The organism is Mycobacterium scrofulaceum (assembly GCF_002086735.1).
GTDB lineage: Bacteria > Actinomycetota > Actinomycetes > Mycobacteriales > Mycobacteriaceae > Mycobacterium > Mycobacterium scrofulaceum.
This window is the reverse complement of sequence record NZ_MVIJ01000028.1, coordinates 1-57,671: the sequence shown is the minus strand read 5'-3', so window position 1 is coordinate 57,671 and position 57,671 is coordinate 1. Positions and strand designations below refer to the sequence as shown.

53 protein-coding genes and 1 pseudogene (1 of these 54 running past the window's edge) are annotated in these 57,671 nt (G+C 66.2%); 21 read left to right on the top strand and 33 right to left on the bottom strand.

What is annotated here, in order from left to right; all coding sequences use genetic code 11:
* Positions 1–1,017, bottom strand: the 5' portion of a protein-coding gene (locus BST44_RS18110; RefSeq protein WP_083178484.1) for an LpqN/LpqT family lipoprotein. The gene continues 93 nt to the left of window position 1, outside the view; the window shows 1,017 of its 1,110 coding nt (coding positions 1–1,017); its start codon is at positions 1,015–1,017; the stop codon falls past the left edge of the window.
* Positions 1,018–1,195: 178 nt separating this feature from the next.
* Here BST44_RS18110 and leuS point away from each other — a divergent pair, with 178 nt between their 5' ends.
* Positions 1,196–4,108 (top strand): leucine--tRNA ligase, encoded by a 2,913-nt coding sequence (gene leuS, locus BST44_RS18105; protein ID WP_083178507.1) that lies wholly within the window; start codon positions 1,196–1,198, stop codon positions 4,106–4,108.
* Positions 4,109–4,119: 11 nt separating this feature from the next.
* On the opposite strand, the gene BST44_RS18100 is transcribed toward leuS, so the two are convergent.
* The 15 genes from BST44_RS18100 to BST44_RS18030 form a co-directional block, all read right to left on the bottom strand.
* Positions 4,120–4,791 (bottom strand): SDR family oxidoreductase, encoded by a 672-nt coding sequence (locus BST44_RS18100; protein WP_083178483.1) that lies wholly within the window; start codon positions 4,789–4,791, stop codon positions 4,120–4,122.
* Between the two features lie 48 nt (positions 4,792–4,839).
* Complete coding sequence (locus tag BST44_RS18095) at positions 4,840–5,346, bottom strand: MarR family winged helix-turn-helix transcriptional regulator (RefSeq protein ID WP_007166968.1); 507 nt, start codon at positions 5,344–5,346, stop codon at positions 4,840–4,842.
* A 79-nt stretch (positions 5,347–5,425) separates the two neighbouring features.
* Entirely contained in the window at positions 5,426–6,175 is a 750-nt protein-coding gene (locus tag BST44_RS18090; protein ID WP_083178482.1) for an amino acid ABC transporter ATP-binding protein, read from the bottom strand.
* The gene (locus BST44_RS18085) at positions 6,172–7,989 is read right to left on the bottom strand and encodes an ABC transporter substrate-binding protein/permease (RefSeq protein ID WP_083178481.1); all 1,818 of its coding nucleotides are present in this window, start codon (positions 7,987–7,989) and stop codon (positions 6,172–6,174) included. The genes BST44_RS18090 and BST44_RS18085 overlap by 4 nt, the downstream gene beginning before the upstream one ends.
* A 50-nt stretch (positions 7,990–8,039) precedes the next feature.
* Positions 8,040–8,777, bottom strand: coding sequence for a GntR family transcriptional regulator (locus BST44_RS18080; RefSeq protein WP_083178480.1), 738 nt, complete (start codon positions 8,775–8,777; stop codon positions 8,040–8,042).
* A 107-nt stretch (positions 8,778–8,884) separates the two neighbouring features.
* Positions 8,885–9,670, bottom strand: coding sequence for an LLM class F420-dependent oxidoreductase (locus BST44_RS18075; RefSeq protein ID WP_083178479.1), 786 nt, complete (start codon positions 9,668–9,670; stop codon positions 8,885–8,887).
* 15 nt (positions 9,671–9,685) lie between these two features.
* On the bottom strand, positions 9,686–10,591 hold the full coding sequence (locus tag BST44_RS18070) for an Rv0045c family esterase (RefSeq protein WP_439330737.1): 906 nt from the start codon (positions 10,589–10,591) through the stop codon (positions 9,686–9,688).
* Positions 10,592–10,612: 21 nt separating this feature from the next.
* Positions 10,613–11,821 (bottom strand): DUF1214 domain-containing protein, encoded by a 1,209-nt coding sequence (locus BST44_RS18065; RefSeq protein ID WP_083178477.1) that lies wholly within the window; start codon positions 11,819–11,821, stop codon positions 10,613–10,615.
* Between the two features lie 2 nt (positions 11,822–11,823).
* Complete coding sequence (locus BST44_RS18060) at positions 11,824–12,627, bottom strand: sugar phosphate isomerase/epimerase family protein (RefSeq protein WP_083178476.1); 804 nt, start codon at positions 12,625–12,627, stop codon at positions 11,824–11,826.
* Position 12,628: 1 nt separating this feature from the next.
* Complete coding sequence (locus tag BST44_RS18055) at positions 12,629–13,798, bottom strand: sulfotransferase family protein (protein ID WP_083178475.1); 1,170 nt, start codon at positions 13,796–13,798, stop codon at positions 12,629–12,631.
* Positions 13,795–14,922 carry an LLM class flavin-dependent oxidoreductase gene (locus BST44_RS18050; protein WP_083178474.1) on the bottom strand — a complete coding sequence of 376 codons (1,128 nt, stop codon included), beginning with the start codon at positions 14,920–14,922 and terminating at the stop codon, positions 13,795–13,797. Before BST44_RS18050 ends, BST44_RS18055 begins: the two co-directional genes overlap by 4 nt.
* Positions 14,923–14,971: 49 nt before the next feature.
* A complete protein-coding gene (locus tag BST44_RS18045) occupies positions 14,972–15,769 on the bottom strand; it encodes an alpha/beta fold hydrolase (RefSeq protein ID WP_142274557.1) in 798 nt (265 codons plus the stop codon).
* Positions 15,770–15,964: 195 nt separating this feature from the next.
* Positions 15,965–17,071 carry an inositol-3-phosphate synthase gene (locus BST44_RS18040; RefSeq protein WP_083178473.1) on the bottom strand — a complete coding sequence of 369 codons (1,107 nt, stop codon included), beginning with the start codon at positions 17,069–17,071 and terminating at the stop codon, positions 15,965–15,967.
* Between the two features lie 60 nt (positions 17,072–17,131).
* Entirely contained in the window at positions 17,132–17,674 is a 543-nt protein-coding gene (locus tag BST44_RS18035; RefSeq protein WP_083178472.1) for a PadR family transcriptional regulator, read from the bottom strand.
* 146 nt (positions 17,675–17,820) lie between these two features.
* Positions 17,821–18,714, bottom strand: coding sequence for a DUF1707 SHOCT-like domain-containing protein (locus tag BST44_RS18030; RefSeq protein ID WP_083178471.1), 894 nt, complete (start codon positions 18,712–18,714; stop codon positions 17,821–17,823).
* A 121-nt stretch (positions 18,715–18,835) separates the two neighbouring features.
* Between BST44_RS18030 and BST44_RS18025 the strand changes: the two genes are divergently transcribed.
* The 9 genes from BST44_RS18025 (at position 18,836) to dnaB (ending at position 29,197) form a co-directional block, all read left to right on the top strand.
* Complete coding sequence (locus tag BST44_RS18025) at positions 18,836–19,261, top strand: DUF5318 family protein (RefSeq protein ID WP_083178506.1); 426 nt, start codon at positions 18,836–18,838, stop codon at positions 19,259–19,261.
* Positions 19,254–21,806 carry a transglycosylase domain-containing protein gene (locus BST44_RS18020; protein WP_142274556.1) on the top strand — a complete coding sequence of 851 codons (2,553 nt, stop codon included), beginning with the start codon at positions 19,254–19,256 and terminating at the stop codon, positions 21,804–21,806. Before BST44_RS18025 ends, BST44_RS18020 begins: the two co-directional genes overlap by 8 nt.
* Positions 21,803–23,449, top strand: a complete 1,647-nt coding sequence (locus tag BST44_RS18015) for a glycosyltransferase family 87 protein (RefSeq protein ID WP_083178469.1) — start codon at positions 21,803–21,805, stop codon at positions 23,447–23,449. The genes BST44_RS18020 and BST44_RS18015 overlap by 4 nt, the downstream gene beginning before the upstream one ends.
* Before the next feature lie 103 nt (positions 23,450–23,552).
* Positions 23,553–24,194: a DJ-1/PfpI family protein gene (locus tag BST44_RS18010; RefSeq protein WP_083178468.1), complete on the top strand. Its 642-nt coding sequence runs from the start codon at positions 23,553–23,555 to the stop codon at positions 24,192–24,194.
* 133 nt (positions 24,195–24,327) lie between these two features.
* Positions 24,328–24,618 (top strand): 30S ribosomal protein S6, encoded by a 291-nt coding sequence (gene rpsF, locus BST44_RS18005; protein ID WP_067928342.1) that lies wholly within the window; start codon positions 24,328–24,330, stop codon positions 24,616–24,618.
* A gap of 111 nt (positions 24,619–24,729) precedes the next feature.
* Positions 24,730–25,257: a single-stranded DNA-binding protein gene (locus BST44_RS18000; RefSeq protein ID WP_083178467.1), complete on the top strand. Its 528-nt coding sequence runs from the start codon at positions 24,730–24,732 to the stop codon at positions 25,255–25,257.
* Between the two features lie 37 nt (positions 25,258–25,294).
* Positions 25,295–25,549, top strand: a complete 255-nt coding sequence (gene rpsR, locus BST44_RS17995; RefSeq protein ID WP_068038067.1) for a 30S ribosomal protein S18 — start codon at positions 25,295–25,297, stop codon at positions 25,547–25,549.
* Positions 25,550–25,581: 32 nt separating this feature from the next.
* A complete protein-coding gene (rplI, locus tag BST44_RS17990; RefSeq protein WP_083178466.1) occupies positions 25,582–26,040 on the top strand; it encodes a 50S ribosomal protein L9 in 459 nt (152 codons plus the stop codon).
* Between the two features lie 529 nt (positions 26,041–26,569).
* Entirely contained in the window at positions 26,570–29,197 is a 2,628-nt protein-coding gene (dnaB, locus tag BST44_RS17985) for a replicative DNA helicase (RefSeq protein WP_083178505.1), read from the top strand.
* Between the two features lie 193 nt (positions 29,198–29,390).
* Here dnaB and BST44_RS17980 read toward each other — a convergent pair whose 3' ends face one another.
* Positions 29,391–29,966, bottom strand: a complete 576-nt coding sequence (locus BST44_RS17980; RefSeq protein ID WP_083178465.1) for a PaaI family thioesterase — start codon at positions 29,964–29,966, stop codon at positions 29,391–29,393.
* 340 nt (positions 29,967–30,306) lie between these two features.
* On the opposite strand from BST44_RS17980, the gene BST44_RS17975 reads away from it, so the two are divergent.
* Complete coding sequence (locus BST44_RS17975; protein ID WP_083178464.1) at positions 30,307–30,981, top strand: PadR family transcriptional regulator; 675 nt, start codon at positions 30,307–30,309, stop codon at positions 30,979–30,981.
* Here BST44_RS17975 and BST44_RS17970 read toward each other — a convergent pair.
* Entirely contained in the window at positions 30,978–32,681 is a 1,704-nt protein-coding gene (locus BST44_RS17970; RefSeq protein ID WP_083178463.1) for a 3-ketosteroid-delta-1-dehydrogenase, read from the bottom strand. The two genes, BST44_RS17975 and BST44_RS17970, sit on opposite strands and share 4 nt — an antisense overlap.
* A 102-nt stretch (positions 32,682–32,783) precedes the next feature.
* On the opposite strand from BST44_RS17970, the gene BST44_RS17965 reads away from it, so the two are divergent.
* From BST44_RS17965 to BST44_RS17945, 6 genes and pseudogenes are all read left to right on the top strand, one after another.
* The gene (locus tag BST44_RS17965; RefSeq protein WP_083178462.1) at positions 32,784–33,926 is read left to right on the top strand and encodes a 3-ketosteroid-9-alpha-monooxygenase, oxygenase component; all 1,143 of its coding nucleotides are present in this window, start codon (positions 32,784–32,786) and stop codon (positions 33,924–33,926) included.
* On the top strand, positions 33,926–34,213 hold the full coding sequence (locus BST44_RS30975) for a ferredoxin (RefSeq protein WP_083178461.1): 288 nt from the start codon (positions 33,926–33,928) through the stop codon (positions 34,211–34,213). Before BST44_RS17965 ends, BST44_RS30975 begins: the two co-directional genes overlap by 1 nt.
* A gap of 214 nt (positions 34,214–34,427) precedes the next feature.
* Positions 34,428–34,934, top strand: a complete 507-nt coding sequence (locus tag BST44_RS17955; protein WP_083178460.1) for an SRPBCC domain-containing protein — start codon at positions 34,428–34,430, stop codon at positions 34,932–34,934.
* Positions 34,935–35,149: 215 nt separating this feature from the next.
* Positions 35,150–36,277 carry a hypothetical protein gene (locus tag BST44_RS17950; protein WP_083178459.1) on the top strand — a complete coding sequence of 376 codons (1,128 nt, stop codon included), beginning with the start codon at positions 35,150–35,152 and terminating at the stop codon, positions 36,275–36,277.
* A 7-nt stretch (positions 36,278–36,284) separates the two neighbouring features.
* Positions 36,285–36,437, top strand: a pseudogene (locus BST44_RS29640) (SDR family oxidoreductase); the annotation flags it as partial.
* On the top strand, positions 36,434–37,579 hold the full coding sequence (locus BST44_RS17945; RefSeq protein WP_083178458.1) for a sulfotransferase family protein: 1,146 nt from the start codon (positions 36,434–36,436) through the stop codon (positions 37,577–37,579). The pseudogene BST44_RS29640 and the gene BST44_RS17945, both read left to right, overlap by 4 nt.
* Positions 37,580–37,820: 241 nt before the next feature.
* On the opposite strand, the gene BST44_RS17940 is transcribed toward BST44_RS17945, so the two are convergent.
* Positions 37,821–38,729 (bottom strand): hypothetical protein, encoded by a 909-nt coding sequence (locus tag BST44_RS17940; protein ID WP_083178457.1) that lies wholly within the window; start codon positions 38,727–38,729, stop codon positions 37,821–37,823.
* Positions 38,730–39,037: 308 nt separating this feature from the next.
* On the opposite strand from BST44_RS17940, the gene BST44_RS17935 reads away from it, so the two are divergent.
* On the top strand, positions 39,038–39,637 hold the full coding sequence (locus tag BST44_RS17935) for a TetR family transcriptional regulator (RefSeq protein ID WP_244184856.1): 600 nt from the start codon (positions 39,038–39,040) through the stop codon (positions 39,635–39,637).
* Between the two features lie 135 nt (positions 39,638–39,772).
* On the opposite strand, the gene BST44_RS17930 is transcribed toward BST44_RS17935, so the two are convergent.
* The 10 genes from BST44_RS17930 to BST44_RS17885 all read right to left on the bottom strand — a co-directional run bounded on the left by BST44_RS17930 (position 39,773) and on the right by BST44_RS17885 (position 50,427).
* Positions 39,773–40,849, bottom strand: coding sequence for a hypothetical protein (locus BST44_RS17930; protein WP_083178456.1), 1,077 nt, complete (start codon positions 40,847–40,849; stop codon positions 39,773–39,775).
* Positions 40,850–40,936: 87 nt separating this feature from the next.
* Complete coding sequence (locus tag BST44_RS17925) at positions 40,937–41,881, bottom strand: alpha/beta hydrolase (RefSeq protein ID WP_142274554.1); 945 nt, start codon at positions 41,879–41,881, stop codon at positions 40,937–40,939.
* Position 41,882: 1 nt separating this feature from the next.
* Entirely contained in the window at positions 41,883–42,755 is an 873-nt protein-coding gene (locus tag BST44_RS17920; RefSeq protein ID WP_083178455.1) for an SDR family NAD(P)-dependent oxidoreductase, read from the bottom strand.
* Positions 42,752–43,237 (bottom strand): nuclear transport factor 2 family protein, encoded by a 486-nt coding sequence (locus tag BST44_RS17915; RefSeq protein ID WP_083178454.1) that lies wholly within the window; start codon positions 43,235–43,237, stop codon positions 42,752–42,754. Before BST44_RS17915 ends, BST44_RS17920 begins: the two co-directional genes overlap by 4 nt.
* 72 nt (positions 43,238–43,309) lie before the next feature.
* Entirely contained in the window at positions 43,310–44,332 is a 1,023-nt protein-coding gene (locus BST44_RS17910) for an acyl-CoA dehydrogenase family protein (RefSeq protein WP_083178453.1), read from the bottom strand.
* An 11-nt stretch (positions 44,333–44,343) separates the two neighbouring features.
* On the bottom strand, positions 44,344–45,480 hold the full coding sequence (locus BST44_RS17905) for an acyl-CoA dehydrogenase family protein (protein WP_083178503.1): 1,137 nt from the start codon (positions 45,478–45,480) through the stop codon (positions 44,344–44,346).
* On the bottom strand, positions 45,480–46,256 hold the full coding sequence (locus tag BST44_RS17900) for a crotonase/enoyl-CoA hydratase family protein (protein ID WP_083178452.1): 777 nt from the start codon (positions 46,254–46,256) through the stop codon (positions 45,480–45,482). The genes BST44_RS17905 and BST44_RS17900 overlap by 1 nt, the downstream gene beginning before the upstream one ends.
* Complete coding sequence (locus tag BST44_RS17895) at positions 46,253–47,671, bottom strand: aldehyde dehydrogenase family protein (protein WP_083178451.1); 1,419 nt, start codon at positions 47,669–47,671, stop codon at positions 46,253–46,255. Before BST44_RS17895 ends, BST44_RS17900 begins: the two co-directional genes overlap by 4 nt.
* A 23-nt stretch (positions 47,672–47,694) precedes the next feature.
* The gene (locus tag BST44_RS17890; protein WP_083178450.1) at positions 47,695–48,801 is read right to left on the bottom strand and encodes a zinc-binding dehydrogenase; all 1,107 of its coding nucleotides are present in this window, start codon (positions 48,799–48,801) and stop codon (positions 47,695–47,697) included.
* Between the two features lie 15 nt (positions 48,802–48,816).
* Positions 48,817–50,427 (bottom strand): acyl-CoA synthetase, encoded by a 1,611-nt coding sequence (locus BST44_RS17885; RefSeq protein WP_083178449.1) that lies wholly within the window; start codon positions 50,425–50,427, stop codon positions 48,817–48,819.
* Between the two features lie 102 nt (positions 50,428–50,529).
* Between BST44_RS17885 and BST44_RS17880 the strand changes: the two genes are divergently transcribed.
* Both BST44_RS17880 and BST44_RS17875 read left to right on the top strand, forming a co-directional pair.
* Positions 50,530–52,458, top strand: a complete 1,929-nt coding sequence (locus BST44_RS17880) for a flavin-containing monooxygenase (protein ID WP_083178448.1) — start codon at positions 50,530–50,532, stop codon at positions 52,456–52,458.
* Positions 52,455–53,342 (top strand): SDR family NAD(P)-dependent oxidoreductase, encoded by an 888-nt coding sequence (locus BST44_RS17875; protein ID WP_083178447.1) that lies wholly within the window; start codon positions 52,455–52,457, stop codon positions 53,340–53,342. The genes BST44_RS17880 and BST44_RS17875 overlap by 4 nt, the downstream gene beginning before the upstream one ends.
* Positions 53,343–53,379: 37 nt before the next feature.
* Here BST44_RS17875 and BST44_RS17870 read toward each other — a convergent pair whose 3' ends face one another.
* Both BST44_RS17870 and BST44_RS17865 read right to left on the bottom strand, forming a co-directional pair.
* A complete protein-coding gene (locus BST44_RS17870) occupies positions 53,380–54,018 on the bottom strand; it encodes a Dabb family protein (RefSeq protein WP_083178446.1) in 639 nt (212 codons plus the stop codon).
* Positions 54,011–54,358 carry a hypothetical protein gene (locus BST44_RS17865; RefSeq protein ID WP_083178445.1) on the bottom strand — a complete coding sequence of 116 codons (348 nt, stop codon included), beginning with the start codon at positions 54,356–54,358 and terminating at the stop codon, positions 54,011–54,013. The genes BST44_RS17870 and BST44_RS17865 overlap by 8 nt, the downstream gene beginning before the upstream one ends.
* A 102-nt stretch (positions 54,359–54,460) precedes the next feature.
* Here BST44_RS17865 and BST44_RS17860 point away from each other — a divergent pair, with 102 nt between their 5' ends.
* Positions 54,461–55,684: an NADH:flavin oxidoreductase gene (locus BST44_RS17860; protein WP_083178444.1), complete on the top strand. Its 1,224-nt coding sequence runs from the start codon at positions 54,461–54,463 to the stop codon at positions 55,682–55,684.
* Position 55,685: 1 nt separating this feature from the next.
* Here BST44_RS17860 and lipP1 read toward each other — a convergent pair whose 3' ends face one another.
* Positions 55,686–56,606 (bottom strand): LipP1 family hormone-sensitive lipase, encoded by a 921-nt coding sequence (gene lipP1, locus BST44_RS17855; protein ID WP_083178443.1) that lies wholly within the window; start codon positions 56,604–56,606, stop codon positions 55,686–55,688.
* Positions 56,603–57,436 carry an IclR family transcriptional regulator gene (locus BST44_RS17850; protein WP_083178442.1) on the bottom strand — a complete coding sequence of 278 codons (834 nt, stop codon included), beginning with the start codon at positions 57,434–57,436 and terminating at the stop codon, positions 56,603–56,605. Before BST44_RS17850 ends, lipP1 begins: the two co-directional genes overlap by 4 nt.
* Between the last annotated feature and the right edge of the window lie 235 nt (positions 57,437–57,671).

Genomic DNA, 57,671 nt, shown 5'->3' with positions numbered 1-57,671 from the left:
GGCGGGAAGAACCACCGGAGCCGTGGCCGAGGTCTGACGCAGCGGCGCCACCGCGGGCGGCTGCGCGACCGGGGCAGGAGCCGGTAACTGCCCGACCGGAGCGGTGACCGGCGGCTGCGCGGCCGGAGCGGCCGGCGCGGGGAGGCCGACCGGCGAGGCCGCGGGGGTTTGCGCGGGCGGCTGAACCGGGGCCCCGGGCACGGTGACGCGGAAGCCGTTGATGATGGCGTCGGTGGCCGGCGCGTCGGCCACGGCCACCGCCCGATCGGTGGTCACCGCGAGCGACACCAGGTACTTGTCGTGCCCGGAGGTGGCGATGACGTAGCGGCGCGAGGTGTTCAGCGTCATGTCGCCGTCGCGGTAGGTGCCCTCAACGACCGACGACGGAAAGCCGCCGAAATCGGCCATCGAGGCGTTGGTGGGCTGCCAGGCGAGCAGCTTCTGGCTGTCGACGTAGCCGTGGCTGATGGCCTCTCTCGGGTCGAAGTCGCCGACCAGCTTGTACACCACCACCTGGGCATTCGAGCTGTAGATGCTGCTGCCCTGCCGGTCGGCGATGACCGCAAACGCGTCGGGCACGTTGGGATCGGGCACCTGAGTCCAGCGAGCCGGCACCGGCAAGGTGATGTCGAGCGCCTTGAGCTCCTGCGGCTTTTGCGCCTCGAGCTTGACCCCCTTCGACTGCAGGTATTCACGGATCGTCCCCGAGGCGGCGGGCGTGACCGCGGGCGCCACCGGCGTGGCGGGTGCGACCGCGGCAGGGACGGGAGCGCCCGGAGCCGTCGGCGACACAACGGGATTCGACGCGGGAGGGGTGGCGAGGAGCCTGTTGGGAGGCGCCTGACCCGGCACGGCGGTGACGTTCTGCGGCGCGGGCGCCGGGATGGCGGGAACGGGCGACGGCGCCGGAAGCGATGGATCCGCCGATGCCTGCGCGCCCGTGACAACCGCCATGCCGATCAGGCCGGCGACCAATCCCCCGAGGAGCGCACGGTGGGCGGGGACGATCTCGATCATCTGCGTCGGTCCTTCCAGTGGCGCACTGCCAGAAGTTAGAGGCCGACTGTAACTACAGGTCAAAGGCGGTGAACAGGGCCGAAATAGAGCTGGGATGAACCCCTGATCGGTGCGCAACGGAACCGAGACCATCCTGTGGCCGGCGGCCGGCCGCAGACCGCCCTTATACCCTGTTCAGGTGACCGAATCCCCGACCACGGCCGCCGACCGCGAACCCGGTGCCGTTCAGGCCGACTCCGACGCGCCGACGTATCGCTACACGGCGGCGCTGGCGGGCCGTATCGAGAGCACGTGGCAGGAGAACTGGGCGAAGCTCGGCACGTTCAACGTGCCCAACCCGGTCGGTTCGTTGGCGCCAACGGATGGGACCCCGGTCCCCGCCGACAAGTTGTTCGTGCAGGACATGTTTCCGTATCCCTCGGGCGAGGGGCTCCACGTCGGCCACCCGCTGGGCTACATCGCCACCGACGTGTACGCCCGGTATTTCCGGATGACCGGGCATAACGTTCTGCACGCGTTGGGTTTCGACTCCTTCGGGCTGCCCGCCGAGCAATACGCCGTGCAGACAGGAACGCATCCGCGCACCCGCACCGAGGCCAACGTCGTGAACTTTCGGCGTCAGCTGGGCCGGCTGGGCCTCGGGCACGACAGCCGCCGCAGCTTTTCGACCACCGACGTCGAGTTCTACAAGTGGACGCAGTGGATTTTCCTGCAGATCTACAACGCCTGGTTCGACACCGCGGCCGGCAAGGCCCGGCCGATCGCCGAGTTGGTTGCCGAATTCGACTCCGGCGCGCGGCGCCTCGAGGACGGCCGCGACTGGGCGACGTTGTCGGCGGGGGAGCGGGCCGACGTGATCGACGGTCACCGACTGGTCTACCGCGCGGACTCGATGGTGAACTGGTGTCCGGGGCTGGGCACAGTGCTGGCCAACGAAGAGGTCACCGCCGACGGGCGCAGCGACCGCGGCAACTTTCCCGTGTTTCGGAAACGGTTGCGGCAGTGGATGATGCGCATCACCGCCTACGCCGATCGGCTGCTCGACGACCTGGATCTGCTGGACTGGCCGGAACCGGTCAAAACCATGCAGCGCAACTGGATTGGCCGTTCGACCGGGACCAGGGCGCTGTTCTCGGCCGCCACCACCAGCGGGGCGACGGTCGACATCGAGGTGTTCACCACGCGGCCCGACACCCTGTTCGGGGCCACCTACCTGGTGCTGGCCCCCGAGCACGAGCTGGTCGACGGGCTGGTCGCGGCGAGCTGGCCGGACGGTACGGACCCGCGGTGGACCTACGGCGCCGACAGTCCGGGCGAGGCCGTCGCCGCCTACCGGCGGGCGATCGCGGCCAAGTCGGACCTCGAGCGCCAGGAGAGCAGGGAGAAGACCGGCGTCTTTCTCGGCAGCTACGCCACCAACCCCGCCAACGGCAAGCCGGTGCCGATCTTCATCGCCGACTACGTGTTGGCCGGATACGGCACCGGTGCGATCATGGCGGTTCCGGGTCACGACCAGCGCGACTGGGACTTCGCCCATGAGCTCGGCCTGCCGATCGTGGAAGTGATTGCCGGCGGCGACATCTCGCAGGGCGCCTACCCGGGTGACGGTGTGCTGGTCAACTCCGGCTACCTCGACGGTATGGACGTCTCGGCGGCGAAGGAAGCGATCACCGCCCGTTTGGAGGCGGAGGGCCGCGGCAAGGCTCGCATCGAGTTCAAGCTGCGGGACTGGCTTTTCGCCCGGCAGCGCTACTGGGGTGAGCCGTTCCCGATCGTCTACGACAGCGACGGACGCGCACACGCGCTCGACGAGACCGCACTGCCGGTTGAACTGCCCGACGTGCCCGACTATTCGCCGGTGCTCTTCGACCCCGACGACGCCGACAGCGAGCCGTCGCCGCCGCTGGCCAAGGCAACCGATTGGGTGCATGTCGAACTGGACCTCGGCGACGGCCTGCAGCCCTACACCCGCGACACCAACGTGATGCCGCAGTGGGCGGGCAGCTCCTGGTACGAACTGCGCTACACCGACCCGCACAACTCTGAACGGTTGTGCGCCAAGGAGAACGAGGCCTATTGGATGGGCCCGCGGCCCGCGGAGCACGGCCCGCAGGACCCCGGCGGCGTCGACTTGTACGTCGGTGGCGCCGAACACGCGGTGCTGCACCTGCTGTACGCGAGGTTCTGGCACAAGGTTCTCTACGACCTCGGCCACATCAGCTCGCGGGAGCCGTACCGCCGGCTGGTCAACCAGGGCTACATCCAAGCCTTCGCTTACACCGACTCGCGCGGGTCGTACGTCCCGGCCGACGAGGTGGTCGAACGCGACGGCCGCTTTTACTACCCGGGCCCCGGCGGCGAGATCGAAGTCTTCCAGGAATTCGGCAAAATCGGTAAGAGCCTGAAGAATTCGATCTCACCCGACGAGATCTGCGACGAATACGGCGCCGATACGCTGCGGGTGTACGAGATGTCGATGGGCCCGTTGGAGGCCTCCCGGCCATGGGCTACCAAAGACGTCGTCGGGGCGCATCGCTTCCTGCAGCGGGTCTGGCGGCTGGTCGTCGACGAGCAGACCGGCAAGACACGGGTGGTCGACATGGCCGAGGAACGGGAGCTCGACACCGCGACCCTGCGCGTGCTGCACCGCACCATCGCGGGGGTCTCGGAAGACTATGCCGCACTGCGGAATAACACCGCGGCGGCCAAGTTGATCGAATACACCAACCACCTCACCAAGGAGCATCGCGACGCGGTGCCGCGGGCGGCGGTCGAGCCGCTGGTGTTGATGCTCGCCCCGCTGGCCCCGCACATGGCCGAGGAGTTGTGGCTGCGGCTGGGCCACAGCACGTCGCTGGCGCACGGCCCGTTCCCACAGGCCGATCCCGCCTACCTGGTCGACGACAGCGTCGAATACCCGGTTCAGGTCAACGGCAAGGTGCGAGGGCGGGTGGTGGTGGCCGCCGACGCCGACCAGGACACCCTCAAGGCCGCGGCGTTGTCGGACGAAAAGGTGCAGGCGTTTTTGGCGGGCGCCAACCCGCGCAAGGTGATCGTGGTGCCCGGACGGCTGGTCAACCTGGTGGTGTAGCGGTCGGCCGGTCAGCGGCCTGTGGGCCGCAACACCACCTCGTGGACGTGGCCGTCCGGCGGCGTGGCCACCACATTGGCGACCGCGGTGGCGACGGTTTCGGGCTTGAGAAACTTGGCGGCGTCATACGCGCGGCCCTCGAACGCGACGAGTTCGCGCTGCATCTCGCTGTCGGTGCGCCCGGGGTACACCGTCGTCACCCGAAGATCTGGTTCGTCAGCGCGCAACGAATCGGCGAAGGCGCGCAACGCGAACTTACTGGCCGAGTAGGACGCCATGCCGGGGGAAACGTTGCGTCCCGCACCGGAGTTGATGAATACCACCTGACCGTGAGCGCGCCGCAGCGCCGGCAGTAGCGCCAGCGTAAGTTCCACCGGTCCAAACACGTTGACCGCGAAGGTGGCACGCCACTCGTCGACATTCGAGTCCGCCACATGACCCGGAATGGACACCCCGGCGTTATGCACCAGGACGTCGAGTTCGTCCACGATCTCGCAGGCGGCCTCGATGTCACCCGGGTCGGTCAGGTCCAGCGGAAAGGTCGTCGAACCGAGCCGCTCGGCGACGGCGTCGAGGCGGTCCGAAGGCCGGCCGGCCAGCAGCACGGTATGGGTGGGGGCCAGCGCCGTGGCGATCGCGGAGCCGATGCCGCCACCGGCGCCGGTGATGAGTGCAGTGGGCATGTACTGCAGTCTACGTGCGTCGCGAAAGCCGTTGCAGATGCGTCGGTTTCACGCTTCTTTGCACGCCGGAGGCTCGCCTGCGGGGCCGGACGCCGGTTCTCCGGAGGCCAGCCGCTCCAGCGGCGCCAGCGCCTGCATCAGGGTGCTGAGGTCGGATGCGGGGAGCTGACTGAGCATCGCCGCCAGGGAAGCGCGCCGGTTGGCCAATGACTCACCGTGCACGGCACGCCCGCGCGGGGTGATGTCGACAAGCACCGCCCGCAGGTCGGACGGGTCGCGCGAGCGTTTCACCAGCCCCAGCTTTTCCAGCCGGCGGATCGCCACGGTGGTCGTGGGCGTCCGCACGCGTTCGTGGGCCGCCAGGTCGGTCATCCGAATCGGCCCCTGATCCAGCAGGGTGACGAGGATCGACAGCTGCGCCAGGGTCAGCTCACCCGCTGCCGCGGTGCCGCTCGGGTCCCCACGCCGCAGAATCGAAAACAATTTGGACAGCGCACGGTGTAACCCCTCCGCAAGCTCGGTCACGTCGGCCGAGGTGGATTCGCTGTCCGCCATAAACGGGGAGTCTAACGTGATATCAGGCGCGGACAAGATAGCTACGCCTACTGGCGAGTAGTGAACGGCGGTGCGGCGGTCAAAGCACTTGAGACAGAAATCGCTGCAAACGCTCGGTCCGCGCGGCTTCGAAAATCTGCTCCGGAGGCCCGGATTCCACGACCTTGCCGCGGTCCATGAAAACAACGGTGTCGGATGCCGAGCGGGCAAAGCCCATTTCGTGGGTGACGACGATCATCGTCATGCCGTCGGCCCCGAGATCGGCAATGAGTTGCAGAATTCCCTTGACCATTTCGGGATCCAGCGCCGAGGTGGCCTCGTCGAAAAACATCACCTGCGGGGCCATGGCCAGCGCGCGGGCGATGGCGACGCGTTGTTGCTGGCCGCCGGACAGCATCCCGGGCCGTGCATCGGCCTTGTGTCTCAGCCCAACTCGGTCCAATTGCGCCAGCGCCAGGTCGCGCGCCTCGTCGGCGGCCAGGCGCCGCAACTTGCGTGGCGCCATCGCCACGTTTTTCAGCACGCTCAGGTGCGGGAAAAGGTTGAAATGTTGAAACACCATGCCGATCCGCTGGCGCAGCTCGTTGGGATCGTCGCGCAACACCGACCGGCCGTCCAGCAGGATGTCGCCGCTATCGGGTTCGTGCAAGCGGTTCAGGGTGCGCAGCAGCGTCGACTTGCCCGAGCCGGACGGCCCGATGACGGCGACGGTGGTACCCGCCGGAGCCTCGAAGTCGACGCCGCGCAGCACCTTGTTTCCGCCCAAGGTCTGATGAATGTCCCTGGCGGCCAACGAGACTGACCGGTGGCCGGCGGCGGGATCGCTCACGTGATCTCCTGGCCGAACGTCGTCGCGAGCAGGTCGGAACCGTCGTCCGGGTCAGCGGTACTGCGCCCGCGGCGCAGGCGAGCGTCGATGTAGTTGACCAAATGCGTCAACGGGATGGTCAATATGAGATAGAAGAGGCCGGCGGCCACCAGCGGCGACAGGCTCCCGGTCTGGGCGTTCAAATCCCGGCCCACCTGGAAGAGCTCTCGCTGATCGGCGATGAGGCCAAGGAAGTACACCAACGCGGAGGCCTTCAACAACCCGATGAACTGGTTTACCAGCGCGGGCAGCACCCGCCGTATTCCTTGCGGCACCACTACCAGCCGCATCGCGGTCGGATAGCTGAATCCCAGCGCGCGGGAGGCCTCCAACTGGCCGGGGTCGACACTTTGAATCCCGGAACGCAGGATTTCGCCGATGTAGGCGGCCGCCATCAAGCCCAACGCCGCAATCCCCAACGGGTACGGATTCTTGTTCGTCAATCCGCCGACCAGTGGTCCGACGCCCATGCCGATGAGCAGAATGATGACCACTTCGGGCAGGCCGCGGAAGATATCGGTGTACACCCGCGCCGGCCAGCGCAGCCATCGCCGGTTCGAGATGCCCGCCATGGCCAGCACCATCCCCAGCGCCAGGCCGATCACGATGGCGCTGTTGGTCAGGATCAACGTGTTCGGCAGCCCCGTCGTCAACAGGACGGGGATGGTCCGCCGGTACATCTCCCAGTCGAAGAACGAGTCGCGCAGCTGGGCGAGCGTCGACTTCGGCGCGGAAGGACCGGCGGCGGCGCGATGCTGGCTCGCGGCGATCGCGGCGAAGTCCGGCAGGTGGGGAACGGGCGCGGCGTTCGACCCCGGTTTCCACCCCGGCGGCAACGTCCGCGGCACCCATTGGCAGTACAGCTTCGCCCAGGTGCCGTCGGCGATGACCGCGTCCAGCCCGGAGTTCAGCGCATCGATCAGCGGCTGGTTCTCCCTGGCCACCGCGTAGGCCACGAAATTGCCTGGGCTGAAAGTGTTCGCGACGGTCACCGCGGGATCGCCGGGCCGGATGACGGTCGAGGCAAGGGTGCCGGGCGCCACCCACGCATCGATCTGCCGCGTCTTGAGGCTCGCGTACAGCGTGGCGAAGCCGGGGTACTTCACCGGCTGCAGATGCAGGGTGTCGACGACGTAGGACTCCTCGACGGTGCCCTGGACCACGCCGATCCGCTGGCCGGCCACCAGGTCGCCGAAGTCGTGGATCGGCGAGCCGGGGGGCACCACCAGGGAGTAGAAGCCGAAGTCGTAGCCGTTGGTGAACGAGACGGTGCGGCGGCGCTCGTCGGTGGCTTTCACCGACGCCGAGCCCACGTCGAACCGCCGGGAAGCCACCTGCGCCAGCAGCGCGGAGAAGTCGGTGCTGACGAAGCGCAGCTGCAGGTGCAACTTGTCGGCGACGGCGCGCAGCAGCAGGTTGTCGAAGCCACTGAACTCACCGGTCGGGTTGATGCAGACGTTGGGCGGGGCGTCCGACAGCGTGCCCACCGTGAGGACGCCCGGCGTGCCGAGGCCCAGGGCGCCGACATCGACCGACGTGAGCGGTTCGACGGAGTTCGTGGTGTCCGGGTCTTCTTGCGGAGTAGGCCGGTTTTCGGTCAGATCCTTGGGCAAGGCCCGGGCGCTGTCCAATCCGGCCGGCGCGCATTGATTCCAGTCGGCGCCGGCGGGCGCGGCCAGCCCGCCTAATGCCATGCCGCACACCAACACCGTCGTCGCGGCCAGTCCGAACAGCCTTCCGCGGCGCTGGGTGCGTCCGTCCACGCGCACGTTCATCCCTGCCACCGTATCGACCGGCCGGGGGCTTCGTCGGGTGAGCGCCCGGCTTAGATCGCCAGCGGCTCCACGTCGACGGTTTCGGCGTCGGCGAGTACCTCGAGCCGCCCGGGCATCATGGGGGCGACGTCGTCGGGTGGGGTGAACACCCTGCGCCTGGAAAGTTCGGCGAGCATGGTCTGCGCCATCAGGTAGGAGCGACCCACGCAGGCGGCCCGGGCGGCCTCGGGATCACGCCGGTGGATCGCGGCGGTCTCGTCCTCGTAGAACGGCAGCACTTCGTCGCGGCCGCCCTGATAAATGAGCCAGAAGACCCGGGGGACGAGGTTTTGCGAGGCGCGGATCGTGGCATGCAACCGCGGTCCGGCGTATTCGTCGTTGATGGTGCGCCGGTACTCGTCGGCGAGGTCACAGAACGCCCGCGAATCCTTGGCGGTGCGCAGCGATCGCATCAGGGCGTCGAGTTGGCCCAGGATCCGCGGGGTGGGACTGGTGGCTGCGCGCGCGGACGCGATGCCGTTGAGCAGGCCGTCGAGCTCGTGATGCTCGAGGACGGTGGCTTCGTCGAACCGCTCGACGAACGCTCCCCGGTGATAACGGGTGGAGACAATGCCGTCGTGTTCGAGTTGGACCAACGCCTCTTGAATGGGGACGCGGCTTACTCCCAGCCCGAGCGCGATCTCATTGCGATCGACGCGGTCGCCGGTGCGTAACTTCCCCGTCAGCAAGAGGTGAAGGATGTGCGAAACAACCAGGTCCTTTTCTTTGACCCCGTATTTCTTCGGCATTCGTTGTTGAGTCTCTTTCAAACCCGGTGCGGCCAGCTAGCGCGAGAAGTTTCTCACGAGTGGGCTCGTACTTTCCGGTGTTTGGCCGATAAATGGCGGAGACGGCTTTACCGACTATCCCGCCAGCGGCACAGTGCTTCCGCGGCGCCGAGGTCGTAATCGGGACCGTCGCACGCCACGGTCAGGAGCGTGACGCCCAGGCCGACGAGGTTTTCGGCATTGTCGACCAGCGCGCCGCGGTCCGGGACGGCGGCCGAGCGTTCGATGTCCGCAGGGTCGCGCCCGACGTCGGCGCAGTGCCGGGCCAGAACTTCCGACTTCGCCGGGAATTCGTCGGCGGAGGTGAAGCTGTGCCACACGTCGGCGTATTCGGCGACCAGACGCAACGTCTTGCGTTCGCCCCCGCCGCCGATGAGGACCGGGATGTCGCGCGTCGGCGGCGGATTGAGTTTGGCCAGCCGGGACTTGATCCGGGGCAGCGCGCCCGCGAGGTCGTCCAGGCGGCTACCCGCGGAGCCGAATTCGTAGCCGTACTCGTCGTAGTCCTTCTGCTTCCAGCCCGAACCGATCCCGAGCACGAGCCGGCCGTCGCTGATGTGGTCGACGGTCCGGGCCGTGTCGGCCAGCAACTCGGGATTCCGGTAGGAGTTGCAGGTGACCAGCGCGCCGATCTGGATGCGCGAGGTCTGCTCGGCCCAGGCCCCGAGCATGGTCCAGCACTCGAAATGCGCGCCGTCGGGGTCGCCGTAGAGGGGGAAGAAGTGATCCCAGTTGAAGGCGATGTCGACGCCGATGTCCTCGCAGCGGCGCACGGCGTCACGGATTTGGCGGTATTGCGGCGCGTGCTGGGGCTGCAGTTGCACGCCGATGCGGACGGGCAGATCAGGGCTCATGAGACCACCGTAGGCTCACCGCCCGTCGAGCACCCGGCGCAGCAGATCGATGAGGGCGAGGGGCTGGTCGCTTTGCACGGAGTGGCCGGAATTCTCGACGACGTGTGCGGTACGGAAATGCTTTGTGCGGCGGCTCAGTTCGGTCGCGTCGTCGTCGCTGACGAATCCTGACTTGCCGCCGCGGATGAGGGTGATCGGCGCGGACAGCGTATCCACGTCGTCCCACAGGACGTCGAAATCCGGGAACTTGCGGATGGCGTCGTAGCGCCACGTCCAGTTGCCGTTGTCCAGCCGGCGTGAGTTGTGAAAGACGCCGCGGCGCAGCGCCTTCACCTCGCGGTGCGGGGCCGCGGCGATCGTCAGGTCCAGCATGGCCTGGAAGCTGGGGAATTCCCGTTCGCCGTGCATCAACGCGACCGTGCCCTGCTGCTCCTTGGTCATCTCCGAGTGCCGTTGCAGCGCCGACGGCGTGACGTCGATCAGGACGAGTTCGTTCACGAGTTCGGGCGCCACCGCGGCCAACCGTAACGCGGTCAGCCCGCCCAGCGACATGCCGACGACGAGATCGGCGCCGGGGGCGTGCTCGCGCACCGCCGGCAGCAGGGCGTCGGCGTTGATCTGCGGCGAGTAGTCGCCGTCTTCGCGCCATCCCGAATGGCCGTGGCCGGGCAGATCCACGGCCAGTGCGGGCTCGCCGAGGCCGACGATGACGGTGTCCCAGGTGTGCGCGTTCTGCCCACCGCCGTGCAGGAAGACGATCCGCGGTGCAGTGGCGCCCCAGCGCAGCGCGCTGATCTTGCTCGCCCCCGTGCCCGTCTCGACGCGGCGCACGTCGGGCAGCGGACCGGTGACGCCCGCCTGCTCGGCGTTCTCGGCCAGGAGCGCGAATTCGGATAGCCCGTCCAGGTCTTCTTCGGAGATCTCGGCCACGATCTACAGACACTAGAGGACATAACGACGGCGAATGCCGTGGAACCGTTCCCACATCGCGGCGGTGCGCTGCGCGGGAGTCACCAGGGCGGTGTCCGCCGGTAGGGCGGTGAGCACGTCGTCGTGCTTGACGACACGGGTGCTCAGCGCCGCGGGCTCGCCTTCGAGCATGTGCCGGTAGGTCAGGTTGCCGCACCGGAAGCCCTGGGTATCGAGCCAGTTGTGCACGCGCGGGTCGCGGTGAGCCAGGACGAGCCGGATGCGCCCGTCGGTGTCGGTCGTGGCACGGCTCGGCGTGTAGCTCACCGGCCGGTAGAGGTAGTCCATGCTGTTGAAGAAGACGCCCATGTTGGTCAGCATCCACAGGCCGTCATGGATGTCGAATTCGACGATCAGCGCCTCGTCGTCGGCCAGCTCCCAATACATGTTGATGGCGGCGCGGCCGCGCCTGCCGTCGGCGTCGGTCGTGTCCACGCGGGGGAAGGTGTTCGGGCGCTCGGCGTCGACGCCGCCGTAGGTGAAGGGGAATTCGGGCCAGTCGGCCATCAGACCGGTGATGAAATCACCGGCCCAGCGCATCGCCGCGACCATCTCGGTGGGCGACGGCAGCGGCTTGGGGGAGTCCATGTCGACCCGCTCGATGCGCAGCTGTGCCGGCAGCTCGTCCCAGCGGTCGAATCCTTGGCGGACGAACAGTTTGCGTGATCCGCCGGTGGTGGGCAGCCAGTTCGGCCCGCGCTTGGGCCCACCGATGTAGAGCTCGAATTGTCCGTCGTCGCCGATGTCGAGGTGATGGCCAAGCAGGTTGGCTTCGGGTGTGTCACCGAAGGGTTCGTGCAGCACGCCGGGGCCGGGGACGCGCGGCCCCTGGACGGTGACATTGAAAAACCTTGCGGTGCCGCGGCTGCCGGTGAGCCGGTAGGTTGAGCGCCCGTCGATCCATGCCTGCTGGTAGGTGAAGTCGGCACAGTCGCCGCCGAGCTTGCGAGTGGGGCCGCAGAATGCGTGCAGCACCGGGTAGCGGGTGTCGCGGGTTTCGAGCGCCAAATCGAAAGCCTGGCCCAGGTTTTGGGTGAGGAATCGGTAGGCGTCCACGCGATGCACGGCGGAGGCCGGGTTGGCCTGCTTGAAGACCTGCTCACCCGCCCGCTGCAGGCGCGCGCAGAATTCGGCCCAGGCGGACTGCAGTTCCGCGTCATGGGGACCGTCACCGTAAGCCATCCCTAAGCCCCAAGCCTGTCCAGGATCGCGCCGACGGCATCGCATGCGCGGCGGGCGGATTCGCGGCGGCCCTCCCGGTCGATGCGGGGGCCGATCAGTTCCAGGTCGAAACCGTGCGCGTAGCCGCCGGCGACGGCTTGGGCGACGATCGCCTCGATCGGGATCGCGCCGTCGCCGGGGACCGCCCTGCCGGGCAGTGCCCGGTCGCCGAGCACGTAGTCGCTCAACTGGATGAGCGCGGTGCGCGGCAGCGCCCGCTGCAGCGTCGCGTCGAAATCGCCCTCCGCCCAACAGTGGAACACGTCGATGCAGACAGCCAGCTCGGCCATCTCGGCCAGCGCGACGGTGTCGCGCAGGGTATGGGCGATGTGGAGGTCGGCGTACAGGCTGGAGGCGTTCTCGATGGCCAGCGCCGGCCCGGCCGCGTGGGCGTGCGCCACGCAGGGGGCGACCATGGCGCAGAACCGTTCGGCGGCTTGCCCCCAGCTGAGGCCGCCGCGCCCGCCGGTGAGCAGGTAGACCGTGCGAGCGCCGGCGGCGGCCGCGGCGTCGATCACGGTGCACAGCGCGTCGCGGGCGGGCTGCGGGTCGCCGGACAGCGCGCCGCCGGCGAAGAGGTGATAGACGGCCTCCACGGTATAATCGTTGCACTGCAACAGGATCGGAAAGTCCGGGTCGAGCAGCTCGCTGTCCAGCACGCTCAGACGGGACACCCCGAGCGCGGCCCAATGCGCCGTCATCTCGGTGAGCGAGTCGCCGTAGAAGGTGACGTCGTGCACGGACAGCCGTTTGTGTGCGCCGGTCACGTCACGGCCGGTTCTCGATGGCGACGCCGAATCGCTCCCGAAACGGCCGGAACTCCGCGTGCAGCGCGTCTAGGTCCTCGCCGATGTCGGTCAGCAGCCGGGTGGAGTAGGTGAACTTGCCATGGCGGTCGCCGCGGTTGTTGGCCAGGTACGCGCGCATCACCGATTCGGCGCGGCCGGTCAGCTCGCGACCGCAGAACGCGTAGTAGCGCCGGACGGTGCCGATGTGGTCGGCGATGAAGTCCGAGTAGCGGACGTGCAGGATGCGCGGATCGTCCACCAGCGGATTGCTCATCGTGTTCGCGATGCTGGCGCGGGTCATCTCGAGGTGCTTCTTGGCCTCGGCGTGCAGGTCGACCGGACCGACGATGCCGTCGGCGATGTCGGCCATCATCATCGTGCGTGACGCGGCGACCTGTACGGGGTCGCGGTGCAGCCACACCATGCGCGCGTCGGGATACGTGTCGAACAGCTCCTTGAGCCGGAACCCGTGAAATCCTTTGAGCACCCAGTGCTTCCGCGGCCGACGGTATTGCAGCTGCTGCAGCATGGCCTTGTGCAGCCGATATTGCGCCGCCGCGTCGGTGGCCAGTCCGCTGACCAGCGACTGCATCGGCACGCGCCACCAGGCGGTCGGTGTCATCACCCGGAAGTCGAACGCCCACGTGCGCTCGTCCTCGGGCAGGCCATCGCCCAGCATGTCGTTGTAGGGGTGGCTGTGCAGCCACTTGGGCATCTTGGCGTTGATCTCGCGCCAGTCGGCGTCGGCCCGCGCGCGGCGGGGGTCGTCGGGACCGGCCAGCCCGGGGGGCGGTGACGGATACATCACCTCCCAGAACCGCAGCGCCCGCGCCTGCGGATCGACGGACATCAGCGCGTGCATCAGCGTTGTGCCCGAACGGGGTTCGCCGGTGACGAACATCGGCTCCTCGATCACCTCGTCACCGACCGGGTAGCGGTTACGGTCCCCGATGAATTCCAGCCGCGACGTCAGCAGCCATCGGCATACCTGCGCCGCTTGCCGGTTGCCGTCGGCGTTCATGCCGAGGGCGTTGAGGTGCTCGACGGCGACGGTGAAGCGCTGCGGCAGCGTCGGATCGCCGTAATCGCTCAGACCGGTGGCTTGCTGCGCGTCGGCGAGCAGCTGGGCGGCGTCGAGGCGGGTCGTCACGCCGGCACCCCGCAGAGCCGCATCAGCTCGTCTTCGGCAGCGCGGACGTTGGCCGCCGACGCCTCCGCGAAGCTCAGGCCGGCCATAGCGGCGTAGTCGAGGATCTTGGGCACGCGCAGGCCCGCGTCCACATAGGCCTTGACGATCTTGGCGACCTGCGCCGGTGTGCCATGCGGCACCACCGCCAGTATCATCTCGGCCCGCGCCATGTCGAGGAAGTCGAGGATGCGCTCGCGGGTGAGCACCGCCGGGTCGATGTCCTGGAACCCGCGCCATCGATCGCCCATCGGGTGCTCGAAGCCGAAGGCGCGCAACGTTTCCGCGGACACCTGCAGGAGGAACGCCTTGACCAGGGGGGCCTGCAGGATTCGGGCCAGGGCGTCGTCGTCTGTCCCGATCAGGCACACCTGGATGAAGCAGGGTGTGATCGCCAGCGGGTCGCGGCCCGCGCGCTCCGCCGAAGCCCTTACCGCGCCGAGCATCTCGGCGTAGTGCTCCGGCGTCCAGGCGCCGGCCGGCCACCATCCGTCGGCGTGCCGACCGGTGAGGTCCAGCATCCGGGGGCCGCTGGCGCCGATCCAGATCTGCGGCGTGTTGCCCGCGTAGGGTTCGGTGTCCAGCCGGGCGTGGCGCAGGGAGTAGAACCGGCCGTCGAAGTCGACAGGGCCGTCGCTGTCCCACAGCAGCCGGATCACCGTGAGGGCTTCCTCGAAGCGGCTGACCGGTCTGGCGAAGTCGAATCCGTAGGGCAGGGTGTTCTCGCTCTCGCCGCTGCCCAGCCCGAGGATGAAACGGCCCTTGGCGAGGTGGTCGATCGTGAGCGCCGTCTGGGCGAGCATGCTGGGGTGGCGGCGCACGGTGTCGACGACCGCGCTGACGAGCGGAACGTTCTCCGTCAGCACGGCGGCCGCCGCGGCGACCGCGAGCCCGTCCAGGTGGCGGTGCGGAGACGGGGAGGCGGTGGCCAGGTCGGTGAACTCGGGGGTCCAGATCGCGTCGGGCCAGAAGCTGACCATGTGGTCGGGCAGCCAGATCGAGTGGTATCGGCCGCTGTCCAACTCCTGGAGCCGGGACAGGTCGAGGGGGAGCGTCGTGCGCAAGAACGCGGCGGGCTGAACGGTCATCGAGAGATGATGCTAAGCACCCGCACAGCGTCGTGAGGACGATTTGGAGCTAGGCGCTGGTGAGCACGCGGTTCGTGGCGATCCATTCGTCGATATGGCCCATGGTCACCGGGAGCGCATTCCCGGTAAAGACCAGGTGGTCCGAGCCGGGAATGTCCACCCAGCTCCCTCGCCGATAACGCGCGGCCGTCTTAGGGGCGATCTGGGGAGGGACCATACGGTCGTATTCGCCCCGGATCGCAAGCACCGGCGTCGCAATCGCGGCAAAGTCCACGGTGGCGGCTTTGCCCCGGTCCAGAGAAGGGAAGACGATCTCGCAATACGCGCGCCCCGATTCGCAGACGAAGCCGCCGAATACCTCACGGGCGACCTCTTCGGTCTGCGCGTTGGCTACCCACCGGCGGAACCGGGGCCACGTCGTGGGATACAGCGGCTTGGCCCACGGTCGCGGCTGTAGAAAGTGCCGCCCGAAGACGCTGCCGAAACTGCGCAGCGTTGCAGGAGTAGGGGCGAAGATGCCCGCCGCCGGTGTCGGGCAGGCGGCGACGACGCCGGCATGACGGGTACGTGCGGCGACGAGCTGCGCCAGCAGACCGCCCAGCGACAGTCCAACCAACAGCGGTGGCGAGTCCAGTGAATCGACGAGCGCGACGAGGTCATCCGTGTAGTCGCGCATGCTCAGCGACGCGAGTTTCATGGCGCCTTCTGCCGACGGCAATTCGTGATGGCGCAGCGTCGGGGTGTGCACCGTATAACCGCGTTCCTCGAAAGCCGCCCGAGCGGGACCCCAGTGATCGCCGCGGCCCCACGTGCCGTGGATGAGAACGACATGCTTGGCGCCGGACATGAAACAAAGGATGACACCCCACGGGCGTCGTCAACGGCCGAATCACTTCGGTCACAAGAATCACCGCATGTGTCGGACACACAGCACACGCCGACCCTCGCGTGACTCCCGCGAATGAGGCGGCGAACGGCCGCCGAGACGACTGTGCGGTGAGGTCACCGAAGCGACCTCACCGCACAATCGATTGAAAAGGGGTCAGCCCTCGATGATGAACTCTTCGAGCTGGGTGCGCGCGACGTCGTCGGGCAGCTGCTGCGGCGGGCTCTTCATCAGGTAGGCCGACGCCGGGATCACCGGACCGCCGATCCCGCGGTCCTTGGCGATCTTGGCCGCCCGCACCGCGTCGATGATGACGCCCGCGGAGTTCGGCGAGTCCCACACCTCGAGCTTGTACTCCAGGTTCAGCGGCACGTCGCCGAAGGCGCGGCCTTCCAGCCGCACGTACGCCCACTTGCGGTCGTCGAGCCAGCCGACGTGGTCGGACGGGCCGATGTGCACGTCCTTGGTCTTGAACTCGCGCTGCAGGTTGGAGGTGACGGCCTGCGTCTTGGAGATCTTCTTGGACTCCAGCCGCTCACGCTCGAGCATGTTGAGGAAGTCCATGTTGCCGCCCACGTTGAGCTGCATGGTGCGGTCCAACTGCACGCCGCGGTCCTCGAACAGCTTGGCCATCACGCGGTGGGTGATGGTGGCACCGACCTGGCTCTTGATGTCGTCACCGACGATCGGCACGCCGGCGTCGGCGAACTTCTTGGCCCACACCGGGTCGCTGGCGATGAACACCGGCAGCGCGTTGACGAATGCCACGCCGGCGTCGATGGCGCACTGGGCGTAGAACTTGTCGGCCTCCTCGGAACCCACGGGCAGGTAGGACACCAGCACGTCGACCTTGGCCTCTTTCAGCGCCTGCACCACGTCGACGGGCTCGACATCCGACAGCTCGATGGTGTCGGCGTAGTACTTGCCGATGCCGTCCAGCGTCGGGCCGCGCTGCACCACCACGTTGGTGGGCGGCACGTCCGCGATCTTGATCGTGTTGTTCTCCGAGGCGAAGATCGCGTCGGACAGGTCGAAGCCGACCTTCTTGGCGTCCACGTCGAAGGCGGCGACGAACTTGACGTCGCGCACGTGGTATTGGCCGAACTTCACGTGCATCAGACCGGGCACGGTGCTGTTCTCGTCGGCGTTCTGGTAATACTCGACGCCCTGTACCAGCGAAGATGCGCAGTTACCGACGCCGACAATGGCGACTCGTACCTCCGTCTGCGCCTCTTCCGCCGTCGGCGGCTGGTGCTCACTCATAGGGCGTTCTCCTAACTCCATAACCTTGTGTCGCAGCTGATCGGATTCGTGCAAGGGGTATTACGTCTGCTCGGAGAGGCCGGGCATCGCCCGCTCCGCAGCAATGAGCTCGTTGAGCCACTTCACCTCGCGCTCACTGGACTCGAGCCCCAGTTGGTGAAGTTGGCGGGTGTACCGGTCGAACGAGTTGCTGGCTCGCGCCACCGCTTCGCGCAGGCCTTCCCGCCGCTCCTCGACCTGGCGCCGACGGCCTTCCAGGATGCGCATGCGCGCTTCCGCCGGAGTCCGGTTGAAGAAGGCCAGGTGCACCCCGAAGCCGTCGTCGGTGTAGTTGTGCGGGCCGGTGTCGGCCACCAGCTCCCCGAAGCGCCGACGGCCCTTGTCGGTTAGCTGGTAGACGCGCCGGGCCCGCCGAACCGGGGTCCCCGCCGGGGCGGCATCCTCGGCGATCAGGCCCTCGGCCTGCATCCGCCGGAGGGCCGGGTACAGGGAACCGTACGAGAACGCGCGGAATGCCCCGAGGAGACCGGTGAGGCGTTTGCGCAACTCGTAACCATGCATCGGCGATTCGATCAGAAGGCCGAGGATGGCGAGCTCAAGCATCGAGTCACCCCCTTTGCACGGTTGGTTACGACGGTTCGACGCCTCGCGTAATCGTATCGTCTCGATATATTCGCCACAACACCACCGGATGTTCGTGAGCTATTAGCCTGGGCGCGCGGAATCGGATCGCGGCGGCTGCCGGCGGTCTAGGACGGCAAGTTCAGCTGCTTGACGGTGCCGTCACCTGCGAAGACGATGTAGCCCCCACCGTAGTCGCTGGAGACATAGAGCGACAGCGACAGGGCGCCCGGCGTGGTCGGGTCGGTGGCCGGCTCGATGTTGAGGTATTCGGTTTTGACGTCCGACGGCTTCATGTGGAGCGTCTGCGGGGCGCCGCGCATGATGCCGACCGTCTTTGTGACGTCGAACTTGCTCAGGTCCACGGGGACGGGTCCGTCCGCCGAGCTCTTGGCCGAGCTGGTCGGGTCGCCCCAGCCGCCGCGGTAGCTATAGGCCAGGACGCGGCGGTCGTCGGAGGGATCCGGACGGTCGAGCACCGCGTAGGTCGGGTAGATGACCAGTCGGTACCCCACGGTGTCGCCGAACCGCTTGCGGGTTTGCTCGAGCAACCCGGTGAGCCCGCCGACCGAGTGCAGTTGGGTGGGCGGGGTCAGCACCAGGGGGGCGACGCCGTCGGGTTTGGCGCCGGGATCGGAGGTGAAGTCCAGCGGCGACTTGGTGTTGCCGTAGAGGCCCCAGCCGATGCCCACGCCCAGCAGCACCGAGACGACGAACGCCGCGGCGAGCGGCCCCCAGCCGCGCAGCCTCGCCGGCACCGGTCGGGCCTCGGCGGACGGCGGGTGCAGCGCGGTGCTGTCGGTTTGCAGGTCGTTCACGAGGGCCTGCAGGTCGCCGAGGGTGACCGCCTTGGTGGCCGCGCTGACCCGTTCCCGGTGCTCCTCCATGGAGAGCTCGCCGTCGTTCAACGCGTTGTCGAGGATCCTGCAGGCGTCCTGCCGGTTGATGTCCTTGGCGCGCGTGGCCGCTCCGCCACTGGTCGCCGCCCCGCCGCCCAGCGATGTCCCGAGCCATTTCGCCACGGGGATGATCGTAGAGTCCGGCCCCGGTTCGGCACAGGAAACACCGGCCGGTTAGCCGGCTCGGGCCGCCACGGTTTTGGTTGCGTATCCGCACCCGGGATGGCGACGTACTCTGGTGGGCGTGCGACTGCAGCGACAAGTGGTGGACTACGCGCTCCGGCGGCGAGCACTGCTGGCCGAGGTGTACTCGGGCCGCACGGGCGTGTCCGAGGTGTGTGACGCGAACCCGTATCTGCTGCGCGCCGCCAAGTTTCACGGGAAACCGAGCCAGGTCATGTGCCCGATCTGCCGCAAGGAGCAGCTGACGCTGGTGTCGTGGGTGTTCGGCGAACACCTGGGTCCGGTATCCGGCTCGGCACGAACGGCCGAAGAGTTGGTGTTGCTGGCCACCCGCTTCGAGGAGTTCGCCGTCCACGTCGTGGAGGTATGTCGGACCTGCGAGTGGAACCATCTGGTCAAGTCGTATGTGCTCGGCGCGGCGCGCCCACCGAAGGGCACGCGCGGCACGCGGACGGCGCGAAACGACGCGCGCACGGCCATTGAATAACGACGGACGCCACAACCAGTCGTCCAGCGACGCGGATGGGCCGGCGACTGAGCGTGTGGGCAAACATGGAAGTGGCGAGCGCCCGCGTGACGCGCCGTCGGCGCCCGGGCAGCGCCGTGGGGTTCCGCCCGATGACCGGCTGACCAGCATCCTCCCACCGGTCGTCGACGACCGGTCGCCGCGGCGCCCCGACCCCAGCATCGAAGAAGTCAAAGCCGCGCTGGACAGCCCTCCCTCGGGGCCGTTGCAGCGGGATGCGCTCGAAGAGGTCAAGGCCGCGCTGGACAGCAGGACGTCGCCGCGCCGCGACCGGTCCGGCGGGGGAGGCCGCCCACCGGGAGGGCCACCGCCGCCGCCCGGGCCGCGGGGTCGGCCCGGCGGGCCCGACGGTTCCGGACCGCGGGGCGACGTCCACTGGACCCAGCAGATCAATTGGCTGTGGGTGCGACGCGCGGCCTATCTGTCGGCGGCGGTGCTGGTGCTGTTGCCGATCGTCACGTTCGCGATGGCGTACTTCATCGTCGACATCCCCAAGCCGGGCGACCTGCGCACCAACCAGGTCTCCACCATCCTGGCCAGCGACGGATCCGAGATCGCCAAGATCATCCCGCCCGAAGGCAACCGGGTGGACGTCAACATCAACCAGGTGCCGGTGCACGTGCGCCGGGCCGTGATCGCCGCCGAGGACCGCAATTTCTACTCCAACCCGGGGTTCGACTTCACCGGCTTCGCGCGGGCGGTGGACAACAACCTCTTCGGCAACGGCGACCTGCAGGGCGGGTCGACGATCACCCAGCAATACGTGAAGAACGCGCTGGTGGGTTCGGCGCAGCACGGGTTCAGCGGCCTGATGCGCAAGGCCAAAGAACTGGTCATCGCCACCAAGATGTCGGGGGAGTGGTCGAAAGACGATGTGCTGCAGGCCTACCTGAACATCATCTACTTCGGCCGCGGCGCCTACGGCATCTCCGCCGCCGCCAAGGCCTACTTCAACAAGCCCGTCGAGCAGCTCACCGTCTCCGAGGGGGCGCTGCTGGCGGCGCTGATCCGGCGCCCATCGGCGCTGGACCCGGCCGTCGATCCCAGGGGCGCCCGAGACAGGTGGAACTGGGTGCTCGACGGCATGGTGGAGACCAAGGCGCTCTCTCCCAGTGATCGTGCGACGCAGGAATTCCCGCAGACCGTGCCGCCCGACCAGGCGCGCGCGGAGAACCAGACGACGGGGCCGAACGGGCTGATCGAGCGTCAGGTGACCAGAGAGTTGATGGAGCTGTTCAACATCGACGAGCGGACCCTGAACACCCAGGGGTTGCAGGTCACCACGACCATCGACCCGAAGGCGCAGCAGGCGGCCGAGAAGGCGGTGTCGAAATACCTTGACGGACAAGACCCCGACATGCGCTCGGCCGTGGTGTCGATCGACCCGCACGACGGGTCGATCCGCGCCTACTACGGCGGCGCGGACGCCAACGGTTTCGACTTCGCGCAGGCCGGGCTGCAAACCGGTTCGTCGTTCAAGGTGTTCGCCCTGGTCGCCGCCCTCGAACAGGGGATCGGTCTGGGGTACCAGGTGGACAGTTCGCCGCTGACGGTCGACGGTATCAAGATCACCAACGTCGACGGCGAGAGCTGCGGCACCTGCAACATCGCCCAGGCGCTCAAGCAGTCGTTGAACACCTCGTATTACCGGTTGATGCTCAAGCTCAAGGGCGGCCCGCAGGCCGTCGCGGACGCCGCGCACCAGGCCGGCGTCGCGACCAGCTTCCCCGGTGTGGACCACACGCTGTCCGAGGACGGCAAGGGCGGGCCACCCAACAACGGAATCGTGCTGGGGCAGTATCAGACCCGGGTGATCGACATGGCGTCGGCCTACGCCACGCTGGCCGCCTCCGGCGTCTACCATCGTCCGCATTTCGTGCAGAAGGTCGTCAACTCGGACGGCCAGGTGCTTTTCGACGCGAGCAAGTCCGACAACAACGGCGAGCAGCGGATCCCGAAGGCCGTGGCCGACAACGTCACCGCGGCCATGGAGCCGATCGCCAGCTACTCGCGCGGCCACGCGCTGGCCGGCGGTAGGCCGTCGGCGGCGAAGACGGGCACCACGCAGCTGGGCGACACCAACGCCGACAAGGACGCCTGGATGGTCGGATACACGCCGTCGTTGTCGACTGCGGTGTGGGTGGGCACCGCGAAGGGTGACGTCCCGCTGGTAACCGCCTCGGGCGCGCCGGTTTACGGCTCCGGGCTGCCGTCGGACATCTGGAAGTCCACCATGGACGGCGCGCTGAAGGGCACTTCGAAGGAGTCCTTCCCCAAGCCGACCGAGATCGGTGGGTATGCGGGTGTCCCCGCGCCGCCGCCCCCGCCGCCGGCTCCGTCGGTGACCGTCATTCAGCCCACCATCGAGGTGGCGCCGGGCATCACCATCCCGGTCGGGCCGCCCACGACGATCACCAATGCGCCGCCGGCGCCGGGTGGTAACGGCCCCGAACCGGGCGTCCCGCCGGGCGGCCCGCAAGCTCCACCGCCGCAACCGCCGCCGTGACCGACGGCGAGCAGCGCAGCGCCACCATCTCCCCGGGACCGCTGGCCGGCGATTTGCGCAGCGTCGACAATCGCGACTGCCCGAGTCGGACCGACTCGTTGGGTGCCGCGCTGGCGGAGGTCGTCGGGGGACCGGTGGGCAGGCACGCACTCATCGGCCGGACACGGGTGATGACCCCACTGCGGGTGATGTTTTTGATCGGCCTGGTGTTCCTGGCGCTCGGCTGGTCGACGAAGGCGGCCTGCCTGCAGAGCACCGGCACCGGGACAGGCGATCAGCGGGTGGCCAACTGGGACAACCAACGCGCGTACTACGAGTTGTGTTACTCCGATACGGTTCCGCTCTACGGCGCGGAGTTGTTGAGCCAGGGGAAGTTTCCGTACAAGTCGAGCTGGGTCGAGACGGACGGCAGTGGCACCCCGCAGATGCGTTACGACGGCCGGCCCGCGGTGCGTTACATGGAGTATCCGGTGCTGACCGGGATGTATCAGTACGTGTCCATGGCGTTGGCGAAGACCTACACCGCGCTGACCAAGCTGGCTCCGCTGCCGGTGGTCGCCGAGGTGGTGATGTTCTTCAACGTTGCGGCGTTCGGCCTGGCGCTGGCCTGGCTGGCCACCGTCTGGGCCACCGCCGGGCTGGCGGGGCGCCGGGTGTGGGACGCGGCCCTGGTGGCCGCGTCACCGTTGGTGATCTTCCAGATTTTCACCAATTTCGACGCCCTGGCAACGGGATTGGCGATGGCCGGGCTACTGGCGTGGGCGCGGCGCAAGCCGGTGGCGGCCGGCGTGCTGATCGGGCTGGGCGCCGCGGCGAAGCTGTATCCGTTGTTGTTCCTCGGTCCCATGGTGGTGTTGGCGATTCGGACGGGACGGTTCCGCGCGCTGGCGCGCACCGCGGGGACGGCAGCGCTGACCTGGCTGTTGGTGAACCTGCCCGTGCTGGCGCTCTTTCCGCGCGGGTGGTCGGAATTCTTCCGGCTCAACACCCGGCGCGGCGACGACATGGACTCGTTGTACAACGTCGTGAAGTCCTTCACCGGTTGGCGCGGATTCGACCCCAAGTTGGGGTTCTGGGAGCCGCCGACTGTCCTGAACACGGTGGTGACCGCCCTCTTCGTCATCGGTTGTGCGGCAATCGCCTACGTGGTGCTGACCGCTCCGCGGCGGCCGCGGCTGGCGCAGCTGTTGTTCCTGGTGGTCGCGGTCTTCCTGTTGACCAACAAGGTGTGGAGTCCGCAGTTCTCGCTGTGGCTGGTGCCGTTGGCGGTGCTGGCGTTGCCGCACCGGCGGATCCTGCTGGCGTGGATGACCATCGACGCCGTGGTGTGGGTGCCGCGGATGTACTACCTGTACGGCAACCCGAACCGGTCGCTGCCCGAGCAGTTCTTCACCACGACGGTGCTGATGCGTGACGTCGCCGTGATCGCGTTGTGCGCGTTGGTGATTCGCCAGATCTATCGCCCCGACGAGGACCTGGTCCGCTGGGGCGGCCGGGTGGACGACCCGGCGGGTGGCCCCTTTGACCGCGCGCCCGACGCCCCGCCGGCGTGGCTGCCGGATTGGTTGCGGCCCGCCGGCGTGCGACGCGCGGGCGTCCCCGAGGCCGAGCCCGCGGTGCCGGCCGGAGCCGGGGCGCCATGACTCGCGCCGACGACGATGATGCCGGCATGGCCGGGATCGGTGGGGGCACCAACCGCCGCTTGCGGGGGTGGGGGTACCTCCCACTTGTGGGGGAAGTGGCGCCATGACCTTAGTCGCCATTCCGTTGTTCCCGCGGGTGACCGCGCTCGACGCGGTCGGGCCCTACGAGGTCCTGCAACGCGTCCCGTCGGTCGAGGTGGTGTTCATCGGTCACCGCCGCGGTGAGGTGCGCACGGAAAACGGGATGCTCGGCCTTAGCTGCGACGCGAGGTTCGACGAGGTCACCTCGCCGGACGTGGTGCTGTTTCCCGGCGGAATCGGGACGCGTCAGCTGATCCACGACGACACCATCCGCGCCTGGCTGCAGGCGGTGCACCCGACCACGATGTTCACCACGTCGGTGTGCACCGGTGCGCTGCTGTTGGCCGGCGCGGGCCTGCTCGACGGGCTCACCGCCGCCACGCACTGGCGGGCCGGGGGCCTACTCAACGAGCTGGGCGCCCGTTACGTGCCGGACCGGGTCGTCGAGCACCTGCCGGAGCGGATCATCACCGCCGCGGGCGTGTCGAGCGGCATCGACATGGCCCTACGGCTGGTCGAGCTCCTGGTCGATCGGCAGGCCGCGGAGGCCGCTCAGTTGCTCATCGAATACGACCCGCAGCCGCCGTTCGACTCGGGATCCCTGGCCAAGGCCGACCGGGCAACGCTGGACAGGGCCACCGAATACCTGGACGCCCGGCAGTAGCCGGGTTGCTCGATCGCACGGATTTCTCCGGTCACCCCGTCGTCCGGTAGCCTGGTGCGGTTGCCGACGCAGGCGACCCTCCTGCCGCGGATCGACCGTGGCCGTGCAGACCAGAGGAGGTGGTGAGGTTTCCATGCGTCCATACGAAATCATGGTCATTCTTGACCCCACGCTCGACGAGCGCACTGTTGCTCCGTCCCTGGAGACGTTCCTCAACGTCGTCCGCAAAGACGGCGGAACCGTCGACAAGGTCGACATCTGGGGCCGGCGCCGGCTGGCCTACGAGATCGCCAAGCACGCCGAAGGCATCTACGTCGTCGTCGACCTGAAGGCCGAGCCGGCGACGGTCTCCGAACTCGACCGCCAGCTGAGCCTCAACGAGTCGGTATTGCGCACCAAGGTGATGCGCACCGACAAGCACTAAACCCGGTGGCGCAGTCGCGGGCCCACCGTCGGTGGACTTGCGTAGGCTCAGCGAGGATACGTGCCATTCACCGTCGGAGCAGCGAGTAGCAGGCGGAACAAGGAGGAAACTGTGGCTGGTGACACCACTATCACCGTTGTCGGAAACCTGACCGCCGACCCCGAACTGCGGTTCACCCCGTCCGGTGCCGCCGTCGCGAATTTCACCGTGGCGTCGACACCGCGGATCTATGACCGCCAGAGCGGGGAATGGAAAGACGGTGAGGCGCTCTTCCTGCGGTGCAACATCTGGCGCGAGGCCGCCGAGAACGTCGCCGAGAGCCTCACCCGTGGCTCACGGGTGATCGTCACCGGCCGGCTCAAGCAGCGGTCCTTCGAGACGCGCGAAGGCGAGAAGCGCACCGTCTTCGAGGTCGAGGTCGACGAGATCGGGCCGTCGCTGCGGTACGCGACGGCCAAGGTCAACAAGGCCAGTCGCAGCGGTGGCGGTGGCGGTGGCGGTGGCGGCGGCTTCGGCGGCGGAGGCGGGGCCCGGCAGGGCGGATCCGCGCCGGCGAGCGGTGCACCCGCCGACGACCCCTGGGGCAGCGCCCCGGCATCGGGGTCCTTCGGCGGCGGCGACGACGAACCGCCGTTTTAGAACACTTCAACAGTAAGAAACGGAAAGAAAGACAGTCATGGCGAAGTCCAGCAAGCGACGTCCGGCTCCGGAAAAGCCGGTCAAGACGCGGAAGTGTGTCTTCTGCGCGAAAAAGGGGCAAGCGATCGATTACAAGGACACCGCGTTGCTGCGCACCTATATCAGTGAGCGCGGCAAGATCCGGGCGCGGCGTGTCACCGGCAACTGCGTGCAACACCAGCGCGACATCGCGATCGCGGTGAAGAATGCCCGCGAGGTGGCCCTGCTGCCGTTCACCTCCTCGGCGCGATAGCAGCCGAAGCCCAAGCGAAAGTTACGAAAACGATGAAGCTGATTCTGACGGCTGACGTCGACCACCTCGGTACGGTCGGCGAAACGGTCGAGGTGAAGGACGGTTATGGCCGGAACTTCCTGCTCCCGCGCGGCCTGGCGATCGTCGCCTCGCGCGGTGCGCAGAAGCAGGCCGACGAGATCCGCCGGTCCCGCGACAGCAAGGCGGTGCGCGACCTCGGGCACGCCAACGAACTCAAGACGGCGATCGAGGCGCTGGGCCCCGTCCAGTTGCCGGTGCGGACGGCGGCCGACTCCGGGAAGCTGTTCGGCTCGGTGACGTCCGGTGACGTCGTGGCGGCCATCAAGAAGGCCGGCGGACCCAACCTGGATAAGCGGATCGTCCGACTGCCCAAGTCGCACATCAAGGCCGTCGGCACCCACCCGGTGTCGGTGCACCTGCATCCCGAGGTCGACGTCGAAGTCGCCCTCGAGGTTGTCGCGGAGAGCTAAGCCTCCGACGTTTGCTCTTTCCCGGCGGTGGCCCTCATCGGCCGCCGCCGGGCTCAGTTGCGCTGCGGTCACGCCTTTGGAGCCCATGGCGGGCGGTCGCGGACGCGAGCCCTAGCGAACAATTGCCGTCGGGTGTTCCGCGGCCCCTATTTACCCTGCCGTAACGCTGCGAAAATATGGCTGAAAGCCAACACGCCCGGCGCAGTAACCTGCGACGACACGCCGTAGAGATTCTTGTCCACACGAATTTCGTCGCGTTACATGGCCCTTAACAGCAGCGATGTCAGAGCCCCTTGAATTCATACACAGGTTCTCCACACCCCACTCAACACAGGTGTCGAAGGATATGCACACACGATGCACAGGTTCATGAACAGCGCCCCTTTCACCTACTAGCCAGCAACGTCTAACGTCGTCCCGGCGCGAGGCGTGCGAGCGCTGTGCGGCGGAATTGTCGGCTCCTTGACTTACGCTGACGAGATCGATTTTCGAATGTACGTTCGGGTGCGTGGCAGGGGAGGAGGGATCCGTGGCGGTCGTCGATGACCTGGCGCCGGGCATGGGTTCACCGGCGCCCAGTGAGGACTTCGGCCGCCAGCCACCGCAGGACCTTGCCGCCGAGCAGGCGGTGCTGGGCGGCATGCTGCTGAGCAAGGACGCCATCGCCGACGTGCTCGAGAGGCTGCGGCCGGGTGACTTCTACCGCCCCGCGCATCAGAACGTCTACGACGCCATCCTTGACCTCTACGGCCGCGGCGAGCCGGCCGACGCGGTGACGGTCGCCGCGGAACTGGACCGGCGCGGGATGTTGCGGCGGATCGGCGGTGCGCCGTATCTGCACACCCTGATCTCCACCGTGCCCACGGCGGCCAATGCCGGCTACTACGCGACCATCGTGGCCGAGAAGGCGCTGCTGCGCCGGCTCGTCGAGGCCGGTACCCGGGTCGTCCAGTACGGCTACGCCGGCGCCGAGGGCGCCGACGTGGCCGAGATCGTCGACCGCGCGCAGGCGGAGATCTACGAAGTGGCCGAGCGCCGCACGTCGGAGGACTTCGTTCCGCTCGAAGACCTGCTGCAGCCGACGATGGACGAGATCGATGCCATCGCTTCCAATGGTGGCATCTCTCGCGGCGTGCCGACCGGCTTCACCGAACTCGACGAGGTGACCAACGGCCTGCACGCCGGGCAGATGATCATCGTCGCGGCCAGGCCCGGCGTGGGGAAAGCGCTCGCGCTGGACACGCTGCTGCCCACGCCGAACGGCTGGACGACGATGGGTGATGTCGCGGTCGGTGATGAGTTACTCGGCGCCGACGGCCAGCCGACCCGTGTGGTGGCCGCCACCGAGGTGATGCTGGGCCGCCCGTGCTATGAGGTCGAGTTCTCGGACGGGACGGTAATTGTCGCCGACGCAGAGCATCAGTGGCTGACCGAAACACGCGCATCGCGGAAGTCGGCGCAAGCTGCGGCGGTGGGTTACAACCGCTACAAGAATCAACGCACCTTCGCCGCGGTGCGCACCACGGCCGAGATCGCCGGAACCGTGCGCTGCGCCACCCGAGACCGGCGACTGAACCACAGCGTGGTCAATGCGCGTGCACTCGACCTACCGGATCGCGAGGTCTTGATTCCGCCGTACACGTTGGGCGCCTGGCTTGGGGATGGCACCAGTGCCACAGCCCAGATCACCAGTGCCGATCCCGAGATCATCATGCGGATCGAAGCGGATGGGTTCGTAGCGGTTCCGTCGGATTCCGCTCCCTACCGGTACCAGTTGCGGTTGCCGCCCAGCGCTGGGCCGGCTCCGCGCCAGTGCGTGGTATGCGGCAAGTCCTTCGTTCCCCAAACCAGTCAGGTGCGGACCTGTGGGCGCTCGTGCGGCGGCCGGGCGCGGTTTGTCTCTGCTCCGTCGCCGGGTCCGGTCTGCGTTCGCTGCGCCGCGCCATCGGCGGGGATGCGGTTGTGCCAGAGCTGCCACGCCGCCGTAGGCACCTTGCAGGCGCGATTGCGCACGCTCGGCGTGCTCGGGAACAAGCACATCCCTATCGAATATCTGCGGGGGTCCGAGACACAGCGGCGAGCTCTGCTCGCCGGGCTGCTCGACACGGACGGAACCGTGACCGTGGGCGGCGCTGTCCAATTCTCGGTGACCCACCAGAGGCTGGCGCGTGATGTCGCCGAGCTGATCGTCAGCCTGGGCTATCGCTGCCAAATCTCGACCAAGCGCGTCAAGGGCCGGAGCGACTCGTCGAGCATCGCTTACACCCTGACCTTCTCCACGGATGACGTGGTATTCGCGTTGCAGCGCAAGGCCATCGAGCACAAGGAACGACGGGCCACAACCGGGACCCGGCGCTCCGGATCCCGCTTCATCGTGGACGTTCGCCCGATCGAGTCAGTCGCCGTGCGTTGTGTGGAGGTCGACAACGACAACCACATGTATCTGGCGAGCGAGGCAATGATCCCCACTCATAACTCCACGCTTGGTCTGGACTTCATGCGGTCGTGCTCGATCAAGCACCGACTGGCCAGCGTCATCTTCTCATTGGAAATGAGTAAGTCCGAGATCGTCATGCGGCTGCTGTCGGCCGAGGCGAAGATCAAACTCGCCGACATGCGTTCCGGGCGCATGAGCGACGACGACTGGACGCGGCTGGCGCGTCGGATGAGCGAAATCAGTGAGGCGCCACTGTATATCGACGACTCGCCGAACCTGACCATGATGGAGATCCGCGCCAAGGCGCGCCGGCTGAAGCAGAAGGCCGACCTGCGTCTGGTGGTGGTCGATTATCTGCAGCTGATGTCGTCGGGAAAGAAGGTCGAGTCGCGGCAGCTCGAGGTGTCCGAATTCTCACGCCAGCTCAAGCTGCTGGCCAAGGAGCTCGAGGTCCCAGTGGTAGCGATCAGCCAGCTCAACCGCGGTCCCGAACAGCGCACCGACAAGAAGCCGATGCTGTCCGACCTTCGCGAATCGGGATCGCTGGAACAGGACGCCGACATGGTCATCCTGCTGAACCGGCCCGACGCGTTCGAGCGCGACGATCCGCGCGGGGGAGAGGCGGATTTCATTCTCGCCAAACACCGCAACGGTCCCACCAAGACGGTCACCGTCGCTCATCAGCTGCACCTGTCGCGCTTCGCCAACATGGCCCGGTGACGCGACGCCAGGGTCCGACATCGACACCTCCGCATCCCGTATTTCGTCGGCTCCCGCGGTCACGTGGCTCGCAGCGCACCGAGCCTTCCTGGGCAGCCTCGCGGGCCGAGTTGGGACCCTTCGACGGGGCGGTGTTCCACACGCATGCGTGTGTGGGATAGGGCGTAGGCGTGCCGTATCGCCGGCGTTCCGTTCACTGCCGCGGATGAATGAAAACCCCTTCTGCTGAAACGGTTACGCCATCGCTGTCGGTGAGCCGTCCAACGGCAAAGGTCTTGACCCCTTCGACGCGGTCGACCCAGGCTTCGGCCCGGAGAGGCTTCAGTAGCGGAGTTCCCCGGTGGTAGCGCAGCGTCAGCGTCCCGGTGTACGCGGGCCGCCCCGGCTTGTGGGCGGTGGCGCCGAGCACGTGGTCCAACACCATCGCACACACACCGCCGTGGACGTAACCCGCCGGACCTTCATAGGCTGCACCGAGGACGAGTTCCGACCAGACCAATCCGTTTCCCTGGTGAATTGTGAGGGGGGGAGCCAACGGGTTGCGGACTCCGATCACCGCATTGCCTGAAGCGGGGCCTTGCCCGTCGGTGCTGGGACGTTCGCCGAACGATCCAGGCATCTGTTCGGCGCTCAATCGGCTTGTAATAACGTCGATCTGGGCTGCAGCGTCGGAAATAGCGTTGGGCTCCAACTCCGTTCGGATCGTTGCGTCGATCAGTTTGCGAACGGAGACGGCCAGCAGCTCGTATGTCGAGGATGGGTCCGTCATCGGTAGACTCGAATTCCCGGTCTTTGCGATGCCGGAACAGCAACGGCATTTCGTGGTGGCTGGGCGCCGCTCGGCAAGGTCTTCACCCGCACTGACAGCGGACCGCGAGCCGGTGGCGGGTGGCCCCTTAGGCGTGGCACGGCGAACGTTGGCGTTGCGGTGGGCGTGGTGCGGGCCGCGTGCTGTAGAACGGCAGGGACGCTGCGCATGGGATCGACGCCTGCGACTTCGGTGGTCATCGACTAACAGCGTGAAATGATGAGGTAGCGGCCCGGAAGGTGGCGTCCCGTCCAGCGGGCATATCACAGAGGCATCTCTGCTGTGCTGTTAATCTGGCAAAATGGCCGAGCCCAGTGACAAGCCGGTGAAGTCGGCACTTGCCGCCACCAGTTGGGCGTTGCTGGGCATGCTGTCATACGAAGAGGAAGTTTCGGGCTACGACCTGAAAAAGTGGATCGACTGGAGCGTTGACCTCTACTACTGGAGCCCGTCGAACAGCCAGATCTATACCGAGCTGAAGAAGCTCCAAAGCCTGGGGCTTGTGACATCACGCATCGAGCGTGACGAGGGCACGCGCAGCCGCCGGCTCTACAAGATCACCGCGGCCGGGTTGGACGCGGTCACCGACTGGACCAACAATGCCCCCGTCGATCCGCCGGTGCTCAAACACAGTGTGCTGATGCGGGTGACGTTCGGCCATCTAACCACTCCCGCTCGGCTCAAGGAGATGTTGCAGGACCACGTCGCCTACGCCGAGGCCAGGCATCGCAAAGCGGTCGAGGACGCCGAAGGCGCCGAGGACGAACCCGCTTGGGCCTACTCGGTGCTGGCGCTGCGGTGGGCCGCCAAGTACTACGCCGCCGAGCGCGAGTTCGCACTGGAATTGATCAAAGACATCGATGCCGCCGACTCGATCATCCAAAAGGCCAAACCCGGTTCCGGAAAGGTCCGCCCCACACCCGGCTACTGGCGTGAGGTGGAAAAGCAGGTCCAAGCCAAGCGCCGAGCCGACTAACCGCCACCGGCGGCGTCTCGCGCGGCGATATAGCCGTATACCAATCCCTGGGCGATCGTCGCGCCCGCGCCGGGATATGTGGCGCCGAACGCGTTGGCCGCGGTGTTGCCGATCGCATACAACCCGGCAATGACAGTGCCGTCTTCGCGCAGCACCCGTGCCCGCTCGTCGGCCTTGAGCCCACCGCAGGTACCCAAGTCGCTGAGCACCATTTTCACGGCGTAGAACGGGCCCTTGATCAACGGTCGCAGGTTGGGGTTCGGCGTTATCGTCGGGTCTCCGTAGTAGCGGTCGTAGGCGCTGCGGCCGCGACCAAAGTCGGGATCTTCACCTAGAGAGGCGTTTTCATTGAAGCGTGTCATCGTCTGCTTGAAATCCGACATCGGAGCGTCGATCCGTGCGCCGAGTTCACGCAGGCTGTCGGCGCGCACCGCGATGCCCGCGTCATACCAGGTCTGTGGAATGGGCATCCGCGGAAACAGTTCGGCACCAAAGACATAGCTGTTGCGGTACTGCTGATCGAAGATGATCCACATCGCTTCTACCGGTTGCCCGGACTGCTCTAGTTCGAGCAATCGCTGTCCGAACGACATATAGTCGGCCGACTCGTTGGCGAATCGATGCCCGTTTTGGTTGACGATGAGGCAGCCCGGAAGTGATCGCTCGGCGAGCATGACCGCGGGCGCCTTGCCCGGCAGCGGGGCGATCGCGGGAAACCACCAAGCCTGGTCCATCAGATCGATGTCTGCACCCAGTTCTTGGGCGACGCGGATCCCCTCGCCGGTATTGGAGTCAGCGCCCAGGCTGACGTTGGGGTCGAGTGCCTCGGACTGAAATTTCCAGCGCATCTCCATGCAGTGGTCAAAGCCACCGGTGGCCAGCACCACCCCGTGCCGGGCCGTGACGGTCACTTCGCGGTCACCATGGCCGACAACCGCCCCGCTGACGCGGTCGTCGTCGCCGACCAGACGCAGCAAGGTGGTGTCGGTCCACACCGGGATCTGAGCCCGCAATACACCGGCGAAGAGGGCGGCGGCCAGGGCTTGGCCGCCCGCGGCATAGTGCCGGCCAAGCAGGCGGCCACCCAGACCCTGGGCCACTCGCTTCGCCAGGGTCGGAATTCCCTTGCGCGGCACCCGCGCAACCAGATTGAGCCAACGATAGTCCGCGCCCGTTGTCGGGATGGATAGGCCGGACTCCATGACCCCGGGCCGCAGCCGACTGCGGTATTCGCCCAGGACGGCAGTGTCCAGGGGCCGGCACTCGCAGGTACGCCCGGCTGCGCTGCCACCGGGCTCTTCGGGGTGGTAGTCGGAGTATTCCCGGGCCCAAAACAGCCGCATCGGAGTCGTTCGTTCGAGCAGCTCGACGGTCGCGGAGAGATGTGTCAAAAATCCCGCGGAACGCGGAGGCGGGGCTGAGCCCGCGACAACGGAGTCAAGATAGGTGGCGGCACGCTCGGCGGTGTCGTTGGCACCGGCCCGCTGCAGCACTGGGCCCGCGGGCAGCCACAGCGCGCCACCGGAACGTGCGGTCGAACCACCCACGTACGAGGACTTTTCGACAATCAGCACGGAGAGCCCCCGGTCGTGGGCGGCGAGTGCTGCGGCCATGCCGGTTCCCGAACCGATCACGAGTAGGTCCACCGTCGTGTCGGACACGGGAAGTCCAGCAGGAATGGTCGTACTGTGCGTTGTCACACCTCGGAACGGTAAGCGGCCGGGCTGCTCAGCGGGAAGAGGCGTCCTGATCAGTGGAACACGCGCCCTCCACCCGCCGGTCAGTCGGGGTTGAATGGCGCCATGAATTCGCAGTCCGAAGCCGGCGACGTTCGGCTGATCGAGGCCGATGCTGCCCCAACGCGATTCGCCCGCGGCTGGCATTGCCTAGGTCTGATCAAAGACTTCAGTGACGGCAAGCCGCACGCGATCAATGCCTTCGGCCAGAAGCTGGTGGTGTTTCGCGGCGGTGATGGGCAGGTCAACGTCCTCGACGGCTACTGCCGCCACATGGGCGGTGACCTGTCGCAGGGTGAGGTCAAGGGCAACGAGGTGGCGTGCCCGTTCCATGACTGGCGCTGGGGTGGTGACGGACGCTGCAAGCTGGTGCCCTACAGCAAGCGGACACCCAAGCTGGCCCGCACGCAAGCGTGGACCACCCTGCAGCAGGACGGCATGTTGTTTGTGTGGAACGATCCCGAGCGCAAACCGCCCCCACCTGAGGTCGGGATCCCACGCATCGAAGGCGCTACCAGCGACGAGTGGACCGAGTGGCACTGGTACACCACCGTCGTGAACACCAACTGCCGTGAGATCATCGACAACGTCGTGGACATGGCCCACTTCTTCTATATTCACGGGTCCCTGCCCACTCATTTCAAGAACATCTTCGAAGGGCACGTGGCTATCCAGTACATGAACAGTGCGGGCAGGCCCGACCTGGGCGCCGCGGAAGGTCCTCAGTTGCTCGGCACGACATCGGTGGCGTCTTACTATGGGCCGTCTTTTATGGTCGACGACCTGACCTATCACTACGAGGAGGGTGACCACCACACTGTCTTGATCAATTGCCACTACCCGGTTGACGCGAATTCCTTTGTGTTGCAGTACGGCATCATCGTCAAGAAATCCGAGGCGCTGCCCGATGACGCCGCGGTGCAGACTGCGGTCGCCCTGGGGGACTTCGTCAAACTCGGTTTCGAACAAGATGTGCAGATCTGGCGGCACAAGGCGCGCATCGACAACCCGCTCTTGGTCGAAGAAGACGGCCCGGTTTACCAACTGCGACGCTGGTATGAGCAGTTCTACGTCGATATTGCCGATGTTCAACCGGATATGGTGGACCGCTTCGAGTTTGAGCTCGACACCACCCGCCCGTACGAGGCCTGGATGAAAGAGGTCGAGGCCAATATCGCTGCGCAGGCGACCGCCACAGACCCGGTGTGATGACGCTGGCGTCGTGTGCGAGGGAAGACAATCGCCTTGCCGACATGCCCATGCTGCCCGTGGTTTGCCAACGCTGCCAGGCTCGGGTGCAGGTCCGCAAAAGTAGCTGGAACCAGACGAGCGTGCAGTGGACAGCTCCGGCCCTAGCCCGCTGCGAGGAGCGCTTGGCCGCTACACAACTGGCCCCATACGGCGGGTCCAATCTGTTCCTGTCATGTTCGGCTTTGACCGAGTCGATCACGGATGCCGTGCGAGCGGGGACGCTACCGGTGGTCGATGGCGGGTGAGGGGGACCCGTTTGGTGAATACAGGTCGCAGCGTAACGGACGGGCGGCTGCTTACCGGGGCATGCGGCAGGTATTCGCAGGCGCATTCCGGCCGAACGACAGGCCATCCCGTTGAGTGGCGAACGCGCCTTCCGAAGGAGCGCGCCTCGCGCCAGCATTCACCTATCACGTAGGCGCGGTGCGCCGTTCACGCCCCACTCATCAGCGAGGTTCCATGACGGATCTGCCAATTCCAGAGTATGACCCGAGCACGCTCGTGCGCTCCATCACCGTAGAGATCGAGGCGCCGCCGGCTGTGGTGTGGGACATCCTTCTAGACCTCGGCAATTACGGACAGTGGAATCCGTTCTGCGTTGCCGCCGAATCAACACTCGCAATGGGCTCTCCGGTCGAGATGGTTCTAGCGGGGAAATACTCTGGCACTGACGGCACGTGGTCCCACACCGAATACGTGTGCGCGATTGTCCCGCAGCGTTTGCTTTCCTGGGAGCAGCGAGCGACGGCGGAGTCCCCGTACGCCGCGCGGCGCGACCAGATTATCGAGGCGAGGGGAGACGGCGGGTGCCGCTACTACTCCACGGATGCATTCCTAGGACAACACGCAGCCCAAGTCATGACGGACACCGGCGGCTGGGTGAAGCGAGCTTTCGACGACACGGCGCTTGCCCTCAAGCAGTACAGTGAGCGCACATACAGGTCACGCACCAGCGCAGCGAGCTGACGACCCTCACCACCGACGACTTCGGGCAGCGCAGTCCAGATGTGGCGAAACGACTACCATACGAGCGATGCGGGACTACGTCGACGTCAAGTGGCTCGCGCGCATGAAGCTGTGGCGGCGCAAAAGCAAGAATTTATGACCCCTGGCCGCAATGGCCTCCCGGAGAGTGGGCGGTCCGCGCGCTAGGAGTATGCCAGCGGCCTACGGTCAAAACCGTGTTCTCCCAACCATTACTAGACGCGATAGCCGAAGCTGAACAGTTGATTGCGGCAGCACCGCATGTAGAGAGCGATGCCGACCTGGCCGAGGGCCTGGGATATCTGGCGGGCGGCATCGTCGCCTGCACTCACCTAGCGTTCAACCTAAACCTGGACCATCCGTTTCTGTTCACTGGCACTGGTCCGTTCAGCAAGATGGGCCTGGACAACCCCGACACTTTGTACTTCGGTGCCAAGATGGTTGCCGGCTTTGAATATGTGATCGCCGGCATCCGCGGCACAACCACGGACCTGAGCTTCCAATATCTCGCGGGTGAGTACACCGACGACAGCGTGCCGGAAAGCGAAGTGGCCTTTGATGATCGCCAACTCGACATCGCGCCCGACGGCAGTTTTGAATGGCGCTTCACTCCCAAACGCTCCGGGCAACTGGTGATCCGCGAAGTTTATGGCGACTGGGCCCAGCGGCGTGGATCGATCACCATACACCGCGCCGACACCTCCGGCAGCTCCCCAGCCCGGTCGACCTGTGCGGACGTCCGCGAGCATTTCGCCGGCGCCGCATCGGCATTGGTGCAGCGGGTGAAGACCTGGCTGCAATTTCCGCAATGGTTCTATCTCAACCTTCCGGTGAACACACTGGTCGCTCCGCGCGTCACCCCGGGTGGGTTGACCACCCAATACTCCTCGGCCGGACATTATGAATTAACCCCGGACCAGGCAATGATCATCACAGTCCCGGTCAGTGACGCCCCCTATCAGGGCTTCCAGCTGGGCAGCATGTGGTACATCTCGCTCGATTACATCAACCACCAGACGTCACTCAACGGCGCTCAGACGCAAGTCGATCCCGACGGGAAGATGCGCATTGTGGTTGCTGAGCAGAACCCGGGACTGACGAATTGGGTTGAGACACTGGGTCACCGACGTGGTTACCTACAGTTCCGGTGGCAACGGTTGTCCCGCGAGATGGGCCAAGCCGACGCACCGTCCGTCGAGGTGGTTGACTTCGACGCGATACCCGACACCCTTCCCTACTTCACTCATAACAAGATCTCCGAGGCGGATTGGCGTGAGCGTATTGCGCTTCGCCAGAAGCAGGTAGCTCAACGAATGCTGGGTTGATCGATGTCAGGGCTATGCGGCCGTCGCCGGGAAATCCGACTTGAAGCTACTGGTCACCGAGGCCGATGTCGCCTCGGCGATTATCTTTCTGCTCGGCGAGATGGCCGGCGGCATCACCGGACAGACACTTGACGTCAATAGTGGGGAGTCCAAGGCATGACAAAGGCAACCGTCGTCGGAACTGTGGACGACCTGTGCGGCGAAGCGATCCAAAGAGCAGGGCACAGCGATTTCGGAGCCGATGACGACAATTTCCGCGAAGCGCTCAGCGTGCTACTTGACTCCTATGAGCGCGAAGCGGGCTTCACGCCACTGGGTGCCACCATGACGCGGCACTACCTGCTGGGTGGCTTGGTGGCAAGGCTGCTGAGCGAGGCGGCATGGAAACGCCACCCCTCGCACGCGAACGTCACGATTGAGCGCCCTATCTTCGTCACCGGGTTGCCGCGGACGGGAACGACTGCCCTGCACCGTCTTCTGGGCGCCGACCCGGCCCACCAGGGATTGGAACTGTGGCTGGCGGAGTACCCCCAGCCGCGCCCACCTCGAGAGGAATGGGATAGCTACCCGGAGTATCGCCAGCTGCAGGCCTACTACGCGAAGGCGCACCGGGAGAATCCTGAGTTTCTCGGATTGCACTACATCGCTGAGGATGTCCTCGAAGAATGCTGGCAATTGCTGCGGCAGTCGGTCCACTCGGTGTCGTATGAATCACTGGCGCACGTGCCCACCTATGCGCAGTGGCTATCGAACCAAGACTGGGCGCCGTCGTATCGCCGGCACCGCCGGAACCTCCAGTTGATTGGACTCAACGACGTCTCAAAACGGTGGGTACTGAAGAACCCCAGCCACCTGTTCTCGCTCGACGCGATCTTCGAGACCTATCCGGACGCGTTGATCGTGCAGTGCCATCGTCCGCCCGAGACCCTGCTACCGTCCATGTGCTCGCTAGCGGAGCATTCCACCAAGGGTTGGTCGAACACCTTCTCGCGGGAACAAATCGGCCATGACACTTTGGACACCTGGGCGCGCGCCATCGAGCGGTTCACGAGTGGTCGCGCCAAGCACAACCCGAACCAGTTTTGCGACGTCGACTACTTCGATTTCGTTGCCGCTCCGGTAGATACCGTCCGAAGCATCTATGAGCACTTCGGGCTTCCGTTGACCGAGGAGGCCGTATTGGCCATTGATGCGGCTCACGAGGAGAGTCAGCTCGACCATCGTGCACCCAAGCACCGATACTCGCTGGGCGACTACGGACTAACCTCCGAGGCGGTCAAGGCGCGGTTCGAGCACTGGTGACGATTGATCGCTGCCCTCCATACTGAACCCGGTCAACGGAGCTGCATCGTCACCGATTGCGCGACACCCTGGACTTGTTAGGTGATGAGCCCCCGCGAGCCGATTGCTGTCGAGCGAGTGCTGTGTGTGTCGAGTCGGTTTGGGACGGATTGAGTCTCCGGTCGTGTCACACGGACCGTTCGTGGTCGGGCTTGGCCGGGCCTCGTAGCTCCCGGCCAGGGATCCGCGGCCACGCCACTTCCTAGGTCGATGACACCGGCATGATGGGGATCTTCTTCATCGCGCTGGCCCGCGGATCAGGGGCGGCCGCGGCGGCCTTGTGGTTTGCTTCACCGCGCGTGTACGTCCACACGCAGAAGGGTTCTCCTTGGGCAAACTTGAAATCCTTTGGTGGCAAGTTGATATCGAGTTTGCACCCGGGGAAGAACGGGGCCGAGATTCGTTGCTCGAAAGTGCAGTTCATCCACGCCCTTGCCGGCGGGTAGAGGCCTTCGTCGGTGTACTTCTGTAGCACTTCGCACCGACGCATGTTGAGCACCACGTGATCGGGGTTGTAGACGATGTACTCACCGCCGTACCCCAGCGTACCGTCGATGCTCAGGCAGGCCAGCTTGAGAAAGTCCACGACGTGCACCGGCTCGATCTTGAACACCCTGGCCAGCTTGGGATATTGGTAATCGATGATGAGTTGGTACATGTCGGGAAGCCCGAGCCAGACCTCCTCCTCAGGGAGGATCTTGGTCCACTGGTCGATGAAATAGTTGTGCCCTTTGAGGTACTGGTCCCAATAGGTTTTGATCAGACGTATCAGGGCCGGCTTGGTCAGGTCCTCAGTCTGCACATCAAAAGGAATCGCTTGGTATTGCGCATTTTTCCAGTCCCAACCCGGCGGGGCGATGTAGCGCCCCATCGGCATCACTTGGCGCATTCCCGCCCGCGACAGCTCCGCGGCGACGTCCATGGCGGCGCTAATGCCAACCTTCTCCGAATAGATCTTGACATGGGCGTAGGGCATGAAGTTCAAGACGTCTTCGAACACTCGCGCGAGGCCCAGGAGGAAATCGCGCGAAAAGTCTTGGACGTTGCCGACCTTCCCCATGAAGTCATGGGTGTAGTCGTCATAGTTGAGTTCGTCGGTTTCAGCGGTCATGGGAGCTTCTCCTCAGTGGGCTCGGCTGGTGTCGAGACATCGTTGGCTGCGTGGTTCGGCCCTCTTGGGGACAGGTCATCGCATATCTGTCAACGGGACACTGCTTGTGCAGCACGTCACCACGGCGCCGTGTCAGATCAGGACATAAATGGCAGAATCTGACATTCCTCAGGCTAGTCCGCGGAGCTGTGTGTCACCGTCGCGATCCCGCTCAGCGGGATGCCGTCGCAGGTGGAGTACATGAGTCGGGGATTTTCACGGTTAGGATCGACGTGCCGCTCGTGTGGCGAGGAAGTGAGGTAAGGCTGGTGAGCAGTCCGGCGACGCACGCGGAGCGTCGCGCCGACGACCTTCGAATGCACATCGCGCTGGCTGCCCGCGACACGTTTCTCGCCGACGGATCGACCTCGGCGACCGTCGAGCGGATCTGTGAAGCGGTGGGCATTGCGCCGCGGACATTTCACCGTTACTTCCCGGTCAAAGAAGACGTCGTTATGCCGCTATTCCGGGAATTCGGCAGGCTCAGCATCCAGATTTTAAGTGACGCAGCAACGGACAGCGACGCCGTCGAGGTCCTCGTTGCGGCATTTAGCACCGAAGTTCCCCGGCGGGGCCGGATGGAGATCGATCGCAAATTCATGGCGATGATGATCAGCGATCCCCAATATCGATTACGGTGGCTGGACTGGGGACAAGACCTTGTCGGTGCCATCACCGAGTTCCTTGCCGTCCGGTTTGATCTAAGCGATGACCCATTCACCCGAGAGCTGCCTGCCCAATTGGTGGTTCAAGCGTGTCGCCACGCCTACGTCCACTGGGTCCAGCACGGCGATTTCGCCGCCCTGCAATCCGCGTTGCGCTGCGGCATGCAGATGATCGTAGGAACGCTGGCGTACCCGGCTGTCTGAGCCGCAGTTCACTGTCGGTCGGTCACCATAGATCGCACGCAGTCGGGGCTGAACGGCGCCGCATATCCCGGACCCGTCCAAGTCGGCATGCCCCGGGATTCCCCGAAATGATCCTTGATGCTGCGCCTTTCGTGCTTAAGCCAATTGGAACGCGCTCAGTGGCGCTTCTTCTGGGTAGGTTGTCGGTCCGCCGAGGTCGTACGCGGCGTTGAGGGCGGCGATGAAGGTCGGGTCGTGCAGGGGATCGCTGGGAGTGTCGAGCTGGATGCCCTTGCCTTTGAGGTCGTCGACCATCATGCCGATGGCCCGTTCGATCGTGATGTCGTCGGAGCCGTCCATGTTCTTTTTCAGTTCCTCGAAGTCCGAGAACACTTCGGCGGACCAGTGCACCAGGAATCGCAATTCGTCGGTGTGGTGGCGTGCGATGACGTCGTCGCCGTTCTTCAGAAGCCAGTGGTTGGGGTCGGCCGGGTCGCCGGCGAAGACTGTGTCGAAGGCCAGCCCCGCCGGAACCTGTTGATCCAGTGGCCCGTTGGCTTCTCCGCGGTGCACCATCATCTCGTTCTGAACGACCACTCCGCGGTTGTTGATCGGCGGCAAGACCCGGGCGGGGGCCTTCAGTGGGCCGTCGGGCCAATAGGTAAAACCGGACCCCTCGTCGAGGGAGAACCAGGTGATGACCTGAGCCATTTTGATGAGGTAGTCGGTGAACAGGCCCGACTTGCCCATCACGCTGCACAGCCACGTGGGGGCGTTCTCGTGGCGTACACCGCGGAAGCTCGGCGAGTCCAGATGGCCCGGATCGCGGTTGGCGCACGGGCCATTGATGTTGAACAGCATCATCTCAGGCTTGGCGTACTCGGCGTTCCAGTAGCTCTTGGCGTGCTCGAGGAACGTGGCGTTGTAGAAGCAGTCGTGCAGCTCCGGGTAGAGGACGGCCCCGTAGTTGGCCAGGTAGCCGCGGAATGTCGGCGTCAGAAACAGGTCCAGCGACGGAGTGAATCCCTCGGGGAAGGCGCCGCTCATGGTGGCCATCAACTCGTCGGCCGACGCGAAGTGCTGGGCGATGATCAGCTTCCAAGGACCGTGCGCGTGTACGACATTGAGCAGCCGCTCGCGTTGGTCGGCCGTGTAGACGTTGTCGATTTCGCGAGGCGGCGCGGCGGGCCGCAAAACGTTGGAAAGCTCCGTCCGGCGCTCATCCGTAAGCATCAGCGGTCTCCTTCTGCATGTTTCGATTGGTCTGATTGTCGCCGCCACCGTCGACGTGCGGTCGATTCGTGTCCGGTGATCGGGACGTCAAAATGGGAGCGGATTGGCGAACTTGGCGACCAGTACCGCGCCGATCTCGGCGATGGCGAGCCGGCCGCGGGCGGTCGCGTCGGGGTACATGAGAAAGCCGTGGTACATACCCGGGTAGCGGACCAGGGTGGTCTGAACTTCGGCGTCCCGGAGCCGCACCGCGTATCGCTCACCCCAGTCCCGGATCGGGTCGCAGCCGGCGGTGACGACGATCGCGGGCGGCAGTCCAGAAAGGTCGGAGGCGTAGGCGGGAACCAGGTACGGGCCCTCGGGCGAGCCGGCGGCTCCGTCGGCAAGTGCGTGCATGTAGTCGATGTCGTCGCGGGTGAGCAGCGGCGCGTCGGCCAGTGACGCGACCGATGGGGCCGTCATGTCGCGATCCAGGCCCGGGTACAGCAGCACCTGTGCGCAGATCGCCGGCCCGCCGCGGTCACGCGCGGCCAGTGCGACCGCGGCCGCCAACGAACCTCCGGCGCTATCGCCGACCACTGCGAGCCGGCTGGCATCGACACGCAGATCCGCGGCTCGGCGCGACACCCATTCTGTGGCGGCGTAGGCATCGTCGAACTGCGCCGGCGGTGCCGCTTCGGGGGCCAGGCGGTAGTCGACGGCGACGACGGTGGCCATGGACGCCGATGCGAGCGCGCGGGCCAGCGGTTCGAACGAGTGGTTGGATCCCATGACCAGGCCGCCGCCGTGGAAATACACCAGCACGGGCGGGCAGGAATCTGAGGTGGGACGATAGATTCGCGTGGGTATCGGCCCGGCTGGCCCCGGGATGGCGGTCTCGGTGATGTTGTCCATCTGTGGCATTGCCTCGGGCAGCGGCGCGGATTCGATCGCGGCCCGCACCGCGGCCAGGCCGCGTTGGCGCATCGGCGGGGTCGTACCGAGCGACGCGACTCGGGCGGCGGCGTCGGGATCCAGCGGAGGAGTGGGCACGCTAATGCCGGGCGGGGTCGAACCGGCGCTCAGTGCGCAATACCGGAGCCTGTTGGGACGCAAGGATGTTGGCGCGCTCTTGCATCGCCGACCGAACATAGTCGGGATGGGTGAGCAGATAGAAGCCGCCTTGGGCGGCCTGCTCGAACACCACCGCGGCGGCTGTCAGCGGGTCCATCGCGTCGGCCTTCAGATCGAGCATGGCCGTACGGTGCGCCTCGGCGGCCGCGACGTCGGTGGCCTCAGTGGCGTCGACGCCGCCGGCTGATTCGAAGATGTTGGACAGCACCGGGCCGGGCAGCACGGCCTGGACGTGAATGTGGTGGTCGTGCCCGCTGGACTGGACTTCGAGGTTGAGACACTCGGTCATGGCCAGCACGGCATGCTTGCTCACGATGTAGGGCGTTTGCAGTGGCATCGCGACGACCCCGCCGACCGACGACACATTCCACACCCACGCCTGCTCGGGGGTGGCCATCATCGGCGGCAGGAACGCGCGGATGCCGTAGAAGACCCCGCTGATGTTGATGTCGACGATCCGCCGCCAATTGGCCACCGGGGTGTCCCACAGGTAGCCGAACTGTTCAATTCCGGCGTTGTTCACCAGCAATCGCACCGGCCCGACATCGCGGTGGGTCTTGTCGGCGAGCTCTTGCATGGCGACGGGATCCCGCACGTCGCACACCATGTCGACCGCGGTGCTGCCCGCGGCGGTGAGCTCCTCGCGCAGGGCGGCGATGCTGTGCGCATCGACATCGGCGAGCACCACGGTCATGCCCAATTTACCGGCGTAGCGGGCCATGCCGGCGCCGATCCCGGAACCGGCTCCGGTGATGACGGCGACCCCGCCGGAGAAGAGCTCTTGAACGGTCATGGTTGCGACGCGGTGGCGGTGCCGCTGTGCAGTTCGGATAGCAGCACGGAGTTGGTGGCATCCAGCACGACGTCCATATCGGTGAACTCCAGTCCATCGGGGCCGCGGCGCACGCCGACGTTGACCACCCCGCTGGACACCGCGAACGGCACGAAGTTGGCGATCTGGTTGACGAAGATGTAGAAGCGGGCGCGGGTTACGCCGCTATCGGTGCCGGTGCGGTGCACGTTCGTGGCGTGGTGACGCAGCGGGTAGGGGCTTTGCTTGCGATGCTCGGACAGCCACTCGATGACCGCGTCACGACCGTCGAGTTCGGGCGACATCAGCTCCTCGAAAGGACTGGCGCCACTGTCGCTTCGGGTCAGGTAGTGCACATCGTGGGCGTAGCTGGCCGCCAGCTCGTCATAGTTGGCTTCGTCGTAGTGGTACCAGAAGGCGGCGATGAACTCCTGCAGTTCCGACAGCGTGATGTCGTTGCTCATGCCCACAGTCAAACCCGGCTGTGGCCCCGCTAACACCCCGACGCCCGTTGAGTGGAACACCGTCGTTGCTCCTCAGCCGCTGATCAGGCTCCATAGCCCGGCGGCTCCCGCCCCAAGCGCGGCCGACGTGACCTGTTCGTCCCAATACTGCACGGAGCCGAACTCCCCGCGCCACACCAAGGCAGGCCGGGTGAACTCGTGTAACCGGTGCTCGCGCGTGGTGCCGATCGCGCCATGAACCTGGTGAGCGTTACGCACCGCCACGGACGCGGCGTGGCCCACACACGAACGTGCCACTGCGACAAGGAAGGCGAGGTTCGACGCCGACCACGCGCTGGTGACCGCCGCCGTCAGCGCCGCCTCTGTGGCCGATCGCGCCAGGGCGGCCTGCGCAGCGATGTCGGCGATCATGCTCTGCACGGCCTGAAAGCGCGAAAGGGGCCGACCGAACTGGACGCGTGAGCTCGCGTGCTCGATCGAAAGCTCGAGAATCTGGTCCATCGCGGCACACACCTGCACCGCGCGCACCAAGGCCGATTTCAGCCGCAGCTGGTCAACCAGCGGCGCCTCGAGGGGAACACCGCGCAAGGTGGCGGGGTCGGCGACGACGCTATCCCGCGGCTCGCCGATCGTATTGGCGCCGGGCGTGATATCCAGCGACTCGACCTTGACATCGGCGGCGTAATACCCGCCGCCCCGCTGCCAGATGACCACGATCTGTTGGGCGCGAGACGCCCAGGGCACCCCCCTCGCGGCGCCCTGGGCATCGAGCAGGCACACGGTCCGTACCGCGTCGTCGCACGGTGATCCGATGGCCTCTAGCAGCCAGCATGCCAATAAATCGTGCTCGGCCAAGGGGATTCGCGCGCCGTGCTGAACAGCGACGGTGAGCAGCTCGGCCGCTTCATGCCAGCCGGCGCCGCTGCCGCCGGAGTGTTCGGGGCCGGTGAGGCGCACCAGTCCGAGCTCGTCAAGCTGGTGCCATAGCTGGGCGTCACGATCGACGGCGGCCTCGGATGGCCGCGTCGTGCGGTACGCGCCGAACACCGCGCGCATCATGTCGATCAGGGCCGGGTCCACCGGGGTCGCGTCCATCGGTGAGGTTGTCAACGGATCCCCAATCCGCGGGCAATCACACCGCGCAACACCTCGTTGGTTCCGCCACGCAGGGTAAAGCCGGGGCGCTGGTCCACCGCGGCGGTTATCAGCTCCGCGGATGCCGCATCGACGCCGCCATGCCGGTCAGCGAGGTCGGCGATGTCACCCTCGACGGTGGTGCCCAGCACCTTGACCACCGCCGCGGCCACGTCAGCGGAGTCGCGGCGCTCCAGGGCGCCCGCGACTGCGGTTGACATCTGGTGCAGGCCGGCAACCCGGGCCACCAGGCGCCCGAGGCTCTCGTCTCGCGAGATGCGCTGGGTCGCCATGTCGGCGGTGGTCGCTGCGAGCAGAACGAAAGTAGAGAGGAAGCGTTCGGGTCCGCTGCGCTCAAAACTCAACTCGGACGTCACCTGCGCCCAGCCCGCGCCGATGTCACCGAACACCATGGCGTCGGGCACGAATGTCTGGTCGAGGATCACCTCGTTGAAGTGGTGCGCTCCGTTCATCGAAATGATCGGACGGACCTGCACCCCCGAACCGCGCAGGTCGACGATGAACTGGCTGAGCCCAGCATGGCGCTGGTCTGGATTCACCGGTGCAGTGCGGGCAAGGACGATGAAGGCGTGGGCGCGGTGTGCGCCCGACGTCCAGACCTTGGTGCCCGACAGCGACCAACCTCCCTCCACACGCACGGCGCGGGTACGGACACTGGCCAGATCAGAACCGGAATCGGGCTCGCTCATACCGATGGCGAAGAAGCAGTCGCCGCGTACGATCCGAGGCAAGAATTGCGACTTCTGCAGTTCGGTGCCGTATTTCAGCAGTGAGGGCACGATCTGGCGGTCGGCGATCCAGTGCGCGGCGACCGGCGCGCCGGCGGCCAGCAGTTCCTCGGTAACCGCGAACCGTTCCAGAAATGAGCGCCCATGTCCGCCGTACTCGACGGGCACCGTCATACCGATCCAGCCGCGCGCCGCCAGGGCGGCGGTGAAAGTCTCGTCCCACCCCGTGAGCCAGGCGTCAACCGACGGGGTGAAGGCGCCCGCGGCGCGTTGGTCGGCGAGAAACCGACGGACCTCCGCGCGTAGCGCCTGCGTCGATGGGTCGACGGCGGCCGGTGGCACCATCCGGGGCAGCGCCATCAGGTCGTCTTCCACCTGGCGATACGCCGTTCATGTTCGGGATCGCGGTGTGCCAGCGGCTGCATGGCCGCGGCCATCCCCAGCGTGGTTTCCAGTGACGCCGTCTGCGATTCCCGCAGCAACCGTTTGGCCATCCGTAGCGCGTGCGCAGGGTTGGCAGCGATGCGCTCGGCCAACGCGTGCGCGTGGGCGAGCAGGTCGTCGTGGGGCACCACCCGGCTGACCATGCCCCACTGCAGGGCGGTCGCCGCATCGATGCGGTCACCGGTGAAGGTCATCTCGGCGGCGCGCTCGTAGCCCACCGCCCGCGGCAGAAACCAGGTTCCCCCGTCGCCGGGGATCAGGCCGAGCTGCACGAAGCTCTCGGCGAAGGACGCCCGCTCAGAGGCCACTCGGATGTCGCACATCATCGCCAGATCGCAACCGGCGCCGATGGCCGGCCCATTGACTGCTGCGATCAGCGGAACCTCGAGTCGGGCCAGCGCCCGCGGAATCCGTTGGATGCCGTCGACGTAGGCGTGCCGTTGGGCCCGAGCGTCCAGACCGAACATGCCGTCTCGGTCGGCCATCTCTTTGACGTTGCCGCCGGCGGAGAAGATTTTGCCGCGCCCGGTGAGGATCAACGCACGAATGTCGGTGTCGGCGTTGGCATTGTCGACCGCGGCCTCGAACGCGGAGATGAACGCTTTGTCGGTGATCGCGTTGCCAAGGTGCGGCAGGTCGATCGTCCATACCTGCGTGGGTCCGCTGGTCGCGATATCGAGAGGCCCGCTCATGCCGGCAGCTGCAGGGACTTGGTCTGCAAGTACTCTTCGAATCCGGCGCGGCCGAGTTCACGTCCGATGCCGGACTTCTTGTAGCCGCCGAACGGTGCCACCGGGTTGTACTTGCCGCCGTTGATGTCGAGCTGGCCGGTCTGCACCTCGCGCGCGAAGGCGATGGCCCGGTCGGTGTCGGCCGCCCACACCGCGCCCGAGAGGCCGTATGGGGTGCCGTTGGCGATGCGCAGGGCGTCGGTCTCGTCAGTAAATGGGATGACCGCGAGGACGGGACCGAAGACCTCTTCTTGGCCGAGTTCGGAGTCCGGGTCGACGTCGCCGAACACCGTGGGTGCGACGTAGTAGCCGACCTCGCGGATCGGCTCGGCGCCCCCGGTGATCAGGCGCGCACCGTCGCGTTGCGCGCGTTCGATGAATCCCCGCACGGTTTCGAACTGGCCCGCCGAAGCCGAGGGTCCGATTCGGGTCGCCGGGTCGAGCGGATCGCCCACGGTGTATTTCGACACGGCGGCCTCGATCAGTTCCAGGGCCTCCCCGTAGCGGGACTGGGGCACCAGCATCCGTGTCCAGGCCATGCAGGTCTGGCCGCCGTTGAGGAAGGCGTTGCCGACTCCGACCTTGACCGCGGTCGCCAGGTCGGCGTCGTCGAGGATGACGTTGGCTGACTTGCCGCCAAGTTCAAGTGCGACCTTCTTCACCGACCGCCCGGCCAACTCCCCGACGCGGGCTCCGACGCCCGTGGAACCGGTGAACGAGACGAAGTCGATTTCGGGATGGGCGGCGATGCGCTCACCGATCAGCGCGCCGCGCCCCGAAACCAGGTTCACCACGCCGGCGGGCAGACCGGCCTCCTCGAGGGCCTCGACGAACTCGAACACCGACAGCGGTGCTTCATTGCTGGGTTTGAGAACCACCGTGCAACCGGCCGCGATCGCCGGGACCACCTTGGCGACCACCTGATAAAGCGGATAGTTCCAGGGGGTGATTGCGCCGACCACGCCGTAGGGTTCGCGCAGGATCAGCGAGTTTCCCACTTGTTCTTCGAAGTCGAAACCATCCAGAACGTCAGCGAAGCCGCGGGCCACCGCCAGCGGGACCTGGGTCTGCACGGTCTGCGCGATGCGCACCGGCGCACCCATTTCCCGGGTGATCGTCTCGGCGATGTCCGGCAGACGCTTCTCCAGGGCGGCGATCACCGCCGCGACGCGCTGGCGGCGCTCGGCGACGCTGATCAGCGGGTCAAAGGCGCGCCGTGCTGCGGACACTGCCGCATCGACGTCTGCTTCGGTACCTCCGGGAACCGTGCCGATGACCTGTTCTGTCGAGGGGTCGATCACCTCGATGAGGTCCGTGCCGGCCGGCGTGATCCACTCGCCGCCGATGAACAATGTCTTCCTGGCGTAGTCATGCATTGGTCGTGGTCTGCTTTCTGTCGTTAGGGCACGATGCTCGCGCGAACGTCGCGCTTGCTCTCGGCCGCCGCGAAGGCGTCGTTGATGTTGTCGAGTGGGTAACAGGCCGCGGCCAGTCGGTGCAACGGCAGCCTGGCCTGATGCTGTTCGAGAAATGTCAGCGCCCGCGACAACACGATGGGGTCGTACAACGACACGCCGACCATCATCTTGTTGCCGAAGACAAAGCGGGACGGGTCGAATTCGAAGGTCTTGCCAATGTTGATGTTTCCGATCTCCACGTAGCGGCCGAATTGGCCGAGCATCTTGAGGCCTTCGTCGATGGCCGAGGGATGGCCGACCACCTCGACCACGACATCGGCGCCCTGGCCGTCAGTCAGTTGTCGCACGAGCTTGGTCCGATCTTTGACCGTCGCGACGTCGTTGATGTCGATGACCGTGTCGGCGCCGAAGGCGGTCGCCAGCTCTAGGCGCTCGGCCACACCATCGATGGCGATCACGCGGGCAGCGCCGCGCGCTTTTGCCACCGCCACTGCGTACAGACCCAGCGCACCCGCCCCCTGCACCACCACCGATTCACCAAGCTGCAGGTCGACACGCTCCAGACCGTACATGACCTGTGACAGTGCGCAATTCGCGCCTGCGGCGATGTCATCGGATACCGAATCGGGGACCGTGTAGACCACCGCCCCGGCGGGCAGCAGGAAGTAGTCGGCGTAGCCGCCGACGAAATAGGGTGGCTCGTCGGCGCGGCCGAGCATGGCCATCGTCAGCTTCAGGCAGGCGTTTCGCCTGCCCGCCAGGCAATTTCGGCAGGTGTGACACGAGAAGAAGTAGGGAAAGACCACCCGGGTGCCCACGGTCAGCGGCACGCCGTCCGAATCGGTGGTGACACCCGCGCCCAGCGCCTCGATCGCGCCGACCATTTCATGGCCCAACACGGTGGGTAGTTGGCCTCCCAGGCCGCCGGTGGCGAATGTGCCGTGCCAGGCGTGTAGGTCAGAGCCGCAGATGTTGGCGCGACTCACTTTGATCAGGATTTGACCAGGGCCCACATCCGGAAGGCTGACCGTTTCGATGTCGAACGGCTTACCGGGTTGGTCGAATCGCGCGATGCGGCCTTTAAACACGACAGAGCGGTCCCTTCATTGGCTGGCGAATTCGAGGGTGAAAGCGTCCCGCAGGGCGCGTTTGAGAAGTTTGCCGCTGGGGTTTTTCGGCAGTGAATCGACGAAGAAGACCCGTTTGGGCGTCTTGAAGCCGGCGAGATGCTGCCGGCAGTGCACGAGGACGTCGTCTTCGGTGAGGGTGACGCCGTTGCGGGTTACTACTGCGGCGACCACGGCCTCCACCCAGACGGGATGCGCCAGACCGAATACGGCGGCCTCCTGGATCCCGTTGTGGCGGTACAGAATTTCTTCTACTTCGCGGCTGGCAACGTTCTCGCCGCCTGTTTTTATCATGTCTTTTTTGCGGTCCACGACGTGCAACAGTCCGTGCTCGTCGTAGTAACCCAGGTCGCCGGAATGAAACCAGCCGCCGCGGAAGGCCTCCGCCGTTTTAGCAGGGTCGTCCAGGTAGCCGATCATCAGATGCGGGCTGCGGTGGGCGATTTCACCCACCATGCCGGGTGCCACGGGGCAATCCTCGTCATCGAGGATGGTGGTTTCGACGTTGACCACCGGGCGTCCGGCCGCGCCGGCGTGGGTGTCCTGCTCGTCGGGTCCCAGCGCCGATGCCAGCGGCGCCATCTCGGTTTGCCCATAGAAGTTCCACAGCCTCAGATTCGGCAGCCGTCGGCGTATTTCGTGTAGGACTTCGGCGGGCATCGGTGAGGCGCCGTAGTAGCCCTTGCGCAGGCTGGACAGGTCGACATCGTCGAAGATCGGGCAACGCAGCAGTGAAATCCATACTGTGGGTGGCGCAAAGTAATTCGTCACTCCGTACCGCGCGATGGTACGCAGGACCAATTCGGGGTCCGGCCGCGACAGGATGATGCTGGTCGCTCCCAGATAGAGGTCGGTGGCCAAGAAGTTGTCCAACTGCGCGCAGTGATAGAGCGGCAGTGAGTGGATTTCGACGTCGTCCGGTGACATCGCCCCGGCCACGATGGTGCTGACGTACTGCCACATCAGGCTGCGGCTGGTGTGCATGACGGCCTTGGGCCGTGATTCGGTGCCACTGGTGTACATCAGCCGCACGAGTTGCTCATCATCGATGGGCGGGTTCGGTGCGACTGTGGTCGTGGTGAGCCACTGAGCAAAGTCGTGCCAGCCGACAGGAGGGATGGCGCCGTCGGCCATCAGCGCAACTTTTGTCGTGACAGCCCCGCCCAAGCGCATCGCCTTTTCGGCCATCGCGGTCAGAGCGGATTCGACGACGAATCCACGGACCCGGCTGTGCCCGAGGATATAGGCGATCTCCTCGGCCGTGAGCATGAAATTGATGGGCACCAGGACCACCCCCGCGCGCGCGGTCGCGAATGCCAAGACCGCGAACTGCCAGCAGTTGTGGGACAGTAGCGCAACGCGATCGCCGGGGGCAAAGCCGTTGTCGCGCAGGGCGGCTGCGGCTTTGTCCACCAGCTGGTCGAACTCGGCGAACGTCAGCACCACATCACCGTCGATGATCGCGGTTTTCTCCGGCTGACGGCGGGCTGACCGGCGGGGGATGTCGCCGAGCGATTGACTGCGCGCCTGAGCGACCGCGGCGTCCAGTTCCCGTGTCACTCGGTCGTCGTGGTGCGCGGGTTGCATGGGACGAACACTAGGTCCAAATGTCGTTTTCCGTGATCCAGACCTCCCGCTGAGTAGACAACAGCGGTGCCCGGGGTGGCGGCGGGCTTCAGACTCAATGGCATGACCGCCGCTACCGAATCGACGTCGCCCACCGGACCGGCCGCTCCTGACCCCGACGAGCTGCGCACCAACCTGCGTCAGGCTGACCCGGGTGTGCTGCTGGCGGTGCTGGCGCAGCTTACCGGCGACGTGTCGGTGATCGACACCTACGCGCCCAAGATCTCCTATGTTGCCGACCCACCCGAGCGGGCCGGCGTTACGGACCCCGACACGGCCGAATCGCTGGTGGAGGCCCTCGTCGAGGCGCTGGGACGACCACGGTGTGCCGATGCGTCAGCACCTGTGGACCGGGACTTCTTCGCCCGGCTGTTACCTGTAGCGCTGGGTTCGCAGGTCGACGACGAGCAGGTGGACCTGTTGCTCGAACAGGGCGGCTTCCAGCGGTCACAGCCAACCTTGCCGCGCACCATGCCGATCCCCGAGACGATCAACATCGCCATCATCGGTGCCGGTCTGGCCGGGATCAGCATGGCGCTGGCGGCCGCCGCTGAGGGAGTCGCGTTTGAGATCTTCGACCGCAATGACGAGGTCGGCGGCACCTGGCTGACCACCACCTATCCGGGCATCGGTGTCGATACGCCGTCGGCGTATTACTCGCTGTCGTGGGAGGTGAACCCGGACTGGAGCAGCTACTACCCGCAGGGTGGGGAATATCAGAACTATTTGGTGGCGCTGGCCGATAAACACAAGCTGCGCGACCACATTCGGTTCGGCACCGAGATCGAGGCGTTGTGGTGGGACGAGGAACGCAACCAATGGCAACTCCATGCGGTCGATGCCCAGGGCCGTCGCACGATCAGCTATGCCAGTGTCGTGGTCGCCGCGGCGGGCTACCTCAACCGGCCGCGCTGGCCGGATGTCGAGGGTCGAGACACCTTCGCGGGCACCAGCATTCATTCGGCGCTGTGGGATTCTTCACTCGATCTCACCGGCAAGAAGGTGGCTGTGATCGGGGCGGGCTGCACCGCCGTACAGATCGTCGACGCGTGCGTTGACCAGGTCGAGCACCTGACGGTGTTCCAGCGGCAGCCACACTGGGTGGCACCGCGTAAGCGGCTGACCGATGAGGTGCCCGCGTTCCGGCGTTACCTGGGACAGCACCTGCCCTACTACGCGAAGTGGCACCGGCTCAAGTCCTATTGGGGCACCGCGGACAACAACTACCCGATTATCCTGCAAGACCCGGACTGGAACAAAGAGCACCTGTCGATCTCGCCGGCCAATGACGTCCTTCTGCAGATGTGCCTGCGCTACATCGAGGACACCTTCGGAAAAGGCACCGAGCTGGCCAAGAAGGTCACCCCGGATTTCGCGCCCTACGGCAAGCGGATCATCCGTGACCCGGGCGGCTACTACGCGGCGTTGACCCGCGACCATGTCGACGTGGAGGCCAGCGAGCCGGCCGAGGTCAACCCGAAAGGCATTGTCACCCAGGACGGCCGGCAGGTCGACCTCGACGTCATCGTCTACGCGACCGGCTACTACCTGGACTTTTTATCCACCGTGGACATCCGCGGTCGCGGCGGCAAGAAGCTGGCTGACGAGTGGGGTGACAACCCCCGTGCGTACCGTGGTGGCACGGTGCCCGGCTTTCCCAACCTGTTCATCATGTCGGCACCCAACTACAGCCCGGGACACGGTGCGGGAGCGAACTTCTCCATGGAGGTGCTAGCGCACTACATCGTCGAATGCTTGCAGTTGATGGCGCTGCGCGGCGCCACCACGATCGAGGTCACCCAGCAGGCATACGAAGATTACGTTGCCGCGATCGATGAGGCGATGCTCGGCACGGTATGGTGCCACACACCCAACGCCCACACCTACTACCGGTCCGGTTCGGGGCGGGTGGTGGTGGCCACGCCTTACCGACTGGTCGACGTCTGGCATCAGCACCGGGCGCCGATCGAGCAGGACTTTGCACTGCGGTGAACGAGTTACTTTCTGGCAGGACGGCTTTGGTAACAGGCAGCAGCCGCGGCATCGGTCGTGCGGTGGCCCAGCGGCTGGCGGCCGAGGGTGCCACCGTCGCGGTGACGGCGCGCGCTCACGCACCCTCACGCTCGCGGCGCGCCGGGTCCGATCGCACACTACCCGGCACGATCGAGGAGACCATCGCCCTGATCGAAGATGCCGGCGGGTCGGCGTTCGGGGTGGTCGCCGACCTCGAAGACGCCCGGGCGCGTGGGGCCCTGGTCGACCAGGTGCTCGACCGCACCGGCCGCATCGACATCTTGGTCAACAACGCCGGCTTCGCCGACTACTCGGTCATCGAGGACATGCCGCTGCAGACCTTCGACCGCACCGTCGAGCACTATCTGCGCACGCCCTTCGTGCTGACCAAGGCCGCGGTTCCGCACATGCGCAAACTGGGCGGCGGATGGATCGTCAACATCGGCTCGGTCACCGGTGTGGCACCGGTGCGGCCGTACCGCGAATACAACAAGACCTCCGGCGACGTGATTTACGCGTCGTGCAAGGCCGCACTGCACCGGTTCACCCAGGGGGTGGCCGCCGAGCTGCTCGACGCGAACATCGCGGTGAATTGTGTTGGCCCGTCGACCGCTGTGCGCACTCCCGGCGCATCCGCGCTTATCCCGGAGGGCTTTCCGACCGAACCCGTGGAGTATCTGGCCGAAACCGTGCTGGCGATGTGTCATCTACCGGCGGCCGAACGCACCGGCCTGGTGGCGTTTAGCTTGCACTACCCGTGGTCGCAACGGCTGCGGGTGCACAGCCTGGACGGAAAGACCGAACTGCCACCACTCGAACCGCCTGCGAACGCTAATCCGAACATCCTGCCCGCCGGGATGTGAGTCCGTCCGCGGACAACGGGGATCCGTCCCAGATCGACTAGGTGGGCGACGTGGTCAAGACGGGGTGATCACATCGACAGAAGCTGTGGCACACGCGGTCTCGGATGATGACGTCGGGGCATTCGGGATCAAACCAGCGGTCCACGACCGCCCAGTGGATCGGATGCATCAGATAGGGCCCCATCAGCGCATCGACGTCGCTGAACTCTTGCTCGAACACGTGGGTCCATCGTGATGCCCCGACCGCGTCGTCGACCCGACTGAGCTGCCACGCCCTGATCGTCGGTATGAAGTGCGGCATCGAGGTCAACTCGTCCTCGAAACGCGCTACGGTGTCGGCGTCGGTGTCGGGCAGCACCCGTAAAAGCAGGGCCCGGTAGACCGTGCCCGGGCGGTCGCCATTGGGCGTTGGCGTACCCCCGTAGCCGACCCCGTTGACATGGGTGATCGCGGGGTCCCCCAAAAGCGCAGTGAAATCGCCTGCGGCGCTGACCCATTGACCCGGGGAGTCGAACCTCAAATGGACGAGGACGTCACCGCCGTTGCGCGCCCCGGGCAGCGTTGGTTCGACGAGCCGGTGACGGGCGCCGGTTGCCTCAGCGCCCGCGCGCACCAGCGTGAGTATCCGATCGCGGTGTTCGTCTGCGACGTCGAGGAGGCGGGTGATGTTATACATCGCAGAGCCCATCGACGTCGTCGGCGGCCGCGGCGACCGAGCGGGACCGCTCGGCGACGAGTTCCCCGATCTGGTCCCACCACTGGCCCAGCGTCGGGTCGGGGCGACCCTTCCAGGTCATTTCCCACCACGCCTGGGCGCTGGGCAGGGCCCAGGTGATGGTGACGGTGTTGGATTGGTCCGTGAACCAGATCGGTGGGCTGACCAGGACATCGCGCAGCGTCATTCCGCGCGAACGGGCGCCGGGCGCATACTCGGCGAGGTAGGTGTCCACGAACTTCCGTGCGCAGCCCGGCCGCGTCACCACCCTGTCGATCACGAAAATCCGACCGTCGGCCATGGGCGTGACCGTACCGACCGTGTGCGACCCCCGGACAGGATCAGTCCCGGCCATCGGGAGGACCTCATTGCCCCCCATCGGGCTGGGTACCACGGTGAGGGGGTGAGCGCTTCCTTCAGTCCCGTGCAGCTCGGTCCGGCCACCTTGCGCAACCCGATCATCAAGGCCGCGACCTCCGAGGGTCGATCGCCCCACGGGCTGGTCACCGACGATCTCATCGCGTTTCACCGGACGTTCGCCGACGGGGGAGTGGGCATGACGACGGTGGCCTACTGCTGCGTCGCGCCCGAGGGCGCCAGCGCCCCGGGTCAGATCGTCATGAGCTCACAAGCGCTGCCCGGTCTGCGCAGACTTACCGATGCCGTGCACGGGGCGGGTGCGGCCATCTCGGCTCAGCTGGGCCACGCCGGGGTGGTGGCCCCCAAGGCGCTGACCGGGGTGACCGCCCTGTCGCCGAGCCGGTTCGTCAACCCGACGTCGTGGGCTTACTGCCGCGCGATCACCCGCGACGAGATAGCCAGTGTCATCGACCAGTTCGGCGCCGCGACGCAGGTAGCCATCGATGCCGGATTCGACGCTGTTGAACTGCATTTCGGCCACCTGTACCTGCCGAGCTCGTTTCTGAGCCCACTCATCAACCGCCGCACCGACGAGTACGGCGGCTCGATCGACAACCGTTCCCGCCTGGCCCGGGAGATCGCCGGACGCGTCCGCGCGGTGGCCGGGGGCCAGATCGCCGTCATCGCCAAGTTGGATATGGACGACGGACTGCCCGGCAGTATCTGGATCGATGAGGCGTTACGCACCGCGCAGCTCCTCGACACCGACGGCACGCTCGACGCGCTCGAACTGACCCAAGGCTCATCCGTTTTCAAACCGATGTACCTGTTCCGGGGCGACGTCCCGGTGCGGGAATTCGCCCGCGTCATGCCGACGGCTCTGCGGCCCGCCATCAGGCTGGCCGGCAAGCGCGTGATGGGCAACTACCCGTACCGCGACCTCTACATGCTCGAGGCCGCCCGCCAATTCGTGCCGGTGATGCGCAACACCAAGCTAATCCTGCTCGGCGGCATCACCCAGCGCGACCACATCGAGACCGCACGACGAGAGGGATTTGACTTCGTGGCGATGGGTCGGGCGCTGCTGCGGGAACCCGACCTGGTCAACAAGATGATCGCCGATCCGGCCAGTCGCAGCCGATGCAACCACAACAACAAGTGCATGGTCACCGTCTTCGGCCGCACCCACTGTGTGCTCGATCCCGACCAACGCTACGGGCCCCCTACCAAGATCGAGGAGCGGTCCGCCCAGCCCGCACCACGGTAAGTCAGCGGAGCAGCGTGGCCAGCTCGCGGCACGCCTGCCGTCGGGCTTGGTGGGCGATGTCGAGCATCGGCATCGTCATGAACCCGTGGACGCCTCCCTCGAAGCCGCACCGCACGGCGACTACCCCCGCGGATTGCAGCGCGTCGGCGTAGGCGATGGCTTCGTCACGAAGCGGATCATGCCCGGCAGTGACCAATACCGCGGGCGGCAGCCGGTCTAGGTCCGCTCGCAGCGGTGAGGCGTAAGGATGGTCACGGTCGGCGGGTGCGGGCACGTACTGGTCCCAATACCATTGCAGCGCGGCCTTCGGGTTATAGAAACCCTCGCCGAACAGTCGATATGACTCGGTGTCGAAGCCGGCCGCGAGCATCGGGTAGAGCAGCAACTGCGCGGCGATCGCCGGACCGCCGCGATCGCGCGCCATCAACGCCGCCACCGCGGCCAGGTTGCCGCCGGCGCTGTCACCACCCACCACAACAGGGCGTGAACTTCCGCCGGTGGCGCCGGCGGCCCACCGGGTGGCGGTGTAGACATCCTCGGCCGCTGCGGGCCAAGGATTTTCGGGAGCCAGCCGGTAGCCCACGGAAACCACCACGGCGGGAACGAGATTGGCCAGACTGCGGCACAGGCCGTCATGGCTGTCGAGGTCGCAGAACACGAATCCGCCGCCGTGCGCGTATACCAGGATGGGCAAGCCTGCGTCGTCGGCATGGCCGTGGGGCCGGTAGATCCGCACCGGAATCTCGGCATCGGTGCCCGGGATCGTCTGGTCTCGAACTGTGGCGACCGGCTCGGGCTGGGCGGGCGGCACGAACCGCTCGCGGATGGCCGCTCTGGCCTGGGCGCCCGTCATCGTGTGGACCGGTGGAAAGCCCGCGTCCAGCCCCTCGATCAGCGAGGCAACCTGGGGGTCGAGGTTCACGCGTACTGCAGGGTGGGCTGCCCAGCAGCTGGTTGCCGATGGGGCAGTAATGGCCGCACGGTCTGCAGGGTTGGGGCCACCCGATTCTGGCCATCTTGGATGTGGCGCCAGATGTTCACCGCGGTCATGCGGACCGGGGCGGTCAGCCGGTGATCGAACGCCATCCGTGGCATTGGTGCGCAGACGGATACCGCGGCGATGGCCTCATCGGGGTTACCGATGGGGGCCGCCACGCAGCCGAATCCCAACAGTGATTCCTCGCGGTCGATGGCGACACCGTGCGCGCGTACCTTGGCCAACTCGGCAGCCAGCAGGGAGCTGGTGGCGATCGAATACTTGGTCTTGCCGGCTTGCAGGTCGACCTCGGCATCGTGGTCGCGGTAGGCCAGGATCGCCTTGCCGACCGCGGTACAGTGCGCTGGCTGCCGACCACCCACGCGGGTGGGGATGGCATTGATCAGCCGGTCACCGATCTTGTCGAGGTAGACCACGTCGGGGCCGTCCAGAACCGCCAGATGAACGACAAGCCCGGTGGCGCGGTGCAATTCACCGAGCAGGGGGGCGGCCGCGCGGACGAGCCGATCCTGGTGCACGGCCAGGGAGCCAAGCTCGACCAGCCGCATCCCGAGCTCGTAGTCACGGCCGCTGCGGCGCAGCCAGCGCAGCTGCACCAACCGCTCGAGCATCCGGTGCGCCGACGAACGCGGCAAGCCCGTGCGACGCACGATCTGTGCCAGCGTCAGTCGCCCCGGTCCTTCGAAGGCGTCCAGCACCAAGGAGACGCGGTCGATGACGGCGGTGGGAGTTGCTGGTTCCAGGGTCGCTGACATCGGTCCTCCAAAGCTCCATTGCATCTGACTGCGATATCTCTATTAGAGATACCCCAGTTTGTACCATAGCCCTGTGCTCGCTGTCACATGGCATGCCAAAAGCGCCACCGGCCACAGCTGTGTCGGGCGGGGGATGTAGGGATCAGTGCAGGTCGGCTAGCCCTTGGCCGCGGATCGGCCGGCGCGGCGGCCGTAGAAGCTGCCGTCGCCCAGGGAGATGCCGCTGGCGTAGCCC

Coding starts and splice junctions, on each gene's coding strand:
- BST44_RS18100 (WP_083178483.1), bottom strand. CDS start 4,791: ATGCCCACTGCACTCATCACCGGCGCCGGTGGCGGCATCGGCTCCGCG.
- BST44_RS18095 (WP_007166968.1), bottom strand. CDS start 5,346: ATGGCGGACAGCGAATCCACCTCGGCCGACGTGACCGAGCTTGCGGAG.
- BST44_RS18085 (WP_083178481.1), bottom strand. CDS start 7,989: ATGAACGTGCGCGTGGACGGACGCACCCAGCGCCGCGGAAGGCTGTTC.
- BST44_RS18080 (WP_083178480.1), bottom strand. CDS start 8,777: ATGCCGAAGAAATACGGGGTCAAAGAAAAGGACCTGGTTGTTTCGCAC.
- BST44_RS18075 (WP_083178479.1), bottom strand. CDS start 9,670: ATGAGCCCTGATCTGCCCGTCCGCATCGGCGTGCAACTGCAGCCCCAG.
- BST44_RS18065 (WP_083178477.1), bottom strand. CDS start 11,821: ATGGCTTACGGTGACGGTCCCCATGACGCGGAACTGCAGTCCGCCTGG.
- BST44_RS18050 (WP_083178474.1), bottom strand. CDS start 14,922: ATGACCGTTCAGCCCGCCGCGTTCTTGCGCACGACGCTCCCCCTCGAC.
- BST44_RS18045 (WP_142274557.1), bottom strand. CDS start 15,769: ATGTCCGGCGCCAAGCATGTCGTTCTCATCCACGGCACGTGGGGCCGC.
- BST44_RS18040 (WP_083178473.1), bottom strand. CDS start 17,071: ATGAGTGAGCACCAGCCGCCGACGGCGGAAGAGGCGCAGACGGAGGTA.
- BST44_RS18035 (WP_083178472.1), bottom strand. CDS start 17,674: ATGCTTGAGCTCGCCATCCTCGGCCTTCTGATCGAATCGCCGATGCAT.
- BST44_RS18010 (WP_083178468.1), top strand. CDS start 23,553: ATGACCTTAGTCGCCATTCCGTTGTTCCCGCGGGTGACCGCGCTCGAC.
- rpsF (WP_067928342.1), top strand. CDS start 24,328: ATGCGTCCATACGAAATCATGGTCATTCTTGACCCCACGCTCGACGAG.
- rpsR (WP_068038067.1), top strand. CDS start 25,295: ATGGCGAAGTCCAGCAAGCGACGTCCGGCTCCGGAAAAGCCGGTCAAG.
- rplI (WP_083178466.1), top strand. CDS start 25,582: ATGAAGCTGATTCTGACGGCTGACGTCGACCACCTCGGTACGGTCGGC.
- BST44_RS17980 (WP_083178465.1), bottom strand. CDS start 29,966: ATGACGGACCCATCCTCGACATACGAGCTGCTGGCCGTCTCCGTTCGC.
- BST44_RS17975 (WP_083178464.1), top strand. CDS start 30,307: ATGGCCGAGCCCAGTGACAAGCCGGTGAAGTCGGCACTTGCCGCCACC.
- BST44_RS17965 (WP_083178462.1), top strand. CDS start 32,784: ATGAATTCGCAGTCCGAAGCCGGCGACGTTCGGCTGATCGAGGCCGAT.
- BST44_RS30975 (WP_083178461.1), top strand. CDS start 33,926: ATGACGCTGGCGTCGTGTGCGAGGGAAGACAATCGCCTTGCCGACATG.
- BST44_RS17955 (WP_083178460.1), top strand. CDS start 34,428: ATGACGGATCTGCCAATTCCAGAGTATGACCCGAGCACGCTCGTGCGC.
- BST44_RS17945 (WP_083178458.1), top strand. CDS start 36,434: ATGACAAAGGCAACCGTCGTCGGAACTGTGGACGACCTGTGCGGCGAA.
- BST44_RS17940 (WP_083178457.1), bottom strand. CDS start 38,729: ATGACCGCTGAAACCGACGAACTCAACTATGACGACTACACCCATGAC.
- BST44_RS17930 (WP_083178456.1), bottom strand. CDS start 40,849: ATGCTTACGGATGAGCGCCGGACGGAGCTTTCCAACGTTTTGCGGCCC.
- BST44_RS17920 (WP_083178455.1), bottom strand. CDS start 42,755: ATGACCGTTCAAGAGCTCTTCTCCGGCGGGGTCGCCGTCATCACCGGA.
- BST44_RS17915 (WP_083178454.1), bottom strand. CDS start 43,237: ATGAGCAACGACATCACGCTGTCGGAACTGCAGGAGTTCATCGCCGCC.
- BST44_RS17910 (WP_083178453.1), bottom strand. CDS start 44,332: ATGGACGCGACCCCGGTGGACCCGGCCCTGATCGACATGATGCGCGCG.
- BST44_RS17905 (WP_083178503.1), bottom strand. CDS start 45,480: ATGGCGCTGCCCCGGATGGTGCCACCGGCCGCCGTCGACCCATCGACG.
- BST44_RS17900 (WP_083178452.1), bottom strand. CDS start 46,256: ATGAGCGGGCCTCTCGATATCGCGACCAGCGGACCCACGCAGGTATGG.
- BST44_RS17895 (WP_083178451.1), bottom strand. CDS start 47,671: ATGCATGACTACGCCAGGAAGACATTGTTCATCGGCGGCGAGTGGATC.
- BST44_RS17885 (WP_083178449.1), bottom strand. CDS start 50,427: ATGCAACCCGCGCACCACGACGACCGAGTGACACGGGAACTGGACGCC.
- BST44_RS17880 (WP_083178448.1), top strand. CDS start 50,530: ATGACCGCCGCTACCGAATCGACGTCGCCCACCGGACCGGCCGCTCCT.
- BST44_RS17870 (WP_083178446.1), bottom strand. CDS start 54,018: ATGTATAACATCACCCGCCTCCTCGACGTCGCAGACGAACACCGCGAT.
- BST44_RS17865 (WP_083178445.1), bottom strand. CDS start 54,358: ATGGCCGACGGTCGGATTTTCGTGATCGACAGGGTGGTGACGCGGCCG.
- BST44_RS17850 (WP_083178442.1), bottom strand. CDS start 57,436: ATGTCAGCGACCCTGGAACCAGCAACTCCCACCGCCGTCATCGACCGC.